The organism is Epilithonimonas bovis DSM 19482 (assembly GCF_900108115.1).
Lineage (GTDB): Bacteria > Bacteroidota > Bacteroidia > Flavobacteriales > Weeksellaceae > Epilithonimonas > Epilithonimonas bovis.
This window is the reverse complement of record NZ_FTPU01000002.1, coordinates 114,165-162,678: the sequence shown is the minus strand read 5'-3', so window position 1 is coordinate 162,678 and position 48,514 is coordinate 114,165. Positions and strand designations below refer to the sequence as shown.

Annotated in this window: 41 protein-coding genes (1 of these 41 running past the window's edge); 20 read left to right on the top strand and 21 right to left on the bottom strand. The window is 39.9% G+C overall.

The window, feature by feature from the left end:
* Both B0B05_RS01630 and B0B05_RS01625 read left to right on the top strand, forming a co-directional pair.
* On the top strand, positions 1-320 hold a 320-nt coding region (locus B0B05_RS01630), incomplete at its 5' end, for an IS1595 family transposase (RefSeq protein WP_143745926.1).
* Positions 321-371: 51 nt separating this feature from the next.
* Positions 372-1,784 carry a TolC family protein gene (locus tag B0B05_RS01625; protein ID WP_245799154.1) on the top strand — a complete coding sequence of 471 codons (1,413 nt, stop codon included), beginning with the start codon at positions 372-374 and terminating at the stop codon, positions 1,782-1,784.
* A 72-nt stretch (positions 1,785-1,856) separates the two neighbouring features.
* Here the strand turns inward: B0B05_RS01625 and acs are convergent, their stop codons facing one another.
* From acs to B0B05_RS01580, 9 genes are all read right to left on the bottom strand, one after another.
* Positions 1,857-3,764 carry an acetate--CoA ligase gene (gene acs, locus B0B05_RS01620; protein WP_076781761.1) on the bottom strand — a complete coding sequence of 636 codons (1,908 nt, stop codon included), beginning with the start codon at positions 3,762-3,764 and terminating at the stop codon, positions 1,857-1,859.
* Positions 3,765-3,978: 214 nt separating this feature from the next.
* Entirely contained in the window at positions 3,979-5,874 is a 1,896-nt protein-coding gene (locus B0B05_RS01615) for an AMP-binding protein (RefSeq protein WP_076781760.1), read from the bottom strand.
* A gap of 80 nt (positions 5,875-5,954) precedes the next feature.
* Complete coding sequence (locus B0B05_RS01610; RefSeq protein WP_076781759.1) at positions 5,955-6,317, bottom strand: response regulator transcription factor; 363 nt, start codon at positions 6,315-6,317, stop codon at positions 5,955-5,957.
* 24 nt (positions 6,318-6,341) lie between these two features.
* A complete protein-coding gene (locus tag B0B05_RS01605) occupies positions 6,342-9,017 on the bottom strand; it encodes an ATP-binding protein (RefSeq protein ID WP_076781758.1) in 2,676 nt (891 codons plus the stop codon).
* Positions 9,010-9,204, bottom strand: coding sequence for a hypothetical protein (locus B0B05_RS01600; protein WP_076781757.1), 195 nt, complete (start codon positions 9,202-9,204; stop codon positions 9,010-9,012). The genes B0B05_RS01605 and B0B05_RS01600 overlap by 8 nt, the downstream gene beginning before the upstream one ends.
* Positions 9,205-9,366: 162 nt before the next feature.
* On the bottom strand, positions 9,367-9,594 hold the full coding sequence (locus tag B0B05_RS01595) for a DUF6814 family protein (RefSeq protein WP_076781756.1): 228 nt from the start codon (positions 9,592-9,594) through the stop codon (positions 9,367-9,369).
* Between the two features lie 98 nt (positions 9,595-9,692).
* Positions 9,693-11,273: an MFS transporter gene (locus B0B05_RS01590; RefSeq protein ID WP_076781755.1), complete on the bottom strand. Its 1,581-nt coding sequence runs from the start codon at positions 11,271-11,273 to the stop codon at positions 9,693-9,695.
* A 29-nt stretch (positions 11,274-11,302) separates the two neighbouring features.
* The gene (locus B0B05_RS01585; RefSeq protein ID WP_076781754.1) at positions 11,303-12,682 is read right to left on the bottom strand and encodes a porin; all 1,380 of its coding nucleotides are present in this window, start codon (positions 12,680-12,682) and stop codon (positions 11,303-11,305) included.
* Positions 12,683-12,799: 117 nt separating this feature from the next.
* Positions 12,800-13,225, bottom strand: a complete 426-nt coding sequence (locus B0B05_RS01580) for an IS1/IS1595 family N-terminal zinc-binding domain-containing protein (RefSeq protein WP_076781753.1) — start codon at positions 13,223-13,225, stop codon at positions 12,800-12,802.
* A gap of 161 nt (positions 13,226-13,386) precedes the next feature.
* On the opposite strand from B0B05_RS01580, the gene B0B05_RS01575 reads away from it, so the two are divergent.
* The 8 genes from B0B05_RS01575 to argH all read left to right on the top strand — a co-directional run bounded on the left by B0B05_RS01575 (position 13,387) and on the right by argH (position 22,455).
* Entirely contained in the window at positions 13,387-13,965 is a 579-nt protein-coding gene (locus B0B05_RS01575; RefSeq protein ID WP_076781752.1) for a GNAT family N-acetyltransferase, read from the top strand.
* Positions 13,958-15,151, top strand: a complete 1,194-nt coding sequence (locus B0B05_RS17320; RefSeq protein ID WP_076781751.1) for an argininosuccinate synthase — start codon at positions 13,958-13,960, stop codon at positions 15,149-15,151. The genes B0B05_RS01575 and B0B05_RS17320 overlap by 8 nt, the downstream gene beginning before the upstream one ends.
* Positions 15,152-15,413: 262 nt before the next feature.
* Positions 15,414-16,379, top strand: coding sequence for an N-acetyl-gamma-glutamyl-phosphate reductase (gene argC, locus B0B05_RS01565; RefSeq protein WP_076781750.1), 966 nt, complete (start codon positions 15,414-15,416; stop codon positions 16,377-16,379).
* A gap of 127 nt (positions 16,380-16,506) precedes the next feature.
* Positions 16,507-17,679, top strand: a complete 1,173-nt coding sequence (locus B0B05_RS01560) for an aspartate aminotransferase family protein (RefSeq protein WP_076781749.1) — start codon at positions 16,507-16,509, stop codon at positions 17,677-17,679.
* 135 nt (positions 17,680-17,814) lie between these two features.
* Positions 17,815-18,792, top strand: coding sequence for a Rossmann-fold NAD(P)-binding domain-containing protein (locus B0B05_RS01555; RefSeq protein WP_076781748.1), 978 nt, complete (start codon positions 17,815-17,817; stop codon positions 18,790-18,792).
* A 104-nt stretch (positions 18,793-18,896) separates the two neighbouring features.
* On the top strand, positions 18,897-19,688 hold the full coding sequence (argB, locus tag B0B05_RS01550; RefSeq protein ID WP_076781747.1) for an acetylglutamate kinase: 792 nt from the start codon (positions 18,897-18,899) through the stop codon (positions 19,686-19,688).
* Positions 19,663-20,745: a M20 family metallo-hydrolase gene (locus tag B0B05_RS01545; protein ID WP_076781746.1), complete on the top strand. Its 1,083-nt coding sequence runs from the start codon at positions 19,663-19,665 to the stop codon at positions 20,743-20,745. Before argB ends, B0B05_RS01545 begins: the two co-directional genes overlap by 26 nt.
* Before the next feature lie 405 nt (positions 20,746-21,150).
* Positions 21,151-22,455: an argininosuccinate lyase gene (gene argH, locus B0B05_RS01540; RefSeq protein ID WP_076781745.1), complete on the top strand. Its 1,305-nt coding sequence runs from the start codon at positions 21,151-21,153 to the stop codon at positions 22,453-22,455.
* A 163-nt stretch (positions 22,456-22,618) separates the two neighbouring features.
* On the opposite strand, the gene B0B05_RS01535 is transcribed toward argH, so the two are convergent.
* Entirely contained in the window at positions 22,619-23,080 is a 462-nt protein-coding gene (locus B0B05_RS01535) for an Lrp/AsnC family transcriptional regulator (protein ID WP_076781744.1), read from the bottom strand.
* Between the two features lie 254 nt (positions 23,081-23,334).
* Here B0B05_RS01535 and B0B05_RS01530 point away from each other — a divergent pair, with 254 nt between their 5' ends.
* From B0B05_RS01530 to B0B05_RS01510, 5 genes are all read left to right on the top strand, one after another.
* Positions 23,335-24,237 carry an aspartate carbamoyltransferase catalytic subunit gene (locus B0B05_RS01530; RefSeq protein ID WP_076781743.1) on the top strand — a complete coding sequence of 301 codons (903 nt, stop codon included), beginning with the start codon at positions 23,335-23,337 and terminating at the stop codon, positions 24,235-24,237.
* Positions 24,238-24,352: 115 nt separating this feature from the next.
* Positions 24,353-25,426: a carbamoyl phosphate synthase small subunit gene (locus tag B0B05_RS01525; RefSeq protein ID WP_076781742.1), complete on the top strand. Its 1,074-nt coding sequence runs from the start codon at positions 24,353-24,355 to the stop codon at positions 25,424-25,426.
* A 220-nt stretch (positions 25,427-25,646) separates the two neighbouring features.
* Complete coding sequence (carB, locus tag B0B05_RS01520) at positions 25,647-28,826, top strand: carbamoyl-phosphate synthase large subunit (RefSeq protein WP_076781741.1); 3,180 nt, start codon at positions 25,647-25,649, stop codon at positions 28,824-28,826.
* Between the two features lie 124 nt (positions 28,827-28,950).
* Positions 28,951-30,216, top strand: a complete 1,266-nt coding sequence (locus tag B0B05_RS01515; protein ID WP_076781740.1) for a sugar MFS transporter — start codon at positions 28,951-28,953, stop codon at positions 30,214-30,216.
* Positions 30,217-30,272: 56 nt separating this feature from the next.
* A complete protein-coding gene (locus B0B05_RS01510) occupies positions 30,273-30,581 on the top strand; it encodes a hypothetical protein (protein ID WP_076781739.1) in 309 nt (102 codons plus the stop codon).
* Positions 30,582-30,695: 114 nt separating this feature from the next.
* On the opposite strand, the gene B0B05_RS01505 is transcribed toward B0B05_RS01510, so the two are convergent.
* Together B0B05_RS01505 and B0B05_RS01500 are read right to left on the bottom strand one after the other, a co-directional pair.
* Complete coding sequence (locus tag B0B05_RS01505) at positions 30,696-32,837, bottom strand: endonuclease MutS2 (protein WP_076781738.1); 2,142 nt, start codon at positions 32,835-32,837, stop codon at positions 30,696-30,698.
* A gap of 358 nt (positions 32,838-33,195) precedes the next feature.
* A complete protein-coding gene (locus tag B0B05_RS01500) occupies positions 33,196-34,077 on the bottom strand; it encodes an IS982 family transposase (protein ID WP_076781737.1) in 882 nt (293 codons plus the stop codon).
* Between the two features lie 47 nt (positions 34,078-34,124).
* Here B0B05_RS01500 and B0B05_RS01495 point away from each other — a divergent pair, with 47 nt between their 5' ends.
* Positions 34,125-34,547, top strand: a complete 423-nt coding sequence (locus B0B05_RS01495; RefSeq protein WP_076781736.1) for a hypothetical protein — start codon at positions 34,125-34,127, stop codon at positions 34,545-34,547.
* Between the two features lie 24 nt (positions 34,548-34,571).
* Positions 34,572-35,420 carry a hypothetical protein gene (locus B0B05_RS01490; RefSeq protein WP_143745925.1) on the top strand — a complete coding sequence of 283 codons (849 nt, stop codon included), beginning with the start codon at positions 34,572-34,574 and terminating at the stop codon, positions 35,418-35,420.
* Here the strand turns inward: B0B05_RS01490 and B0B05_RS01485 are convergent.
* A complete protein-coding gene (locus tag B0B05_RS01485; protein ID WP_076781734.1) occupies positions 35,413-36,354 on the bottom strand; it encodes a KpsF/GutQ family sugar-phosphate isomerase in 942 nt (313 codons plus the stop codon). The two genes, B0B05_RS01490 and B0B05_RS01485, sit on opposite strands and share 8 nt — an antisense overlap.
* Before the next feature lie 196 nt (positions 36,355-36,550).
* Here B0B05_RS01485 and recQ point away from each other — a divergent pair, with 196 nt between their 5' ends.
* Positions 36,551-38,761 (top strand): DNA helicase RecQ, encoded by a 2,211-nt coding sequence (gene recQ / locus B0B05_RS01480; RefSeq protein WP_076781733.1) that lies wholly within the window; start codon positions 36,551-36,553, stop codon positions 38,759-38,761.
* Positions 38,762-38,813: 52 nt separating this feature from the next.
* Here the strand turns inward: recQ and argS are convergent, their stop codons facing one another.
* The 3 genes from argS to B0B05_RS01465 all read right to left on the bottom strand — a co-directional run bounded on the left by argS (position 38,814) and on the right by B0B05_RS01465 (position 42,254).
* Positions 38,814-40,577: an arginine--tRNA ligase gene (gene argS, locus B0B05_RS01475; RefSeq protein ID WP_076781732.1), complete on the bottom strand. Its 1,764-nt coding sequence runs from the start codon at positions 40,575-40,577 to the stop codon at positions 38,814-38,816.
* A gap of 22 nt (positions 40,578-40,599) precedes the next feature.
* On the bottom strand, positions 40,600-40,827 hold the full coding sequence (locus tag B0B05_RS01470) for a hypothetical protein (protein ID WP_159435810.1): 228 nt from the start codon (positions 40,825-40,827) through the stop codon (positions 40,600-40,602).
* Positions 40,828-40,889: 62 nt separating this feature from the next.
* Positions 40,890-42,254, bottom strand: a complete 1,365-nt coding sequence (locus B0B05_RS01465) for an MATE family efflux transporter (protein ID WP_076781730.1) — start codon at positions 42,252-42,254, stop codon at positions 40,890-40,892.
* A 190-nt stretch (positions 42,255-42,444) separates the two neighbouring features.
* On the opposite strand from B0B05_RS01465, the gene B0B05_RS01460 reads away from it, so the two are divergent.
* Positions 42,445-43,143: a DUF1826 domain-containing protein gene (locus tag B0B05_RS01460; protein ID WP_076781729.1), complete on the top strand. Its 699-nt coding sequence runs from the start codon at positions 42,445-42,447 to the stop codon at positions 43,141-43,143.
* A 78-nt stretch (positions 43,144-43,221) separates the two neighbouring features.
* Here B0B05_RS01460 and B0B05_RS01455 read toward each other — a convergent pair whose 3' ends face one another.
* The 5 genes from B0B05_RS01455 to B0B05_RS01435 all read right to left on the bottom strand — a co-directional run bounded on the left by B0B05_RS01455 (position 43,222) and on the right by B0B05_RS01435 (position 47,917).
* On the bottom strand, positions 43,222-44,406 hold the full coding sequence (locus B0B05_RS01455; RefSeq protein WP_076781728.1) for a sigma-54-dependent transcriptional regulator: 1,185 nt from the start codon (positions 44,404-44,406) through the stop codon (positions 43,222-43,224).
* A 161-nt stretch (positions 44,407-44,567) separates the two neighbouring features.
* Positions 44,568-44,906 (bottom strand): hypothetical protein, encoded by a 339-nt coding sequence (locus tag B0B05_RS01450; protein WP_076781727.1) that lies wholly within the window; start codon positions 44,904-44,906, stop codon positions 44,568-44,570.
* Positions 44,907-45,075: 169 nt separating this feature from the next.
* Positions 45,076-45,930, bottom strand: coding sequence for a nucleoside phosphorylase (locus B0B05_RS01445; RefSeq protein ID WP_076781726.1), 855 nt, complete (start codon positions 45,928-45,930; stop codon positions 45,076-45,078).
* Between the two features lie 260 nt (positions 45,931-46,190).
* The gene (locus B0B05_RS01440) at positions 46,191-47,366 is read right to left on the bottom strand and encodes a BaiN/RdsA family NAD(P)/FAD-dependent oxidoreductase (protein WP_084173845.1); all 1,176 of its coding nucleotides are present in this window, start codon (positions 47,364-47,366) and stop codon (positions 46,191-46,193) included.
* A 227-nt stretch (positions 47,367-47,593) separates the two neighbouring features.
* Complete coding sequence (locus B0B05_RS01435; protein WP_076781725.1) at positions 47,594-47,917, bottom strand: translation initiation factor; 324 nt, start codon at positions 47,915-47,917, stop codon at positions 47,594-47,596.
* A gap of 172 nt (positions 47,918-48,089) precedes the next feature.
* Here B0B05_RS01435 and gpmI point away from each other — a divergent pair, with 172 nt between their 5' ends.
* A protein-coding gene (gene gpmI / locus B0B05_RS01430) for a 2,3-bisphosphoglycerate-independent phosphoglycerate mutase (protein WP_076781724.1) crosses the window boundary here: on the top strand, positions 48,090-48,514 show its 5' end (the start). The gene runs 1,102 nt beyond the window's last position; 425 of the gene's 1,527 nt are visible here — the first part of the coding sequence; it begins with the start codon at positions 48,090-48,092; its stop codon lies off the right edge, out of view.

Sequence of the window (48,514 nt, the reverse complement as noted above, 5' to 3'; positions counted from 1 at the left end):
AAATTAATGAAACCATAAAAGAATCGATTGATAATCAAAGCATTGTTTTCACGGATAAAAGCACATCATACGTTGATATTTCAGATTTTGTTGAACTTCATATCACCGAAAAATCTGATAAAGAAACTACCAACGAAACCTTAAAATGGGTTCACATCACCATCAGCAATGCTAAAAGAAATCTATTGGGAAATTATCATAAAATCAAAAGAAAATATCTTCAATTGTATCTCAACGAATTTATTTACAAACTAAATCGAAGATATTTCGGAGACAAACTATTCGAAAGGCTCATTATTGCTAATATTACAGCAGTATGATTAAAAACGGATATACATAAAAGAAATAAATTAAAACTAATTTTTTACAGCGTGAGTGCCCTATCTGTCATTTCCTGTGCGGTGCCTAAGGTTAGCAGCATCAGGGAGACAGAAAAGACCCCAAAGCTTGACGTGCCACAACCGCCACAGGCCAACGGAGACTTTATCGGGATTAATTTAAAAAGTTATTTTACAGACCCTCATCTTTTGGTCATTTTTGATCAGGTAAAAACAGCCAACCCCGATTTTAAAATTGCTCAGCAGAGAGTAGAGATGGCCAACAGTGTCCTGAGAAGATCCAGGTCAGAGATGTTGCCTTCTCTGGATGTTGGCGCCCTGGTTTCCGGTGATCGGTATGGTAAATATACAATGGAAGGCGTGGGGAATTATGATACCAACCTGTCATCTAATATTACAGATGACCAAAGGATCAATACCGATATTACGCCTAATTACTGGATGGGTGCAAGAAGCAGTTGGGAAATTGATGTGTGGGGAAAGCTGAAGAACAGAAAGCAGGCTGCACAAAACAAATTCTTAGCCTCGGAGGAAGGGCTGAAATTATTGCAGACCGACCTTTTTACAGATATTGCCAATCTTTATTATGATCTGATAGCGCTGGACAAAAGGCTGAAAATCTACCAGGATAATTATAATCTTCAGAAAAGAGCTTTTGAGATTATAAAAGCACAGCGCGAAGTTGGTAAAGTGACAGAGCTTGCCGTGCAGCAGTTCAAAGCTCAGAATAACAACTGGCTGGCTGAGATAGAACATATCAAGGTAGAGATAGTTACTGTGAAGCAGGCGATCTCAACCCTTACCGGCGTCTACGGCGGTGAGATCGAGCGGAGTTCTGCACTTTTAGCCACTAATTTTGATATTTTGAATAAGACTATTAATGTAGACGCCGTCATCCATTCCAGGCCGGATGTCGTGTCCAATTATTATTCTCTGCAGGCTTCACAAGCCGATGCTAAGGCTGCCAGAGCAGCATTTTATCCGAGAATTGATTTGGGGGCAAGCTTTGGGCTTAACTCTTTTTCTGCAGAAACATTTTTTAAACCCGCTTCTTTGGCCGGGCAGCTTTTGGGCGGGCTGATGGTACCTGTGTTCAATAAAGGGCAGCTAAAATATGAGTTCAGTATTGCCAATAGCGAGCAGGAGATTGCTTTTCTCAATTATCAGAAAAGTGTTACCGGCGCTTTTAACGAGCTGCAGTCTATTCTAAAACAAACCGGGATTTTTCACCGTGTTTTGGATCTTAAAGATGAAGAAGTCAAATTTTTGGACAAAGGCATCGAGGTTTCCACCGATTTGTATATCACGGGTTATGCCAATTATTTTGAATTGATTAATGCTCAGAAAAGCAAATTGCAGGCAGAGGTGGATCTCCTGAAGTTCCAGCATGAGAGTACCAGAAACAACGTGCTTCTGTTTAAAGCCTTAGGCGGAAAACTGAACTAGGATAATAAGATTATTCATTAAAATTGCCCGCTTTTTGCGGGCAATTTTTTTATAGCTAATGATAATAGATTATTAAACTCTCTGGTTTTTGATCTCTTCCACAATCTCAGGATTAAGAAGGGTAGAAGTATCTCCAAAGTTCGAGAAGTCGCCTTCTGCAATTTTTCTCAGGATCCTACGCATAATCTTGCCGGATCTGGTTTTTGGCAATCCGGAAACAAATTGTATTTTGTCCAGCTTTGCGATTGGCCCAATCTGCTCGGATATTAGCTGGTTGATCTCTTTGGCCAGGTTCTCCCTGTTTCTTTCTTCCCCGGATTCTTTGAGGATAACAAAACCATAGAGCGCGTTACCTTTGATATCGTGCGGATAGCCAACAATAGCCGATTCAGCCACTGCAGGATGCTCATTAATGCTATCCTCGATAGGCGCTGTGCCCAGGTTGTGACCGGATACAATCACCACATCATCTACACGCCCCGTGATTCTGTAATAACCTACCTCGTCCCGCAAAGCGCCGTCACCGGTAAAATATTTACCCGGGAAAGCAGAGAAATAAGTTTCTTTATAACGCTGGTGGTCTCCCCAGATCGTCCTCGCAATTCCGGGCCAAGGGAAGCGGATGCAAAGATTACCCGTTACCTGGTTGCCGGAGATCTCATTGCGCTTGTCATCCATCAGCACAGGCTGTATTCCTGGTAATGGCAGAGTGGCGTAAGTTGGTTTTGTAGGTGTTACAAAAGGGATTGGCGAGATTAGGATGCCGCCGGTTTCTGTCTGCCACCAGGTATCTACAATAGGGCATTTTTTATTACCCACGTGGTCATTGTACCAGTGCCATGCTTCATCATTGATAGGTTCTCCTACAGATCCGATGACTTTCAGAGATTCCAGATTATGTTTTTGCACCCATTCTACACTTTCTTTTGCCAAAGACCGGATGGCTGTTGGCGCGGTATAGAATTGTGTAACCTGATGTTTTTCTATCACTTCCCAGAACCTTCCTGCATCCGGAAAAGTAGGTACACCTTCAAAAATGACGGTGGTTGCACCATTCAGAAGCGGGCCATAAAGGATATAAGAGTGGCCTGTGATCCAGCCAATATCTGCTGTACACCAGTAGATGTCATTCTCTTTGTAATTGAAAACATTTTTAAATGTATAGGCAGTATAAACCATATATCCGGCACAGGTGTGCAGCATTCCCTTTGGTTTTCCTGTGGAACCGGATGTGTAGAGGATAAAGAGCGGATCTTCGGCATCCATTATCACCGAAACAAAATCCGAGGAAGCTTTGTCGTAAAAATCGGACATCCAGTGATCTCTGGGCTCCTTCATTTTTACATCATTGTGAGTCCTTTTTACCACCAGCACATTTTCCACGCATTCGCATTTCTCCAGGGCTTCGTCCACAATACTTTTTAAGTCCAGGACTTTGTTTCCTCTGTAGCTTCCGTCTGAGGTGATCACCATTTTTGCGCCACAGTCATTCACTCTGGATGCTACCGCTGAGGCAGAGAAGCCGGCAAATATTACTGAATGGACAGCTCCCAGCTTGGCGCAGGCCAGCATAGCTACGGCCAAATCCGGGATCATTGGCAGGTAGATGCAGACTCTGTCGCCTTTTTGTATGCCCATTTCGCGCAATACATTGGCTGTCTTGTTGACGCGCTCATAGAGCTCATTATAAGTGATATGCTGTGCTTCTTCTTTGGGGTCGTTCGGTTCCCATATAATAGCGGTTTTATCTCCTCTCACCGCAAGATGCCTGTCCAGGCAGTTTTTAGTAATATTCAGTTTTGCGTTTTTGAACCATTTTATCTTGGCCTCGCTCATGTCATAATCCACAACCTTGGACCAGCGCTGGTACCACACAAAATTTTCGTCGGCAATCTTGTCCCAAAACTTTTTCGGATTTTTTATAGACTTTTTGTACTCTTTAAAATAATCCTGTAAATTCTGAATGTGATAATTTCTCATATATTTTGTTTTATAATTTATTGTTTAATATTTAGGAGCAAGATGTTTGGGTTGTCTTAGACTTTTGCCACCCGCTTTCCGCACTCGCTTCCCAATTGCCACAGCTTTTCCCGCCACAAAAAATTGGGAGAGCTCAGACAGATGCTCCAATCGGGGCTATGTTGAGGTTTTGTCATTTTTTTCTAATTTAGAAAATACCTATAAAATCCGAAAATTATTTGGCGATATTTTTATAAAATTTAATTTTTTCCTGTAATTCATCAATGATGTTTTCATCATCAATCGTGGATGGGATCTGGAAATCCTTATCATCCAGCATAGTACGGATAAGCTTTCTTAATATTTTCCCCGATCTTGTCTTTGGCAAACGTTTTACAACCATTACATTTTTGAGGCAGGCCACAGCACCGATTTTTTCCCTTACGTTTTGTACAATTTGCTTTTCAAGGTCGGTATCCGAGATCTCTGTTCCGCTTTTCAGGACAACGGTCGCAAATGGGATTTGTCCTTTCAGGGCATCTTCTATCCCAACAACGGCACATTCGGCGACGTGTGGATCAGAGGAAACCACTTCTTCCATCTCGGAGGTTGATAACCGATGCCCTGCCACATTGATGATATCATCTACGCGGCCGGTGATAAACACATAGCCGTCTTCGTCCACAATGGCGCCATCTCCGGAAAAGTAATAACCCTCAAACTGCGACAAATAACTGCTTTTGAAGCGAGGAAAGTCATTCCATATACCCAACATTGCACCGGGAGCCAGCGGCAATTTGATGACAAGGTAACCTTCGTGATGCGGTGCCAGTTCGTAGCCATTTTCATCAAAAACCTCGATGTCGTAGCCGGGGATTGGTTTTCCTGCCGATGCTCTTTTTATTTTGTAATCGTCATTTGCTGTCAGTAGTCCCAACATTGGAGACCCGGATTCTGTCTGCCACCAGTGGTCGATTGCCGGCACGCCAACGTGCTCCTCAAACCAGTCCAGTGTTGCAACATCACAACGTTCACCGGCTAAGAATTGTTTTTTTAAGTGGGAGAGATCATATTTCTTAACCAATTCCCCGTTTGGGTCTTCTTTTTTGATGGCTCGGATGGCCGTAGGTGCGGTAAACATTGCGGCAACTTTGTATTCCGAAATAATTCTCCAATACGTTCCGGCATCAGGCGTCAAGATGGGTTTACCTTCAAAAATAATGGTCGTGTTTCTATTAATCAAAGTGCCGTAAACGGAATAACTGTGGCCAACAGCCCAGCCAAAATCGGATGCTGCCCAAAAAGTTTCACCTTCTGTTATCCCATAATGGTATTTCATAGAAAATTTAAGCGCTGTTGCGTAGCCGCCGGTATCTCTCACGATTCCTTTTGGTTTGCCAGTGGTTCCTGAAGTATAGAGTAAATACAGCGGATGGTTGGATTCTACAGGGATGTAATCTGCAGGTTCTGATTGACTGACTATCTCTTCGTAATCGATAATACCGTCAAACATCTCGTGCTTATTTTCGACTAATTTTCTATTATAAACGATGATGTGTTCTACCTTATCCTGAGCTAATTCAATGGCTTTTTCCACCAAAGGCAAATAGGGGATTCTCTTCGTGATTTCTACGCCTGCCGTTGCGGTAATCATCACTTTGGGTTTGCAGTCGTCTATTCTCACCACCAGCTCGTGCGGTGCAAATCCACCAAATACAACGTTATGAATTACGCCGATTCTGGCGCAGGCCAGCATTGCAAAAAGAGTTTGCGGAATCATTGGCATATAGATGACGGCTGTATCGCCTTTCTCTAATCCCAAAGATTGGAGCGCACCGGCCAGCTTAGATACTTCATTTTTTAACTGATGAAAAGTGTAAGTCTGTTTCTGATCAGTTACCGGAGAATCATATACTACGGCAATCTGCTCACCAAACCCATCTTCTATATGTTTATCTATGCAGAGATAGCTCATGTTGAGTTCTCCATCGGCAAACCATTGGTTATAGTTGTTTTCATCCGCAGAAGTAATCTGCTGAGGAAACTTAAACCAGCTGATTTCTCCGGCTTGCTTTTTCCAAAAAGCGTCTTTGTTTTGAATACTGTCGCTGAATAATTGATCGTAATTCATAGCTTTCTAAGTTTTTGTCTGGTTTTATCTTCGTTGTTTGTCTACGGCTTTGAATCTTTTCCTTTTGTCCTGAATCTTGTTTATCTCACCATTTCTTCTATCTGCTGGATGAGTTTTTTGATCGAGTAGGGTTTTGTGACATACGCATCTGCACCCAAATCCAAACCTTTTTCGATATCTTTCGGATTGGTTTTCGCACTCAGAAAAATTACTTTGGTATGATTGAGTGTATCCATCGTTTTAATTTCTTTCAAAGTGCTGTAACCATCCAGGTTTGGCATCATAATATCCAGTAAAATCACATCCGGGATAATGGTTTTTAATAATTCTAAAACTTCTGTCCCGTCTCTTGCTATAAAAACTTCATAACCCTGTTTCCTGAAGCTGTATTCCAAAGACATGAGGATCTTGTGTTCGTCGTCTGCTATTAATATCTTTATCATTTTCTTCTGGTTTATTTACTTTTTCTATTCTTCCTCATTTCTTTTTAATACAATTTGAAACTCCACGCCGATTTCCATATTCCTGGCAGAGATAGTTCCGCCGTGTGCTTCGATTATTTTTTTACAGATTGATAATCCTAGGCCGGTTCCCAAAGGTTTTCTGATATTTTGATTTTTGGATTGATAAAATTTGTCAAAGATCCGATCTACATCTTCCACAGGGATTTGCCGGCCGGTGTTGAATATCGAAATCACCACTTCATCCTCTCTTTCCTGAAATTTGGTTTGGATCGTTCCCTGTTCATTAGTGAACTTCAGCGCATTACCCAAGATATTCTGGAAAACCTGAATCAACCGTGCTTCATCATATCGGAAGTGAGGATTGGTGAGCAAGTTAACCTCGTTCAGGTGGATATTTTTTTGATAAATCAGATGGCTGATAGGTTTGAGTGCTTTTTGATAGGTTTCAACAATATTGCTGGTTTCTATATTCAAAGCAATTTCGCCGTGTTCCAGCTTATCCAGATAGAGGATATCGTTGATGATTTCGTTCAGCCGGTCAGATTCTGTGATGATATTATTGAGGAATTCTTTCTTGATTTCTAACGGAATATCATCATCGTCAGCCAATATTTCGCCAGCAGAGCGGATGGCAGTAATCGGCGTTCTGAGTTCATGCGCCACCGAATCCAAAAAGTCATCCTTCTGCCTGTCTTTGAAAATAAGGTTTTCATTGGCAGAACTTAGTTCTTCGGACAGTTGGCGCAGTTCCCGGCTTTGTTCCATCAGTTTTTTATTAAGGCTGATATTTTCTTTGGATTCTTCCAGGATTTCTAAAACTTCCTTCAGTGAGATCTTATCTTCATAAGTCACCCCTTCAATCAGGATTTTTGCAGAAGCTGTCCCAATCCTTCCGGACAAGAGATTTTCGGAGAATTTAATAAACCTCGCATCCGCAGTTTCGGTTCTGGTATCGATGTTATATTTGAGGTTAAAAATCCGCATTGCCTGCTCGGTTTTTTTCTCACCGAGGAATTTTACCAGAATGTTCCGGATGTCAGAGACATAAGCTTTTCCGCGCCAGATGAAAGCGTTCTCGTGATTTTGGATATATTGGTCAACATCCACATAGATTTCGGCAAAGTTTCTTTCTCTATAATCCCCTTTTTGACTGACTGAGATGATGGTAAACAAAGCGATGTTAACCAATATTGACCAAAAGAAAATCTGCGAAATACTGTCCAAATAAGGAATGTTGAAAAAGCTGAACCAGTCGTACATATCCCGCAAAAAGCCTTTGAACTCCTGGTTGTATGAGAAATAATACTGCGGAATGATCAGCCCAAAATAACAGATAATCAATCCGGCAATCAGCCCCGTTACGGCACCTTTGTAGCTACCTCTTCTCCAGAAAATAGCACCAAAAAATGAAGGGCCTAATTGAGAAATCACCACAAAAGAAATCAATCCTACAGAATATAAACTGTTCTGGAGAATGAAAAATTTATAGAAAATAAAAGCCGTCACAATCAGGATAAAAATACTGACTTTCCGGATATTGGTGATGTTTTTTGTGTTTTGAGTCTCGTTATCAGATTTCAGTTTATCCAGCCATCCGTAAGGTATGATAAAATTGTTGGAAAGCATTATCGAAAGTGTAATGCTCGAAATAATAACCATCGAAATGGATGAACTTAGCCCACCAAGAAAAACCAAAACCGTGATGATCTGATTATTGAAATACTGTGGAATCAGAATCGAATAAAACTCCGGATTGACAGCTTGCCCGTCAAAAATTATCCGTCCGCCCCAGGCAATCGGAAAGACGAAAAAACAGAAAATCAACAGATAAAGTGGGAAAAACCAAATGGCAGTTTTCAGATGTTTCTCTTGCCTGTTTTCTACGATTGTTGTGTGGAACTGCCTTGGTAACAGGAAAATTGCCGAAGCTGAAATGATACTTAAAATCATCCAGTTGATACTCCCTTCTAATCCAGAAAATGTATTTTTAGTTTTAAAGTCCTTAAACCGACTGGCTTTTTCGTAAATGTCTGAGAATCCGTCAAAAACAAAAAACGTCACAAAGATCCCGAGAACTATCAGGAAAATCAATTTGAGAAAACTTTCCATTGCCACGGCGGAGATAATACCCAGTCTTTTCTCGGAGGCATCTACATAACGCGTCCCGTAATAGGACGAAAATAGTGCCAGCAATACCACCACGTAAGTTGCGTTGTCTGTCAATATATTTTTAGAAATTGGTGTTTGTGTTACCAAATGGAAGGTCTCGGATATGGCTTTGATCTGGAGGCCAATGTATGGGATAATCCCAAAAATGCAGACCAATGTGATAATCGCTCCAAACGAACGGCTGTTCCCGTAACGCAGCGAGATAAAATCCGCAATACTGCTGACTTTGTTGATTCTTGCAATTCGGATGATCTTGCGGTTGATATAGATCCACGCCGGGATAATCATCATCGGCCCAACATAAATCGGGAGATAATCCAGCCCGTCATTCACAGCAACGCCAATGCTGCCGTAATAGGTCCACGCGGTACAATAGACCGCCAGCGATAATGCATAGATGTAAGGATTGTTGACCCAGATCTTGCTCTTCTTTTTCTCTGCGCGATGGGCGACCAGGAAAAGAAGGGCGAGATAGAGAATGACAACTGCAAATAAGGCCAGGCTATTCATCGTATTTTTTGAAAATGGCAAATGAAATGATGATGGAGAAAAACCACACGCCGAAGATGTAAATGTAAATCATCGGAAAACCAAATACTTCTCTCTCACTATTGAATAAAAGAATCACCGGAGCACTGAATAATATCATCAGTCCGAAACTTAGGATAATCAGCTTTTGCTCATGTCGCTTTTTCATAAATGATCAATCATAAGTGATAAATGATTTGCAATCCGGGTTTTATTTCATCGTTGCACGGATTTTCTGTTCGCAACTTTCTCACCTATTTTAAAAGATAATTGATGGATAAAAAATCTCACCCATCAATTATCACAATTATAATTTAGTATTTTGGTTTTATCATAATTTTTCTTCGGAATAGTCGCCGCTCAGTGCGTAATACCCAAAGACACCTAATCCTCCGGAAACGATTGGCAAAAGGATAAATACAATGATGATCCCAAATACCAGATCCTCCTGTTTTCCGGATGTCAGTTTGGGGATTCCCATTACGGTTAGCCCAAAATACAGTACTACCAGCGCCAGCAATATCCAGATTATTCCTAATATTTTTTTTAGTCCGTCCATTATTTCTTTGTTTTTAAAATTAATAAATCGTGAATTAATTTAGAGTATATTTTTTGTTTTTTATTAATGATTGATCAATCATCATTCAACAATTACGCTTACTCGTGGATATTTTGGTTCTTGTTTTTGATATAAACCAATCCTATCACAAGACAGACTGCAGCTACGCCAATCGGATACCAGAGCCCTTCCAGATACCAGCCCGGATGCCCTGCATCTTTACCTGTAGTCACAAGATAAGTGGCAACAGCCGGCAATAACCCACCGAATACACCATTCCCAATATGATACGGCAAAGACATTGATGTATAACGGATCCTTACCGGGAACATCTCTACTAGGAAAGCTGCAATCGGGCCATAGACCATCGTTACAAATATAACCTGGATGAATACAAGAAACACGAGATACCATTTTGTATCATCACTGATTTTGATTGATTTTGAAATTTTCGGTTCTTCAGCTTTGCCGTCTTTTATTACAGGACCTGCAGCAGACCAATGTACCACGCTGTCTTTTTTCATCAGTGTTCCGTCTGTGTAAGCGATTTCTTTATGGAAGGTTATAAGGCTATCAGTCGCAATCTTATCGTGTACTTTTACCGTTCTGGCTTCGGTGATCCCGCCGGCAGCCACTTCTTTTTTAGTAGTGTCAACAGAGTTGAACATAGCGCTGTAGATAGGCCTGTAGGCAAGAATTGCAACAAGCATCCCGGTCATCATAACGGCTTTTCTACCAATTTTATCAGACAGCCAACCGAAGAATACAAAGAATGGTGTGCCTAGGAATAATGCCAATGCCATTAATGAATCGACTTGTGTGGTATCAATATTCATTACTTTTTGCATAAAACTCATAGCGTAGAACTGTCCTGTATACCATATCACACCTTGTCCCATTGCAGCACCGAAAAGTGCCAACAATACAAATTTGAAATTGAATCGGTTCCCAAAACTTTCTTTGAGTGGATTGGTAGACGTTTTCCCTTCGCTTTTGGCTTTTGCAAAAAGCGGTGATTCTTTCATATTTTTTCTGATGAAATAAGAAATCACAACCATCAGGATCGAGATCCAGAACGGAACTCTCCAGCCCCAGGTATCAAATTCCTCTGCAGATAAAGATGTTTTTGTAATCAGAATGACAATTAATGAAATAAATAAACCTGCTGTTGCGGTTGTCTGGATCCAAGATGTCCAGTAGCCACGTCTACCTGGTTGTGCATATTCTGCAACATATGTAGCCGCGCCGCCATATTCGCCGCCGAGTGCCAAACCTTGCAGAAGTCTAAGGATTAAAACTAAAACCGGCGCCATAAAGCCAATCGTCTCATAACTTGGGATACATCCGATGAGGAATGTTGAGAATCCCATTATCAGAAGCGTTACCAGAAAGGTGTACTTTCTCCCGATCAGGTCGCCTAATCTCCCGAAGAATAATGCGCCAAAAGGCCTTACGACAAAACCTGCCGCAAATGTTGCTAAAGTTGATAGGAAAGCTGCTGTTGGATTATCTGCCGGAAAAAATTTTGTGGCTAGGACAATTGCCAGACTTCCGAAAATGTAGAAATCATACCATTCGATAAGGGTGCCGAGAGATGAAGCCATAATCACACTCCAAATGGTGCGGTTTTTTTGCTTGTCGCTCAGGTTCTCGTACTGTACGTGATGTGAATCGCTCATTGTATATTAAGATTTTGTGTTAAACATTTTTACAAATAAATCTGGAACTGAAGGATGAATTCTCCTTTTGATTTTGGTTCTGCCGAAGCGCTTGTGTAAGTTGGCCGTGTGGAGTACTGCGTCGTCAGTTTGGCGTGATGACCGTCAATAAACCAATTCGCTCCAATATCAAATTGGGATGAAGAATTCTCCAAAGCTTTGAAATTCTTATTCGTGTAAGCTGCAAAGGGCTGTATTCTGATTTTCGGTTTATCGGCATTGCTGGGTAAGAGTAATGCGGCTTGTAAATAGTAGATATTGCCACTTCCAATCATTGGTTGAAGATTTCCTGCGCCTGCAATGGCTTTGTCTCCTATGAAATTGGGGTCGTTGGAACCAACGTTCATTATTCCGAGATTTCTCAGATAATTCGGGCCGAAATTGTAATTGTAAAAACCTGTATAAGCGGAAAGTGCCATCTTGTGTTTCGCATTGCCAAGTGGCAAATCAGCAAATGCATCGATGGCGTAAAGCGCAATGTCGTGCTTTTCTATATTGGAGTTAACAGAAGTCCTGGTTCCGTCTTTCTGATGGTAGAAACCTGCTCCCAAATTGAAAACTTTTTTAGTACCCAGATACGATCCGACTTTGAAGGGTAGAAGGTTGGATTCTTGATCCAGGAACTGGTATTCTACATAACCGGCTTTAGAGAATTGAGGATTTCCGTTGTTGTCAACGGCTACTCTAGCTGCCGGATTGGTGACATCTACAGGCGCAATATTGGTTGCAAAAGGTTTGTTGAGACTGAACCGGTATTCGAACTTGCCGTATTTCCCTTTGGCAAACATACCCATTTGTCTGGCGAATTGGTCCGAATTATCAATCAAAGGCCAGGTAAAAACAGGAGAGTCAACAGTCAGGAAATTGAGTGTAGAAGCCATGGTCATCCGGGAAAGCCCCATATAATAATGAAGCCCGGCTCCGATAGATAAACTGAATTTTCCCGCTTCACCAGGTAAAACCACTGCATATTCGTTCCAGGCATCGTGAAAAAACATTTGTGGTTTTTTACCGTTTCCATAGCCGCCAGTTCCTGTTGTTCCGGAACCACCGCCATTGATAAAAGTCTGATTGTTGATGCCAAAATGCATCAAAACCATATATCTTTTTGTGATTTGTGCATAGGCCAGAGCTCTCAGCCGACGGTTTCCAATGTTCCAGGAATTTTTGGTGGCTTCGTCAGAAACCATTGTTCCCGGGTTCATTTCCGTATTTCTTAACCATATCTGGTTCCAAAGAATAAATCTTACATACTTGTCACCTTCAGGATTCAGATTTAGTTTCAATCCGTTTCCGTAGTCTGGCGAACCTTGCGAATATAGGCTGGAACTTATAAAAGCTAAACCTATAAAAGTCAGAATTTTCTTCATAAATTAATAATAATTTGATGTTTATTTTGTGATTGCCAAATTGTTATTAATATTTTGTTTACAAAAATTTAATATATATTAATGGAAAGCATATAGTTGATTTGTGTCTTACTACTTTTATCTTGAATCTTTCTTAAAGCGTTCCCATTTTATCAGCATATATTTATCAGCAAACTGGGTGATAATCAAACCGGAATTTTCCAGATTGTTTTCCTGAGAGATATATTCTATCAATTCATTTTGTTTCAGTACTTTATAAACGGGATGAAACTCCGAATGTGGAGGTCTCGTGATGTTGTATTTTTTGATCCACGAACTGATTGTTACATGGGAAACGCCGATGATTCTTTCTATTTCGCGAAAGCTCAAACCTTCCAGATATAGTTGTAAAGCTTTGGTGACGTAATAATCATCAATTTGCTTTCCCAGTTTTTTTACGGTGAAATAATAGTTGCAGTTCTTGCAGTAAAACCTTTGTTTCCCGTTTATAATTCCGCTTTTTGACACATTTTGGTTGTTGCATTTAGGGCATTGGTTATCCATAGCTATATCTTTTTAGCAAATATATATTAATTTAGCAATATTAGATTATGAGCTAAGGATATAATTGTTGTTAAAGCAAAATTAACAGATAAAATTATCTGAAATATTTGCTTTATAAAGTAAAATAATTTTATTTTTGCCTCTTAATTTAGATAATATCAATGAAATTAGAAGTTTCTTCAGAGAAACATTTGCTGTATGTAGAAGAAATCCGAAACGAGATGGAGGATTCAGCAAAAAAGCGGGGAACGGGCATTGCGAGACGTTCCTCTGATTATCTGAGCAAAAAAATCTCAGAAGGCAATGCTGTGATAGCAATTGACGAAAATGGCACCTGGGCGGGCTTTTGTTATATAGAAACCTGGACTAATGGCGAATATGTTGCCAATTCGGGACTGATTGTTTCGCCACAATTCCGCAAAATGGGCTTGGCGACTCAGATTAAGGAGAGGATTTTCCAGTTATCGCGGGAAAAGTACCCCAATGCCAAGATTTTTGGTTTGACAACCGGCTTGGCTGTGATGAAAATCAACAGCAAAATGGGTTATAAACCAGTGATCTATTCTGAACTGACTCAGGATGACCAGTTCTGGAATGGCTGTAAAAATTGTATTAATTATGATATTTTAATGACTAAAGAGCGTAAAAACTGCCTGTGTACGGCCATGCTTTTTGTTCCTGATAATATCAAAGAATCTAAAAATAATCATTTTGAATCAATCAAAAACAACAATGCATAAAAAAGTCGTCTTGGCATTCAGTGGCGGTTTGGATACCTCTTACTGCGCAAAATATCTGAGTGAAACTTTGGGTTATGAGGTTCACGCTGTTACCGTCAATACCGGAGGTTTTACGAAAGATGACGAGGTTTTGCTCAAAGAGAAAGCGGAAAAATTAGGCGTAGCTTCTTACAGGTTTATTGATGCTTCGGAGAAGTATTATAATGATTGTGTGAAGTATTTGATTTTTGGTAATGTTCTGAAAAACAATACTTATCCATTGTCGGTCAGTGCAGAAAGAACCATTCAGGCGCAGACCATTGCCGAAGCTGCGATTGAGATTGGAGCGGATGCGATTGCGCATGGTAGTACAGGAGCAGGCAACGATCAGGTTCGATTTGATTTGATTTTTCAGGTGATGTGCCCAAAAATCGAAATTATTACACCTATTCGTGATCTAAGCCTTTCCAGACAGCAGGAAATTGATTTTCTTAAAGATCACCATTATGAGATGGATTTTGAGAAAGCCAAATATTCAATCAACAAAGGGCTTTGGGGAACTTCGGTTGGTGGTAAAGAAACGCTGACATCAGCTAGTAATCTTCCCGAAGAAGCATTTCCTTCTCAGGTTGAGAAAACGGAACCCTCTCAGTTGGAAATAGAATTTAAAAACGGAGAATTGTTTTCTGTGAATGGCGAGACGTTTTCACATCCGGTTTTAGCAATTCAGAAGATTGAAGCATTGGCTTCACCTTATGGGATTGGCCGTGATATCCACGTTGGTGACACGATTGTTGGCATCAAAGGCCGTGTCGGTTTCGAAGCGGCAGCAGCGTCAATCATTATCAAAGCGCACCATTTGCTGGAGAAACATACATTGTCAAAATACCAGCAGACGATTAAATCGCAATTGTCGGATTGGTACGGGAACTGGCTTCACGAGGCACTTTTTCTTGATCCGGTAATGCGGAATATTGAAGCATTTTTGCAAGATTCTCAGAAAACGGTTAACGGGAAAGTTTTTATCACACTTCATCCATATCGCTTTGTTTTGAACGGAATCGAGTCAAATAATGATCTGATGTCTTCAAAATTCGGTAGTTACGGCGAAGAAAATCTGGCCTGGAGTGGCGATGATGTTAAAGGTTTTACCAAAATCCTCAGCAACTCGCTCAACATCTATCATCAGGTAAATAAACTGAATTAGAATAATTGGGGCAGCTTAATCCGTCTTCCGCTCCCAAACCTAACGAAGTGGTTCGACGAAGTCAATCTTTTTTGCAGACGATTTCAGTTTAAGTAGACTTTAAGTACAAGCAAAAAAGGATTTCCGCTCAAGCCGGGCTGCGAGTGATTCAATGTTTAATAAACTTTTGCTGAGCGTAAGCGACTTTGCGAACTTAAAATATTTTCAATAAAAATAAAAAAAATCTTTGCGCTCTTTGCGTTAAAAATATTAAAAAGTAAAAATGAAAAAATCAGTCGGAATCATCGGAGCCAACGGTTACACAGGAAGCGAACTTGTTCGATTGCTGGCTTTTCATCCCAATGTAGAGCTCAGGTTATTGTACAGCCGTTCCAATGCCGGGATTAAAATCTCTGATCTTTATCCCGATCTGGAATCGGTTTGTGATTTGGTTTTAGAAAACACTTTGCGGCCTGTTGATATCCTTTTTCTTTGTCTGCCGCATACCGAAAGTGCAAAGTGGTTGGCAAAGCGGCTTGCGGATACCGATGTTTTAATTATTGATTTAGGGAACGATTTCCGTTTGTCGGGTTATTTCGGTGACAGGGAATTTATTTACGGTTTGCCGGAGATTAATTTTTCGAAAATAAACCAGGCTAACAGCATTGCCAATCCCGGATGTTTTGCAACAGCAATTCAGCTGGCATTATTACCTTTAGCAAAAGAAAATCTACTGAAAGATGTTTACACAACAGGAATTACAGGTTCAACCGGAGCGGGGCAATCTTTGCAGCCTACAACCCATTTCACCTGGAGAAATGATAATATTTCGGCTTATAAAACACTCAATCATCAGCACGTTGATGAGATTTTGAAACAGGTTAATTTGCTGAATAAAGAAGAAGTAGAACTCAATTTTGTTCCTTGGAGAGGCGATTTTGCAAGGGGGATTTTCACAAGCTCTATTATCGGATGTGATTTGGAATTGGAAACAATTTACTCATTATATAAAGACTTCTACAAAGATTCGCCTTTTGTGAAGGTTTCAGAAAAATCGATTGATATGAAACAAGTTGTTAATACCAATTTCTGTGTCATATCAATCGAAAAACAAGGAAACAAAATAGCAGTTCATTCCGCGATTGACAATCTTCTGAAAGGCGCATCCGGACAAGCTGTCCAGAATATGAATATTGCCAACGGCTGGGAACAGACGCTCGGGCTAAACTTAAAACCTTTGGCTTTTTAAAAAAAATAATAGTCTTCGAGAACCTCAGGCTGACAATATTTAGTATTTGAATTGTCACGCTGAGCGGAGTCGAAGCGTTTGTGAGTTAGAAAACTATCAACTATCAACCGACAACAATTAACTAAAAATGAATTTATTCAACGTATATCCACTCTTCAATATCAATCCCGTAAAAGCCCAAGGTTCTTTTCTTTGGGACGAAAACGGACAGCAATATCTTGATTTTTATGGCGGTCACGCCGTGATTTCCATTGGCCACAATCATCCACATTATGTTGAGAAATTGAAGAATCAATTGGAGAAAATCAGTTTTTATTCCAATTCTGTAGAGAACAAAATTCAGGAGGAGCTGGCGGAAAAGTTAGGGGAATTATCTGGTTACGAAGATTATTCATTGTTCTTGTGTAATTCCGGAGCGGAAGCGAATGAAAATGCCTTGAAACTGGCTTCATTTCATAACGGGAAAAAGAAACTGGTTTATTTCTCCGAGTCTTTTCACGGGAGAACTTCGGCTGCAGTAGCAGTGACGGATAATCCCAAAATCGTTGCCCCAGTTAACGAATCTGAGAATTTTATCAAATGTGAATTTAATAATTCGGAAGAACTGAATAAGATTTTTGCTGAAAACCAAAATGAGATTTCTGCGGTTATTGTAGAAGGGATTCAGGGTGTTGGCGGGATCAATTTATTGGAAGAAAATTTCATTCAAACGATTGATAAATTATGCAAAGAAAATAATGCGGTTTTGATTTTAGATGAAGTTCAATCAGGTTACGGACGGTCGGGTAAATTCTTTGCACATCAGGAATTCGACATCAAGCCAGATTTAATCACGGTTGCCAAAGGAATGGGAAATGGTTTTCCAATGGGCGGCGTTTTGATTTCTCCGAAATTCCAGGCAAGTTACGGATTATTAGGAACAACGTTTGGCGGAAATCACCTCGCCTGTGTTGCCGGATTAGCAGTTTTGGAAGTCATCGAAAATGAAAATCTAATCGAAAATTCCGAAAAAATCGGTGCTTATATTGAAGAAAAAATCAAAAATTTCCCTCACATCAAAAAAATCAAAAGGCGCGGACTGATGATGGGCATCGAGCTGGATCAGCCTTGTGCCGATATAAGGAAAGAATTGTTGTTTGAACATTTTATCTTTACAGGCAACGCCAATGACAAAAATGTTTTGCGGATTTTACCGGCTCTTAATATTACGGAAAAAGAATCCGATTTGTTCATCAATGCCTTAGAAAAAACTTTGAAAAAGCTTAACCACAAAAGTAACAAAAGTCTTATTCAGAATTAACTGTTTAGACTATACAAAACTTTTGTGCCTTATGTGGTTATAACCTTTGATAAGTTTACGCCTTTGCGAACCTAAAAATGTTTTCAATAAAATTAAAAAAATCTTTGCGCACTTTGCGTTCAAAACAATTAAGAAATGAAAAATTTCACGTCGGTTGACAATATAGATAACTTGCAAAATACCATTGCAAAAGCTTTAAAAATAAAAGAAAACCCATTAGATAATCCAACCAAAGGAAAAGGGAAAACCATTGGACTGGTATTTCTTAATTCAAGCCTCAGGACGAGATTGAGTTCACAAATTGCAGCCCAGAATTTAGGTCTTAATGTCTTGGTTCTCAACGCTGCTCAGGAAGCCTGGAACCTGGAATTTGCGGACGGGACTGTGATGGATGGCAATACAGTGGAGCATATCAAGGATGCGATAGAGGTACTGAATCAATATTGCGACATCATTGCGGTGAGATGTTTTGCCGGGATGAAAAATAAAGAAGACGACGTTAACGAAAGTATCCTAAGCCAGTTTCTGAAATATGCGAAAGTTCCCGTGGTTTCCCTGGAATCTGCGACGCGACATCCTTTGCAAAGCCTCGCAGACTGTATCACCATTACAGAAAACTGGACCGAAAAAAGAAAACCTAAAGTCGTTTTGACTTGGGCACCTCATATCAAACCGATTGCGCACGCCGTTGGGAATTCTTTCACCGAATGGATGCAGCAGATGGACGTAGATTTTGTCATTACCAATCCGGAAGGTTATGATTTGGACAAAAAGTTTACAAAGGACACACCTGTCATTAATAATCAGGAAGAAGCCCTGAAAGATGCAGATTTTATTTATGTGAAAAACTGGTCATCTTTTGATGATTACGCAGCAATGCCGGAAGTGGAAGAAAACTGGATGCTCACCAACAAAAAACTGGAACAGACCAATAGTGCCAAAGTAATGCACTGTCTGCCGGTTCGTAGAAATCTGGAACTGAGCGATGAAGTGATGGACGGAGAAAACTCAATCATTTATCAGCAAGCAAAAAACAGAATCTTTTCTGCTCAGGTAGTTTTCAGTGAAATTTTGGATGAATTGGATAAAACACAAAAGTCACAAAAGATATAAATAGATTTATAATAAAAAACCTTAGCTGAGCGTAAGCGCCTTTGCGAACCTTAAAATATTTTCAATAATTAATAAAAACCTTTGCGCTCTTTGCGTTAAAAATAATGCAAAAACTACACATCATAAAAATCGGCGGAACTCTTATCGATGACAAAAAAGCATTGAAAGCTTTTCTTGCTCAATTTTCAGAAATCGAAGGCGCTAAAATACTGATTCACGGTGGTGGAAAATTAGCAGAAACTTTAGCTGAAAAGTTAAAAATAAGGCAAACAATGATTGATGGACGACGAATCACGAATAAGAAAACGTTGAAAATCGTAACAATGGTTTATGCAGGTAGAATCAATAAAAATTTGGTGGCAAAACTCCAAAGTTACGGTTGCAACGCGATTGGATTTTCGGGAGCGGATGGTAACCTCATCCAGGCCGAGAAAAGGCAGCATCCAAGTATTGATTTTGGATTTGTTGGCGATATTAACGAGAAAAGTATCAATCACGAATTGATGATCAATATAATAAATCTGGGTTTGGTTCCGGTGTTTTCTGCAATCACTCACGATAAAATGGGAAATCTGTTCAACACCAATGCAGACACGATTGCCGGAACTATCGCTCAGGCTTTATCAAAATATTATGAAACAGAATTGCTATTCTGTTTCGATAAAAACGGCGTCTTGGAAGATATCGAAGACGACAATTCAAATTTGAAAACAATTAACAGACAAGAATTTTCTGAATTAAAATCCGAAGGAAAACTTCATAAAGGGATTTTACCAAAGCTACACAATGCTTTCGTGGCCAAAGAAAATGGCGTAGAGAAAGTGTTTTTGATTAACGAAAAAAAACTATCAGCTCAAATAAAACAAGGAAATGAAGGAACTGAAATCTGTCTTTAGCCGGGAAGAATTAGCGGAAAACGCAGTCAAACTGCTGAAAAAACTCATCGCAACACCATCTATGAGCCGCGACGAATATAATGTTTCGCTGATTATAGAAGGCTTTTTCAATGAGCATCATATTGCCGTCAACCGCTTCAAAAATAATATCTGGGCAACTAATAAATATTTTGATCCGGCCAAACCATCGATTCTTCTCAATACACACCACGACACGGTAAAACCAAACAAAGCTTATACGCTGGATCCGTTTATCCCGGTGGAAAAAGACGGTAAATTATTCGGTTTGGGAAGCAATGATGCGGGTGCGTCTTTGGCAGCGATGGCGCAGACTTTCCTTTATTTTTATGAAGCCGAAAATTTGTCGCATAACCTGGTAATTGCTTTGACCGCTGAGGAAGAAATTTCAGGATTAGACGGTATCGAAGCTTTGTTTCCCCAGCTTCCGAATGTAGAATTAGCCATTGTTGGCGAACCAACCAAAATGAATCTCGCCATTGCGGAGAAAGGTTTACTGGTAATTGATGGCGAGATGACGGGAACGCCTTCCCACGCCGCGCATCCTAACGATAATAATGCGATTGTGAAGTGTATGGAGGATTTGCAGAATATCTTGAAATTCAAATTCCCAAAAGTTTCTGAATATCTGGGCGAAGTGAAGGTGACCTTGTCGGTGATCAATGCTGGTACGCAACATAACGTGGTTCCTGATAAATGCCAATTCACTTTGGATGTACGTGTGACGGATGAATATACCAATAGGGAAGTTTTCGGGATCATCCAGTCGCAGATGACATCCAAACTGACGCCAAGGTCTTTCCGTCTCAATTCCTCAAAAATTGATGTTAACCATCCGTTTGTTCAGGCAGGATTGGCTTTGGGCAGGACGACTTACGGTTCGCCGACCTCTTCGGACCAGGCCATTATTCCGTGCACATCGGTCAAATTAGGTGTTGGCGACAGCTTACGTTCCCACACTGCGGACGAGTTTGTTTATATTGATGAAATCCGCGAAGGCATTGATATTTATATCAAAATATTAGAGAAAATATTGTAAATAAATTTTAAGGATTTGGGCAGCTTTATCCGCCTGAGTTTATCCTGAGCTTGTCGAAGGGCTCCCAAACCTAACGGAGTGGTTCGACGAAGTCAATCTTTTTTGCTCACGATTTCAGTTTAAATAGAAATTAAGTACAAGCAAAAAAGGATTTCCGCTCAAGTCGGGCAGCAGATTCAGTAAAAAACAAGAGAATGTTGTAACCACAAAGTTTGTCATTCCGTAGGAAACCTAACGAAGTGGTTCGACGAAGTCAATCTAGACAATTGAGATTTCCTAAAGAATGACAAAAACACTTGAAGATTATTTAGTCTTAGTTGAGCGTCAGCGCCTTTGCGAACCTTAAATATTTTCAATAAAAATCAATAAAAAACTTTGCGCACTTTGCGTTCAAAATATTACAAAATGAAAAAAATCTGGCAAAAAGATAATACGAAAACCAATGATTTGGTTAACAAATTCACGGTCGGTAAAGACCTCGATTTTGACGATAGATTAGCAAAATACGATGTGTTGGGTTCTATTGCACACGCCAAAATGCTCGCAGAAGTCGGATTGATGCGCTTGGATGAAGAGCAGGCCATTGTTGCGGTTTTGGAAGAAGTTCTCTCCGAAATCGAAAAAGGAAGTTTTGAAATTGATAAAACGGCCGAAGACATCCATTCACAAATCGAAACGATTCTGATAGAGAAACTGGGTGAAACCGGGAAAAAAATCCACACCGCAAGATCCAGAAACGATCAGGTTTTAACAGATATCAAGTTATATCTTCTAGACGAAATCCGAGAAATTACAGAACGTGCCGACTCGTTTTTCCAGATTCTGAAAGATAAAGCCAATCAGCATAAAAATGTATTGTTGCCCGGTTATACACATTTCCAGGTGGCGATGCCGTCCTCTTTCGGATTGTGGTTTGGCGCCTATGCAGAAGCTTTGGTTGATGATTTGGAACTGCTGTTTGCAACAAAGAATATCATTAACAAAAATCCATTGGGCTCGGCCGCAGGTTATGGCTCATCTTTCCCGATTGACAGAGAAAGCACGACTTACAAATTAGATTTCAGAACACTGAATTATAATGTGGTTTATGCGCAAATGACGCGCGGAAAATCGGAGAAATTATTGGCGAATTCGCTTTCGGTTTTGGCTGGAACTTTAAGCAAGTTTTCTTATGATGTTTGTCTTTATTTGAGCCAGAATTTTGATTTCATAAGCTTTCCGAAAGAATTTACAACGGGAAGCAGTATAATGCCTCACAAAAAAAATCCTGACATTTTCGAATTGGTAAGAGCGAGATGCAACAGAATTCAAGGTTTGCCAAATGAATTGATTTTGTTGACCAATAATCTGCCTTCTGGTTATCATAGAGATTTGCAATTGACAAAAGAAATCCTTTTCCCTGCAATCGATTCTTTGAAAGAATGTTTGGAAATATTGATTTACACGCTTCCAAATATCGAAGTGAAAGACAATATTCTGGACGATGAAAAATATAAATACATCTTCAGCGTAGAAAAAATCAATGAAGAAGTGAAGAATGGGAAATCTTTCCGCGATGCTTATATCCAAATCGGTCAAGAGATTGAAAATGGTGTTTTTGAATACGATTACAAAGAACTCCATCATTCTCATCAAGGCAGTTTAGGAAATCTTTGCCTCGATGAAATCGAATATCAATTCAATAAAGTTAGAGATAAATTGTTGGGTTAATTATTGAAAAATTTATCGCAAAGGCGCAAAATGAAATTAAACTAAATGCTTTAAGGCACAAAGTCTTAACTTCGTTAAAGTGAGATAAATTGAAAATTTATCCTTTGCGACTCTGAGAAGTATTATAAATAAATTTTTTGCGACTTTGCGTTTAAATTTAGTTTTAATCCAACTTAAACTTAGTCGTCTTTTTAACTTCGGCAAGAACAATAGAACTGTGATATTGCCCGATGTTAGGACCGTTGGAGATTATATTGACCGTAAAATTATTGTACGAATTGATATCACTCGCAAGAATTTTCAACATATAATCATATTCGCCGGAAAGACTGATGATTTCCTGTACTTCATCATATTTGGAAATATAATCTTCGAATTCTTTAAGTGTTTTTTGAGATTGTTCTTTTAGACGAATATTGCAATAAACCACGATGTTGATGCCGAGTTTTTCTCGGTTCAAAATCGCAACATATTTTTCTACGACACCTTGTTTTTCAAGGTTTTTGATGCGTTCGTAAGTTGGAGTAAAAGTCAGTCCGATTTTTTCAGAAATTTCTTTTACAGATAGCGTAGAATCCTCTTGTAGAAGCGAAAGAATTAATTTGTCTTTTTTATCCAATCCCATAATGGCAAATCATTCTTTCAAAAGTAAAGAAAATTTTTGATTGTAAAAATTTTAGAGCAGAAGTTCATTCATATAACATAAAAAATTATGAATAAGATTTCATAATATAGAAAATATTGGTATCTTTGCACCCAATGAATCTGGTACAGAATTTAGCGATAACAACAATTGGCAAGTTTGCCGACAACAACAATATTTTTTATATTTAACGAAGTCTTTTTAGGCTTCGTTTTTTTTATTTAAAAATTTGAATTATGATTAAGCTTTCACGCGTTTCTACGGATAGTATAGAGAAAATTTTAAAAGAAGCTCAGGCGTTTTCAGAAGGAAAGATTAGCAAGATTGAAGGCGATGTTTTCGCCGCGAACCTGTTTTTTGAGAATAGCACGAGAACCAAAACAAGTTTTGAAGTTGCAGAAAAGAAATTGGGACTTCAAGTTATCGATTTCGAAGCTGATAAAAGTTCCATTGCAAAAGGCGAAACACTTTTGGATACGATTAAAACTCTGGAAGCTATTGGCGTAGAAGTCGCGGCAATCAGACATTCGGAAACACGTTATTATGACGCATTGAAAGATACTAAATTAAGTATCGTAAATGCAGGTGACGGAACGGGACATCATCCTTCGCAAGCCATTTTGGATGCAATGACAATCATTCAGGAATTTGGAAAGATTGAAGGTCTTAAAATTGGTATCGTGGGCGATGTCAAGCATAGCCGGGTTGCCAACTCCGGTGCCGGTTTGTTCAGAAGGATGGGAGCGAAGGTTTACTTTTCCGGCCCCGAATTTTGGTTTGACGAAGGGATGCTGGTCAACGGTACTTATATGCAGTTTGATGACCTGGTGAAAGAAGTTGATGTTTTGATTTTATTGAGGATCCAGCACGAGCGTCATGAGCGTCATTTCAATTTCAAACCGGAAGATTATCTGAAGAAATTCGGTTTGACAAAAGAACGTGAAGCGAAGATGAAACCTAATGCGATCGTTATGCATCCGGCACCAATCAACCGAGGTGTGGAAATTGATTCAGATTTAGTTGAATGTGAAAGGTCGAGAATTTTCAAACAAATGCAGAACGGCGTGTTTGCGCGAATGGCCATTTTAAAATTTGATTTAGAAAATAAAGGTTTCGAATTCAGCGATTCCAACAATTAAATATTATTCACGCTTTCGGGCGTGTTTTTTTTGAGGTAAAAAGAAAGGATGAGAGAAGCAGGAAGATGGAAGACTTCCAACACCCATCTTCAAACTTCCAGCATAAAAAATAAAAATGAAAAAGAAGTTAATATTAGAATCCGGCGAAGTTTTTCACGGAACAGGGTTTGGTACAGATAAAGATACCGACGGCGAAGTGGTTTTCAATACAGGGATGACCGGTTATCAGGAATTGATTTCTGACCCGAGTTACTGCGGACAAATCGTTTGCATGACTTATCCTTTGATCGGGAATTATGGGATCAACCGTGATGATTACGAGAGTATCGAGCCGGCCATTAAAGGTTTGATTGTAAAAGAATTGTGTGATTTGCCTTCCAATTTCAGGACACAGATGACTTTGGACGAATTATTCCAAAAGAAAAACCTGTCAGGGATTTCCGGGATTGATACCAGAAGACTGACAAGAATCCTGAGAAGCAAAGGCGTTGAGAAGGGGAAAATCGTGAATGCAGATGCAGACGAAAAAGCAGTTATCGAAGAGTTGAAATCAAAAACCTTTCCAACCAATCAGGTAGAACAAGTTTCTACAAAAACGCCTTATGCAAGTCCGGGAAGAGGTTTCAAAGTGGTTTTGGTTGATTTCGGTTCCAAATTAGGGATCATTCGAGAATTATCTCAAAGAAACTGTGATATCATTGTGGTTTCTCACGATACAACGGCAGAAGAAATTCTACTAATGGATCCAGACGGAATTATGCTTTCCAACGGCCCTGGCGATCCGGAAGATAATGCAGAAGCTTTGGTAATGATTCAGAAATTGTTGGGTAAAGTTCCAATTTTCGGGATTTGCTTAGGTCATCAGCTGATTGGTTTGGCTTGTGGCGCAAAAACTTACAAATTGAAATTCGGGCACAGAGGTGGCAATCATCCGGTTTTGGATTTGGAGAAAAATAGAGTAGCCATCACTTCGCAAAATCATGGCTATGCGATTGACCAGGATTCTTTGAAAAATACAGATTTGGTAGAAACTCACATCGCTCTGAATGACCGAACAAACGAAGGCGTAAAGCACAAAATTCATCCTTGCTTCTCAGTACAATATCACCCGGAAGCAAGTCCAGGCCCGGAAGACGCGAATTATTTGTTTGATGATTTTATCACTTTGATGGAAAATTTCAAAAAGTAGAATATTAATAATTTGGGCAGCTTAATCCGCCTTCCGCTCCCAATCTTTTTTGCAGACGATTTCAGTCTAAATAGAACTTGAGTCAAAGCAAAAAAGGATTTCCGCTCAAGTCGGGCTGCGAGCAATTCGCTTTTAAAATAAGGAGGAAATATTAATTCGTAGGTGAAATCCTATGAAATGAAAATTAAATAAAATCGGTTTTCCGACATCTAATATAAAAATGAAAAGAACAGATATACAAACAATTTTAGTAATCGGCTCAGGTCCAATCATTATTGGTCAGGCTGCGGAATTTGATTATTCGGGGACACAGGCTTGCCTTTCGCTTAAAGAAGAAGGCTACAAAGTGATTTTGATTAATTCCAATCCGGCAACGATAATGACGGATGTAGAGATTGCCGATAAAGTTTATATCGAACCGATTTCTCTGGAATTCGTTTCAAGGATTATCCGCAAAGAACGTCCGGATGCGCTTCTTCCAACTTTGGGAGGGCAAACCGGACTGAATATGGCGGTGCAGCTGGAAAATTCCGGGATTCTGGAAGAATGCAAAGTAGAAGTGCTAGGCACGAAGCTTTCCGCGATCAATCAGGCCGAAGACAGGGACCTTTTCAGGGAATTGATGCGCGAGCTAAACGAGCCGGTCCCGGATTCTGACATTGTGCATACCGTACAAGAATCATTGGCTTTTGCCGAAAGGATTGGCTATCCGGTGATTGTGCGCCCTGCTTTTACGATGGGCGGAACCGGCGGCGGAATTGCTTCCAACGAAACCGAACTGAAAGAGATTGCAGAATTAGGACTGAAATATTCTCCCGTAACGCAATGCCTAATTGAGAAATCCATTGCCGGTTTCAAAGAAATCGAATACGAAGTAATGCGGGATTCCAACGACAATGCCATTGTGGTTTGTAATATGGAAAACATCGATCCCGTAGGTGTCCACACCGGAGATTCGATTGTAGTGGCGCCTTCGCAAACACTTTCTGACAGAGAATATCAATTGCTTAGAAATGCTTCTTTGAAGATTATCAGAGCTTTAGGAATCGAAGGTGGATGTAACGTTCAGCTGGCATTAGACCCGCATTCATTCAATTATTATATTATCGAGGTTAATCCTAGAGTGTCGCGTTCATCGGCTTTGGCAAGTAAAGCAACCGGTTATCCGATTGCAAAAATCGCTGCGAAAATTGCCGTTGGTTTGACCTTGGACGAAATCAAAAATCCGGTAACAGGAACGTCTTACGCTTGTTTTGAGCCAGCTCTGGATTATGTGGTAACTAAGTTCCCAAGATTCCCTTTCGATAAATTTGAAACGGCCGACAGAAGATTGTCAACTCAGATGAAAGCAACGGGTGAAGTAATGGCCATCGGAAGAAATTTTGAAGAATCTTTGCAGAAAGCCATCCGTTCTCTGGAAACGGGATTAAGACACTTAGGCTTAAAGAAAAAACAGGCTGAAGCCTTAACACCGGAGCAGATAGAAAGAAGAATCCGGGTTTGTGACGATGAAAGATTATTCATTATTGGCGATGCTTTACGAAGAGGTTACGATTGGGAGCAGATTGTGGAATGGAGCAAAATAGATAAATTCTTTATCTGGAAGATCAAAAAACTGATTGACTTCGAAAAAACGATTGCAGATAATAGATTTGATAAAGACATTCTTCTGGAAGCTAAAAAATTAGGTTTTGCAGATCTCAATATAGCCCATCTTTGGGAAACGACTCAAAAAGAGGTTTTTAAGTTCAGAAAAGACAACGGAATAATGCCGGTTTACAAAATGGTGGATACCTGTGCGGCAGAATTTGAGTCCGAAACGCCTTATTTCTACGGAACTTACGAAGATGAGAATGAAAGTGTCGTTTCTGATAAAGAGAAAATTATTGTCCTTGGATCCGGGCCTATCAGAATTGGGCAGGGCGTGGAGTTTGATTATGCAACGGTGCATTCGGTTTGGGCAATTCAGGAGATGGGTTATGAGGCGATTATCATTAATAATAATCCGGAAACAGTGTCCACAGATTTCTCTATTTCTGATAAATTGTACTTTGAACCATTGGCCGAAGAAGATGTGATGAACATCATCGAACTCGAAAAACCAAAAGGCGTTGTAGTGCAGTTTGGAGGACAGACGGCCATTAATCTGGCAGATAAACTCGCAGCGCACGGTGTCCAGATCCTGGGGACTTCGCTGGAAGATCTGGACAGAGCAGAGAACAGAGATAAATTCGAAAAAGCTTTACAAGATTTAGGAATTCCACAACCGCTTGGGAAAACTTCGACTTCTAAAGAAGAGGCCATCGTGATTGCCAATGAGATAGGCTATCCTGTTTTGGTGCGCCCAAGTTACGTATTGGGTGGCCGTGCGATGGAAATTGTTTATAACGAATCAGAGCTCGCTCATTACATGGAAAATGCGGTGGAAGCCAGCCCGGACCAGCCCGTTTTGATTGACCGCTATTTAACTGGTCAGGAAGTTGAAGTGGATGCTATCTGTGATGGTGAAACGACCGTTATCCCCGGTATTATGGAGCATATAGAACGGGCCGGTGTACACAGTGGAGACTCCATTGCGGTCTATCCGCCTCAGAATTTAACCGAATCTCAGATCAAAACACTGGAAGATTATACCATCCGTTTAGCAAAAGGGCTTAAGGTTATTGGATTAATGAACATCCAGTACGTGATTTCCGGAGGCGAGGTTTATGTGATCGAAGTCAATCCTCGTTCATCCAGGACAGTGCCTTTCTTATCAAAAATAACCGATGTGCCAATGGCTAAGCTGGCTACCAAAGCCATCCTGGGCGCTAAACTCAAAGATCTCGGCTATACATCCGGACTGGTTCCGAATAAAGAAGGCGTCTATGTAAAAGTCCCGGTATTCTCTTTCAGCAAATTAACCAAAGTTGATATACAGCTGGGCCCTGAAATGAAGTCTACGGGAGAAGTGATGGGGAAAGATTTGACGCTGGAAAAAGCTTTGTATAAAGGTTTAATCGGGGCTGGAAGAAAAGTGCCAACGCATGGGTCAATCCTGTTTACCGTTGCAGATGCTGACAAGGGAGAAGCTGCTGCAATAGCTAAAAGGTTTTACGATATCGGATTCAGGATCTGGGCGACAGAAGGAACGGCGAAATACTTCGAGGAAAAAGGAATCCATACAAAAATCGGTTATAAAATAGGAGAGGAAGATGTCAACTTAATTGATTTGATTCAAAAAGGCAAAGTTCAATATGTTGTAAATACGACTACAAAAGGAAAACAAGCCGAAAGAGACGGTTTCCAAATCCGAAGAATGTCGGTGGAAAACGGTGTGCCCTGTTTAACATCTATGGATACCGTAGAAGCGATCCTGAAAGTCATAGAAAGCATGACCTTCAAAATGGAAGCGATGTAAATACTATAAATATTTTACTTAAGCCTCATAGGTTTCCGGGACCTATGAGGTTTTTTGTTTAAAAAAGTTATTTTATCCCATGATTTTCCTATTATTGTTAAAAATATTTTGTAAAATTTAAAATATGGCAGGGAAAAGTTCGGTGAACCAGTCGATGGTGATTATTGGGATTCTATTTTTTATTTTTGGATTTGTCACCTGGCTTAATGGTCCATTAATTACGTTTGTGAAGTTTGCTTTTGATCTGGATACAGACTCCAAAGCCTTTTGGGTAACTTTCGCTTTCTATATTTCTTATTTCTTTTTAGCAATTCCATCCTCGTATATTCTGGAGAAAACGGGAATGAAAAAAGGAATGGCTATAGGGTTATTGGTGATGGCTGCAGGCACTTTGGCTTTTGGCGAATTTTCTACAAAAAGATTTTATGTGCCGGCTTTAGCCGGGCTTTTTGTAATTGGCTCCGGATTATCTTTATTGCAAACGGCATCCAATCCCTATATCAGCATTCTGGGGCCGATAGAATCGGCCGCAAAACGCATCAGCTTTATGGGGATCTGTAATAAATTGGCGGGGATTCTGGCGCCATTTATTTTCTCAGCTTTGGTTTTTCACGGTTTGGATGATCTTCCGGCGGCTTTAGCAAAATCACTTCCGGCAGAAAAAGAGAATATCTTGAATCAGTTTGCTTCCAGGATTTTGTGGCCTTACCGGATTATGGCAATAATACTGATTGGCCTTTCATTTTGGATTTCGAGATCGGCTCTGCCTGAGATTGATTCCGCTTCTGCCAATGCAGAACCTTTGGGAGATCAGGCATCAGCAATCGCCAAAACTTCGGTACTGCAATTTCCGCATTTGGTTTTAGGTGTACTCTGCTTATTTCTATATGTGGGTGCGGAAGTAATGGCTGGGGATGTCATCGGGATTTATGCACAAAGTTTTGGGATTCCACCGGCAAAATCTGCATTATATACTTCATTAACATTAGCGTTTATGCTGATCGGTTACTTAATAGGGATTGTTGGGATTCCAAAATATTTCTCGCAGCAGTTTGCGCTTAAAGTTTCTGCAATTCTGGGGATTATATTTGCCGGCGGCGCTTTTGCAACACACGGGATGACGTCTGTTTTCTTCGTAGCCTTATTGGGATTAGCCAATGCTTTGATGTGGCCTGCGATATGGCCATTAGCAATATCGGGATTGGGGAAATTTACAGAAAAAGGATCTGCGCTGTTGATTATGGGGATTGCCGGTGGGGCAGTTGTTCCGAAATTATTTGCAGCTCTGAAGACTGCAGAAAACTTTCAGTTCGTATTTTCGGGGATTATGGTTGCCTGCTATCTTTTTATTCTTTTTTATTCGATAAAGGGTTGTAAATTGGGGAAATAAAATTTCACTGAATAATAAAATCAAAGATTATCCACCTTCAAAATAAAATTAATAATATGAGAAAAAAAGTATCATCCATTTTATCACTAGGGCTGTTCTCTATAGGATTATTGTCCTGTGCAACCGTCCACGACCGTCTTAATACGGGGACTATTGTAAGAGATTGCACCGGGACTTATCTCCGTACAGGCAGCAACGAAGATTATCTGATCTGCAATGCTGACGTGGTTGAGTCTAAGAAAGAAGGCGAAAAAGTATCGCTCATTTTTGATTACACCAAAACCTGCGCAGAAAGAGACGGCAAAATTATGTGTATGATGTTCCACGAGAACAAAGGGATGATCAGGGTCAAAGAGGTCAGGTAAAGGGCTCAATGTTTGTGCAAGACCAGTTAATCAACTGGTCTTTTGTTTTTTAGAAGTATCAGTCATCCTTTGAGAACAACTGCCTGTATAACGCCTAAGGATCAAAGGTTAACGTTATATTCTTTCAAGTTGATCAGGGCTGATGGTTGTTTTGAAAGTTCCGTAGTTGACAATCACTTTATTCCTGGAGATTTTCTCAATAGTTCCCACGCTGGTACTGCCGGCAATACGTACGCGTTGTCCTTCTTTCATCCAGACAGCCCGTTCGGCCTGTCGTTTTTCTTCCAGTTTTTCGTGTGTTTCTGCGATCTTTTCCTGGATATCTTCTTTTTTAAGCTGTTGCGTAATTTTGCGTTTTACGATCTGCAGCCGTTTGCTTTCATCTTTGTCGGCCCCCAGCTTACGGAATTTTTCCTGCTCCAGTATTTTCACAAAATCTTTCACCACATCCTTGCGGGATTTGCCTTTCACATAGCTGTCGATAAAGTTTTCGATCTTGTTTCCAAACTGCAGTTTACGGTGTTCATCTTCGTAAAGCTTCTGGAAACTAAAAAGCTTTTGCTGTAACTGCTCATTCAGTTTCTGCAGGTTGTCACGCTTATCTTCTACAGAGTCGCGCGTCTCTGCAAGGTTGGTTTTCAGTTTCTCGACTTCAAATTTCTCCTGCTGTAGTTTTACAATGGTTTTATCGAGATTTACGATGTCATGTTCCACCTTTTTTCGGGCATTTTTTATGATAAATGCAGGAATCTTGTTTTTCTCTGCCACTTCAAAGGTGAAAGAACTGCCGGCCTGGCCAATCTCCAGTTTGTAGAGCGGCTCCAGCGAATGCTCATCAAAAAGCATGGCCGCATTGGTAGCGGCCGGCAGCTGTTCCACAACCAGTTTGATATTGGTATAATGGGTGGTAATAATGCCAAAGCTCTTTTTGTCGTAGAAATACTCCATAAAACTTTCTGCCAGTGCGCCACCCAGTTCCGGATCAGACCCGGTCCCGAATTCGTCAATCAGCAAAAGTGTTTTGTTATCAGCCTCGCGGATCATTCCGGACATTTTCTTTAGTCGGGAAGAGTAGGTGGAGAGATGGTTTTCTATCGATTGGTTATCGCCAATATCGGTCATGATTTTATCAAAGAAAAACATTTCTGATTTGGGATGCACAGGCACCAGGATTCCGCTCTGGATCATCAGTTGTAATAGGCCTACGGTTTTGAGCGTGATCGACTTACCGCCGGCGTTGGGGCCGGAGATGCAGATGATGCGGTTATGCTCGGTTAAAGTTAAAGACTGCGAATAAATGGCCTTGTTTTCGTTTTTGTTGCGGATCCACAGCAACGGATGGTAGGCTTCTTTTAGGCGGAGCGTCTGGTGACGGTTGATTTTTGGTAAAATACCATTGACTCTCTCTGCAAATTTTGCCTTGGCGCGGATCATATCCAGATCAAATATATAGGCCTGGTAATCGCTGAGCTGTGGTTTGTATTCGGCTAATTCCGAGGTCAATGCCCGCAGTATCTTGTCGATTTCTTTTTTCTCTTCTTCCTGATTTTCCCTGAGCTTAAAGTAATGTTTTACCACGCTCTCAGGCTGTATATAGGTGATGGATCCGGTTTTTGAAATTCCCAGAACCCTGCCTGCAACCCGCTTCTTAAATCCTGATTTAACGGCCAGTACGCGCTGGTCATCAATAATACTTTCCCTGATATCCTCCAGAAAATCAGAATTGGAAGACAGCGATCTGTTAAAGTTTTCATCAATGGCTTTTCGGGCGTACTGGATCTCGGTCCTAAGTGTTTTCAGCGTTGCAGAAGCTTCGCTTTTAACTTCCCCAAAGCGGTTAAAGACCTTGTCTACCTTATCGATGATCTCTTTCCTGAATTCCAGATCCTGCACTTCCTCCAAAAGACTAGGGAATGCTTCTGCAAACTGAGGGAAAAATCGCTGAAGTTTACCGATCTGCTCGGTAATCTGTTTGATTTTAATAAATGATTTATTCTCCAGGCGGTAATTCTCGATATGCATCAGCCGGAGTTCTTCTTCTATATCCTCATATTCGTCAAAGGGGATCGCATTATCGCTTTCAAAACTGGTCAGGAATTCGGAGGTTTTTTTCAGTGCTGCCTCTGCCTCATCAATGGGCATGGGAAGCAGGTTCATAATTCGGTCGGCAGTTTTTGGGGCGTAAGCAAAAGGTACAATCTCCGCAAGCAGTTCCGGAAATTCGAGTTCGTTAAGATCGGTCTGATTAATTTTCACCCTGCAAATTTACAAATTTGAAAATTGAAATCTAAGTGCAGTCCAGCCCTGACTGATTCAAAATATTTTGGGATTTTTTGTCGCTAAAAATCAATTGCTGTAGCGTTAATAGTCGCTTTTTATTTCAAATTTATCCTTATTTCAATGAAAATGACTTCAAATTAACACCATCACCTTCAAAAACAATCCTGATTTTGTTTTCCCCTTTCTTCAGTGCAATAGCTATCGTGGTAATTGTTTTCCATTGCAGTAGCAATCGAGATATTAAAAAAGGGGAACAATAGAAGCTTCTTTCTATTTGTTTGAGGGCGATTATAAAATGGTGTACAAACAAATATATCTAACTCGTAGTGCATTATCAAACGAGATTTATTTTTAGGTTGTTTATATTTCTATCAAAAATAAATCTATTCAAAAACTGAATAGTTGTAAGGGTTGTAATTTTAGCCAAAATTCTTGTTTTAAAACCTTCAAAAGTTTTGGCGTAGTTTCTTCTAATCATAAATTGGTCACAAAGTTGAGAAAATAATGTTTCTATTCTCTTGCGATATTTTTTGAACTGATAGAACTGTGGTTTGTAGTCTTTTTGATTTTTCCTTTTAGGGGTTTCCAACTCTATATTTACCTCATTGAATAAGTCTAACTGGATGGTTTGGGATAAATAGCCTTTGTCCCCAAGCAACACACAGTCAGATATTTGGAGTTTTATATCTTGCAAGTAGTGGATGTCGTGAACGGATGCAGGAGAAATATCAAAACTCTGAAAAACCCCAGAAATTGAACAGACAGCATGTAGTTTATATCCATAAAAATGGAGATTCTGCGAAGCACAAAATCTTTTGTTGGGATAAGCATAATCTACATCTTTGCAAATCCTGCTTCTGGAGGAACGAGATAGTTTACATATTTCCAAAGGCATGCTGTCTACTACAAAGTAATTTTCAGATTCATTCAATTTATCCACCATTTTCATTCTTATTTCTTCGATAAAAGGAAATAGTTTTCGCTTTCTTCTGTTATAAACACTTCTATCAATTTTTGGTTCAATTTCAAAACCCTTTATATCTCTAAAAAGTTGATGTTCGGAATCAATGGACTTAAATTCAGCCAGAATGATCAAACTAATTAACTCTATATCAGACAGTTTTGGTTTTATTGGTTTAAAATAAAAATTTTCAATTTCTGATATTTCTCTTAAATTATCTAGAATTAAATTGTAACTCGCTTCAAGGTTGCTCATAATCGTATTTGATTGGTAGTCAATACAATATACTAATTTTTAGTCACTTGAGCAACCTTTTTTATAATGCACTACGGGTTAATAATAATTTTAAAATACTCTCGACAGGGACTTACGAAATTACCGGCTATGTAGGTTATAATCCATGGGTAGAGACCAATTGCACAACTTATCAGACGGAGTCCACCTGTACTGCAGCTCTGGATTTTATCCTGCAAAGATCTACGGATAATGGCGGTACATGGAGTCAGGTTGCAAAATCAAGTACGGTTTGGGGCGTGGGAACAGGCGATAGAAACAGATCTGTTATTGTTGCGCCGTTTGTTATCAGTCTTAATGAAAATGATCTGATAAGGGCTGTTGTGGGAAAAGGTTCTGCGACCAATCATGGTGCTAAAAGCCTGCTTTATATAGAGGCAGGGACAGGGCTGTCATACTCCAGGCTTTTGAGATTTCAAAAACTTAATTGATTTAATATTTTATTTGTATTTAATATGAGACTGCTACATATTTTCACGTGTTTGTTTTTTGCATCCGCATATTCTCAGGTTGGCATAGGCACGTCATCTCCCAATTCTTCCGCTTTATTGGATATGACCTCTACTAATAAGGGCTTTTTATTGCCAAGGCTAAACCTTACAGGTATTAATGATAATACGAGCATTCTAAATCCTGCCAACGGCCTCCTGGTTTTTAATCTTGCTGCTGCTGGCACAGGATCCAATGCTGTTGCCGCCAACTCATTGTATTTTCGGCAGAATTCGGTTTGGCAAAAATTTACATCTGATGCTGAAGTCAGTATTCTGGAATCATCTAATCAATATGTCTTAAGGTCTGTTGCTAATCAGGTACTGACGGATGTGCAGGTTTCCAGCATTAACAGTAGCGAAACTTACGAAGTGCCTGTTATCTGGTCTTCTGATGAAGTACTTATTGATGATCCTAATGATATAGAATTGATGGCAAACAATCAAACTTTTAAAGTAAAAACCACGGGTTATTACAGAGTTTTAGCCAATTTTAGTTTTACCCCAAAAAGAAGCGTAACGGAGAATAATTCCAATTATTCGTATGTCACTATAAGTTTGCTGCAGTCCAAAGATAGCGGTGTCACTTGGATACCTGTTTCGGGAACTGCAATGCCTTTTGATAATGGTTCTACAGCTCAGTCGCAAACATTAATTATACCAAGAACGATACTGAGTTTTGCAAAAGATGACCAGTTAAAAATCAGTATATCAAAGCCCGGTACCGCTACGCCCGTTTATGGTTCAGGAGCAGGTATTGTTGCAAAAACCACTGGAGATATTACAAAGCTTTTCAGGATTAGGAATGTTAATTAATCCCTTCATCCAACAGGGTGTGGATATCGATAATGCCATAATATTGGCCTTCGTCTGTGACGATTAGCTGGCCAATATTATACTGTTTTAGCATCTGCATGGCTTCTTTAGCCAATTTGTTTTTATCAATCGTTTTGGGGTTTCTACTGATGATGTCCGCAGCTTTTACATTTTTGATATCATCCTGATTCATTAGCATCCGGCGGATGTCTCCATCGGTAATGACTCCCACAATCTCTTCTTTTTCTATAACAACAGTAATACCATGCTTGGAGGCGCTGACAGAGATGATCACGTCTTTTATCCCGGATTCCGGAGAAACCTCAGGTTTGTTTTGAGATACAAATTGCTCCACTTTTGCAGTCAGGTTTTTCCCAAGAATTCCTCCCGGATGGAACTTTGCAAAATCGGTATCTTTAAAATCCTTCAGTTCCATCAGACATACAGCCAGAGCGTCTCCCAAAGCCATTTGTACGGTAGTAGAACTGGTTGGTGCCAGTTTGTTGGGGCAGGCTTCTTTGTCTACATGGGTATTGAGGACGATGTCTGCGGCTTTGCCCAATTTACTTTCCGGATTGCCCGTCATCCCAATCAGAGCAGCAGAATACTCTTTGAGGAATGGGAGGAGGTTAACAATCTCCGGCGAGTTCCCGGAATAGGAGATACATAGCACAACATCCTGCTTTTGAACAACACCCAGATCGCCGTGGATCGCTTCTGCAGCGTGCAAAAACTGCGATGGCGTACCAGTTGAGTTGAGCGTGGCGACTATTTTGTTAGCCACGTGTGCCGATTTTCCAATGCCCACAACGATCAGTTTACCCTTGGATTCATTGATGGTTAAAACGCTTTTTATAAATGCGTCGCTAAGACGGTTTCGCAAATTGGTAAGTTCATTAATTTCTGTATCAATCGCAAGCCTGGCATTGGCCATTATTTCTTTTGGATCCAAAATATGTGAAGCGTTTTAATTATTTTTTTTAATAATATTTATTTTGTACCTTCACGGTAATAATTAACCCATAACAAATGAAGTTTTTCAGCTTCATTTTTTTATCCCGTCAGTCCGGGATTATTGGCGTTATTTATCACCATTAATACAATGCAAATTTAGCAAACTATATTTAAGGATGGACATAAAAGACATCAACTTATCTGCAGAACTCAAAAAATATTTTGGATTTTCAAAATTCAAAGGCCAACAGGAACAGATTATTACAGACCTGCTTAGCGGTAAGGATGTATTTGTACTGATGCCGACAGGAGGTGGCAAATCATTATGTTACCAGCTGCCTGCCCTGATCTCCGAAGGTACCGCGATTGTTGTTTCACCGCTAATTGCGCTGATGAAAAATCAGGTAGACGCCGTCAATGGTTTGTCATCAGACGAGGGTGTGGCTCACGTGCTTAATTCTTCTCTCAACAAATCCCAGACAAAACAGGTAATGGATGATATTACCAACGGCAAAACAAAGTTGCTGTATGTCGCTCCGGAATCGCTTATAAAAGAAGAATACCTGGAGTTTCTCCGCGCTGTGAAAATTTCTTTTGTGGCTATAGATGAGGCGCACTGTATTTCGGAATGGGGACATGATTTTCGCCCGGAATACAGGAACCTGAAAGGGATTATCGACAGGATTGCCGATGTTCCTGTCATTGCGCTTACAGCGACAGCCACGCCTAAAGTGCAGGATGACATCCAAAAAACTTTGGGGATGAATAATGCTGTGGTTTATAAGGAAAGTTTTAACCGTGCCAATCTTTTTTATGAGATCCGTCCAAAAGTGAATGTGGATAAAGAGATTGTTAAATTTATCAACCAGCATAAAGGTAAATCCGGTATCGTGTATTGCCTCAGCCGCAGAAAAGTAGAAGAATTTGCTCAGCTGTTGCAGGTTAATGGTATCAATGCATTGCCTTATCATGCTGGCCTTGACCAGAAAACCAGAGTCGCTAATCAGGATAAGTTCCTGATGGAAGAAGTGGATGTCATTGTTGCAACCATAGCTTTTGGGATGGGGATTGACAAGCCTGACGTAAGATTTGTGATCCATTATGATATCCCAAAGTCCCTGGAAAGTTATTATCAGGAAACCGGCCGCGCCGGAAGAGATGGAGGAGAAGGGTATTGCCTGGCTTTTTATGATCCCAAGGATATAGAAAAACTGGAGAAATTTTTGGCTCAGAAACCAGTCTCGGAACGTGAAATAGGCCTTCAGTTGCTGAACGAAGTGGTTGGCTATGCGGAGACCTCTATGAGCCGCCGGCAGTATTTGCTCTATTATTTTGGGGAGAAATTTGATCCTGTTAATGGTGACGGTGCCAAAATGTGTGATAATTCTCAAAATCCGCCTAAACTGGTAGATGCTGGTGATGACCTGAAAAAAGTCCTCGAGATGATTAAATCACTGGGTGAGAAATTTCGTACCAAAGACCTGATATCCATTATTGTAGGGAAAGAGTCGGCAGTTACCAAATCATATAAACTGGAGCAGACACCTTTTTTTGGTTTTGGTAAATCAAAAACCGATAACTATTGGAAATCTATTATAAGACAGGCTACCGTACAGGATTTTTTGAAAAAAGATATAGAAACGTATGGGGTTTTAAAGATTTCTGAAAAAGGAAACCAACTGATAGCAGGGCAATACAAAGATGCTTTTCTCATCGCAGAAGACCGTGAGTATGATCTTTCACAAATCAAGCAGAAATCGGACAGCGATCAGATTCAGATTCAGGCTGGTGGCGGTCTGGATCAGGTTTTATTTGGGCAGCTCAAAGAACTACGGAAAACAATTGCCAAGAAACACGGTATACCGCCATACACTGTCTTTATGGATCCGAGCCTTGAGGATATGACGGTGCAATATCCTGTAACTGTAGAAGAGGTTGCTAAAATCTATGGTGTAGGTGAGGGTAAAGCCCGAAAATACGGAAAAGATTTCGCCGATTTTATTAAAAAGTATGTAGAAGACAATGGTATCGAGAGAACTCAGGATCTCGTGATGAAGCAGGTGGCCAACAAATCCAGCCACAAAGTATTTATTATACAAAATACCGATAAGAAAATTGATCTCGAGGATATTGCCAAGGCCAAACATCTATCTATGAGTGATTTGCTTTCTGAATTGGAAAGTATCGTTTACCAGGGTACCAAGCTCAATATTGATTATTATATTGATGAAAACTTTGATGAAGATGTGGTAGACGATTTTATGGATTTTATGAAAAACTCAGAAAGTGACAGTATGAAAACTTTGCTTGCTGAGTATGGAGACGATCTTACCGATGATGAGGTACGGATTCTCAGGATAAAGTTTATTAGCGATGTAGCTAACTAAAAAAAAAGTCGGAAACTTGTTTCCGACATTTTTTTTGTATTGTATTTTGAGATTACATTCTGTTCACCACGTTGATTCCTAAAAGGGACAGGCATTTTTTGATAGTTCTGCCGGTAATATCCGATAACTGAAGCCGGAACTGTTTTGCCGCTTCATTTTCCTGATTAAGGATAGGGTTGTTTTGATAAAAAGAGTTGTAAGTTTTTACCAGTTCATACACATAATTTGCTACCAGCGCCGGGCTGAGGGATTCGGCTGCTTTGCTTATCACATCCCGTAATTCAGCTAAAAGCATAATCAGGTCTTTCTCACTTTCATTGGGGAGGTAATTAGCAGTATCTCCTTTTGCGGAATAATCAGCCTTAGCCAAAAGAGACTGGATCCTTGCATAAGTGTATTGTATAAACGGCCCTGTATTACCATTGAAATCAATACTTTCTGCCGGATTAAACATCATTTTCTTTTTGGGATCTACCTTCAGGATAAAATATTTCAACGCACCAAGGCCAACCGTTTCATAGGATTTTTCTTTGTCTTCTTCAGAAAGTGTTTCCAATTTCCCCAACTCCTGAGATTTTTCTTTTGCGGTCTGGTACATTTCCTGGATTAGATCATCGGCATCTACCACAGTCCCTTCGCGGGATTTCATTTTACCTTCCGGTAACTCTACCATTCCGTAAGACAGGTGGTACAGCTGGTCTGCCCATTGGTATCCTAATTTTTTCAGGATTTTAAACAGAACCTGAAAGTGGTAATCCTGCTCATTACCAACAGTATAAATCAACTTTTGGATATCGTTGTTTTTAAAACGCTCTACGGCCGTTCCCAAATCCTGGGTCATGTAAACCGAAGTTCCGTCGGATCGCAGCAGAAGTTTTTGATCAAGGCCTTCGTCTGTCAGGTCACACCATACAGAACCATCTTCTTTTTTATAAAGAACGCCGTCTGACAAACCTTTGTGGATCAGATCTTTCCCAAGAATATAAGTATTGCTCTCGTACTGAACCTGATCAAAATTAACGCCTAATCTTGCATAAGTCTGGTTAAACCCTGCATAGACCCAGGCATTCATCATTTCCCAAAGTTGGCGAACCTGTGGATCGTTCTGTTCCCACTTCAGGAGCATTTCTTGCGCTTCTAAAATCGATGGTGCCTGTTTTTTTGCTGTTTCTTCCTCTACGCCGTCAGCAACCTGCGCTTTGATTTCGGATTTATAGAGTTTATCAAATTCTACATAATAATTCCCAACCAGTTTATCGCCTTTCAGGCCTGTGGAGTCCGGCGTTTCACCATTCCCAAATTTTTCCCATGCCAGCATAGATTTGCAGATATGGATACCGCGGTCATTGATGATTTGGGTTTTGATAACATTATAGCCGTCCGCCTTTAGGATTTCTGCAACAGAATAGCCGAGCAGATTGTTACGGATGTGGCCAAGGTGGAGCGGTTTGTTGGTATTGGGAGAAGAATATTCCACCATTACAGTCTGATTTTTTGGCGTAACCGAGTCAAAATCCTGTTGAATTTCTGATAATTGATCCGCAAAAACTTGGTCTTTGATTTTAAGATTAAGGAAACCCTTTACAACACTTACGTTTTCTATAAAATCAATTTGCGCTTTAACCTCATTTCCAAGTTCATTTCCAATGATATCCGGGCTTTTTTTAGCCAGTTTTACCAACGGGAATATAACAATGGTAAAATCACCATCAAACTCGGTTTTATTTTTTTGGACATCCAGGTTCACATTATCTATGCCATACAGTTTGGCAATAATCTCTGTTAGTTTGGATTGTATATGCTGTTTGATATTCATGTCAAATTTTTGTGTTGCAAATTTAAAAATTTAAAATAGGTTTTTCGCGCCAATTAATAATAATTATTAGGGCAGCTATTCCGCCTTCCGCTATTATCTTTTTGCTCGGCATGGCCTCTCGCAAAAAGGATAACCGCTCAAGTCGGGCTGCGTGCAATTCACTGTTCAAAACAGATGTTGATAGGAGCGCTTCGGCTCCGGTCAGTGTGACAGCTTTACTCAATGTTTTGCACAATGCCACTGAAGGCATTTTTAGCTTCAACTAGGCGACTTAATATTTCATTAATGAATAAAAAGCGCTTTTGTAATAAATTAATTAGTTAAAGCCAAAGCTCTCCTTTTGCTCAGTCTCAGGAACCTGATTACCAAAAAAATGGCGGAAATGGTCAAGCCGATTCCCAGCGCAATCCACATCCCGAACGCTCCCATTTTCAACGTGACACACAGGAAAAAACCAACCGGAATTGTGAAAACCCAATAGGCTACAAAGGTAATGATACTCGGTATTTTTACATCTTGGATCCCTCTCAGGCATCCCAGCGCTGTCACCTGAATCCCATCAGAAAGCTGAAAAAATGCGGCCACAATCATTAATTTTGAAGCCAGGTTGATTACTAAAACATCACTTTCTTTGGTAAAAAAATGCGGCAGTATATTTCGGAAAAGGATAAACATCAGTCCGCAGAATCCCATATAGATCAACGTTAATTTAAAATTATTGATCCCGATTTTTCTAAGCCCTTTATAATCGCCGACGCCCATTCGGTTGCCAATCATCACGGTTGATGCTACACTGAAACCGATACAAAGGTTAAAAGTGAATGATGCCATAGAAAGTGCAATCTGATGCGATGCAATATCAGTGGAACTGATCAACCCGCAAATGAAGGCCGCTGCGGCAAAGGCTGTTACTTCAAAAAACATCTGCAACGCTGTTGGCAAACCCAGTTTTATCATTTTCTTAAACATCTCTCTGCTGAAAGATGCTATTTTAAGGGAAAATGCCTTAACATACTTTCTGGTTTTAGGCTCTTTTACCAATACATAATACAGGAAAACGACCATGAAGATTCTTGCCAACAGGGTAGCCAGTGCAGAACCCTGAACGCCCATCGCCGGCAGTCCAAAAAGCCCTTTGATAAAAACATAATTCAGGATGATGTTGATGACGTTGGCGATAATCGTAGCTTTGGTTACCCCAATTGTAAACGATAGTCCCTCTGATACTTCCCTCATCGTCTGGAAAATCATAAATGGGATCATTGTAAAGGCCATGATACTCAGGAAACTGATTGTATTCGGGATGATCTCTTTTGGCTGATCCATATGATAAATGAGCGGAAGGGCACATAGCAGGATGACCATGAGTAAGGTTCCGATTCCTAAGTTGATGATAAAACCGTGCCTGAAAACCGAATTAATAACATCGTGTTTCTGTTGAGAATTAGCCTCTGATACCAATGGCGGAATCGCAAACGAGAATCCCAACGCCAATACGAAAATTGAAAAAAACAACGCATTACCCAACGATACCGATGCCAGCGCCTGAGCCCCCAAAAGTTTCCCCACAATAATGTTGTCAAACAGGTTTACAGAGACCTGTCCAACCTGTGTCAGCATTACCGGCAGAGCTAACTTAAGCGTCTGTTGGGTGTATGTTTTATCAAGAAATTTCATTATTGTAATCTTTAATTTTTAAGCAAACACCTCAATAACCGTAGCTGTTTGCCAGAATATGCAAAAGTACGCAAAACCTTTCAGACCGACATTGCTTCTTGAAACATTGGCTAATCTGTCGGGTGTGAGATAAAAGGAGTTTTAATGAAATTTTTGCTGATATTTTTATTAATTTTAGAGAGTTTTTAAGATCATGAACAAAATTAAGGAGAGCAATCAGGTTGCTATAGTTTCCAACTTTCAGGACTTGATTGGGCACAGGTTTCACAATGATAATAATGCCGTTTGCTGGCAAAGAAACTTGGTGGCTGATTTTCAGGAGATTGTAGATAAGTTAACATTAAGCAGTAACATTACTGAAATTTCTATTGATGATCTTAATTCGCTTCAGTTGCTACCGGCAGGTGAAGAAGCCAGGGGAATTATTATGAATGATTTGTTGTTATTAACAGATTATGGTGGCTCACCATCGCTTAATCTTATCAGATGCTATGACCGAGATGATAGTTTAGATTATATTTCTACAGACGTCTATTCTTATCATGTAGACCGATCGCCTGTAGCCACAGATACCTTTTTGTGCACCTATTATGGCGCTGCGAGTGATATAGTGCCCAATCAGGAATGCATAAGAAAAATGGATATCCCGGAGATTCGGGAAAAACTGATGCAATTATATGATGATTCGAGTAAAGACTTTGAGGAATTTTTGGCCGATAATTATTTTGATCTTCATTATCAGGCTTTGCCAGGAGCCCAACCCACAAACCTTGGGAATGGCAATCTTTGGAGATTGGCTGTAGATCATCCTGGTCAGGAAGTTTTACCTTGTGTCCACAGAGCGCCTGAGGAAAAAGACGGGCAATTACGTTTGCTTCTCATCTGTTAAGATTTTCCTGGGAATTCAGCAAAAAAAAACCAAAGCCATAGCTTTGGTTTTTCTATTTTATAAATTAATTTGGTGGAATTACTTTTTTACAAAGTTGGTAACATCATCAGCGGTCACAGGATCAGCGCCTAAAATAATAAGACGTTCTACAACGTTTCTCAGTTCTCTGATATTACCCGTCCAGTCATATTGTTGTAATGCTTTGAGAGACTGATCATCAAATTTTTTAGGAGATGTGCCATTATCATTGGCAATCAGCTGGGTAAAATATTGGACCAGCAATGGGATATCTTCTTTCCTGTCATTAAGAGAAGGGACGTTAATTTCGATTACAGACAGCCTGTGAAATAAATCTTCTCTAAATTTTCCTGCAGCAATTTCCTTTGCAAGATCTTTGTTGGTTGCAGCTATTACACGTACATCAACTTTAATCTCTTTATCACTACCTACCGGAGATACTTTGCTTTCCTGCAGGGCACGCAAAACCTTGGCCTGGGCAACAAGGCTCATATCGCCAATCTCATCTAGAAATATAGTCCCGCCGGTGGCCTGTTCAAATTTACCTGACTTATCCTTGATAGCACCGGTAAAAGAGCCTTTTACATGCCCAAAGAGTTCACTTTCTATCAGCTCAGACGGTATTGCGGCACAGTTAACCTCCACCATAGGCCCACGGCTTCTTTCGCTTTGCGAGTGGATGGCGTGTGCAACCAATTCTTTCCCCGATCCGTTAGGCCCGGTTATCAGGACTCTTGCATCAGACGGAGCTACTTTATCTATAATATCCTGGATTTTTTTGAGCGCCGCAGATTCGCCAATCATTTGGTATTTTTTATTGACTTTTTTCTTAAGCTGCGTATTCTCTTGCTTCAGGTATTTGTTATCTTTTTGAAGATCACCTTTGTGCAAAGCATTTTTTACACTGGTCATCAGCCTGTTGATATCAATCGGTTTTGAGATAAAATCGTACGCGCCTTCTTTTAGGCAGCTTACGGCAGTCTCAATATCGGCATGGCCGGATATCATGACGAATGTGCTTTCCGGTTTCAGTTGCAGGCTCTGCTTAAGCAACTCTGTACCGGATATTTTTGGCATTTTGATGTCAGAAATCACCAGTGCAAAATCTTCCTTTTCAATAAATTTGAAGCCTTCAAGACCGTCTTCTGCAATCTCGAATTCGTATTCTGGTAATTCATCAGACAGGATACTGTGCAAAACGCCAGATATCGCTTTTTCGTCTTCTACTATTAAGATTTTCTGCATAGATGCAAAGATATGAATTTAACTTTGTAAAACTAAACAATTAATGTTTGTATAAAAAATAATGTGGGTGAAAATTGGTATTAAGTGCTAGTTAACAACATAAAAGGAGAAGAGCGGGAAACCGTCTTCTCCTTTCTGAAAAACTATTACTAACTTAAAAACTAATTGGTTGCTTTTCTTACTTCTGCTTTTACGTCTTCAGCTGCATCTTTGGTTTTTTCCCAGGCATCGGAAGCGGTATCTTTTGTAGCTTCCCACGCTTTGTCAGCAAAATCCTTGGTATCTTCCCATGCATCAGCGACATTAGATTTTAGATTCTCAAAGAAGCCTTCCTTGGTTGGTGTCTCATTTTTGCTTTTCTGTTCTTCTATATAAGAACGGGCTTTGTCGGCATATTCGCTTACTTTATTTTTTGCATGGTCAGCAGCGTTTTCTAATGAATTCTCAGTTCTGTTTACAGCTCTTTCTGCATCATTGTATTGTTCTTCTTGTGTGCTCATAATACTTTGTTTTTTTGATTATTAAAAAATTTGATTTGAATTGATGCTACAGTTTATCCAATTAAGATGCCGTTAAATCTTAAGGAATGTTAATTAAATTATAAATAAAACAAAAAGCAGCAATTCCTTAGAAAATACTGCCTTTAATATTGTTGTATGATTGATAGAATTATTTAATGATACGGTCCAATACCCATTCTATCATCATTTTTTCTGAAGCGTGATGATCGCTGGCAAACTCGCCACGTCGTCTGTTGGCAATCACACAATTCACCGTTAAGGCTTTGTGCCCCAATAGTTTTGATAAGCCATAGATCGCGGAGGTCTCCATTTCAAAATTGGATACGCCCAGGTCATTAAGGGTTTCCAGGAACTGGTCATCCAGCGCTTTTAATCTTAGCTGGCGACCTTGTGGAGCATAGAATCCTGGAAATGTTGCTGTGTTTCCTTTGTATTTTGCATCCGCATAATAGCCTGAGATATCTTTGGCCCAATCCGAGAAATAGAGCATAGGTTTGATGTTCTCATAAGGGAATTTTTCCAGAAAATTCTTGCTGAATTCATTCTCAAATTGATAATCCTGATAGAAGTGCAAAAGCCCGTCGAGACCTACCACATTTTCGGTGACCAGCATATTGTCGACTTCAATATCAGGGTTCACGCTGCCACAGGTTCCCAGGCGGAAAAGCTCCAGCGACTGATGCTCTTTTTTGAATTCTTTTTCTTTTAGGTCAATATTCACCAGAGCATCCAGCTCATTCATTACTATATCGATATTTTCTGTCCCGATACCTGTAGACATCACGGTAATCCTCTCGCCACGCAGCGTGCCCGTATGGGTGTAAAATTCTCTTTTATTCTTTTTTACTTCAATTTTATCAAATAATTTTGACACTTTGGGAACCCTGTCCGGATCGCCTACCAAAATCACTTTTCCCGCAAGATCTTCGGGCAGAAGATTGAGGTGGTAAACACTTCCGTCATCGTTAAGAACCAGTTCGGAAGCTGCTAATTTGTTGATCATATTTATAATTTATTTTATTAAAAGATTGAATTATCTAGATGTTGAAAAAGGTTTTAAAGTTAACAAAATTCTTTATTTGCAAGCACAAAAGTCATAAAAGCTTTTTTTATTGTAATTAAAACTACAAGAGTCACAAAGGCTTTTATTATTTAATTTTTTCCAGCGAAGAGCAAAATAGGAATTAGTTTGATAGCTGTTTATTTTGTTCTGTTTTGAGCATCTTTATTGGTGTATTATCTTTTTGACTTTTATGGTTCAATTCAAGAATTTACAATTTCGTTAGCCACCCAAAATCCTGTACTGAAACAGGCCTGCAAAAGGTAACCACCGGTTGGAGCTTCCCAATCTATCATTTCTCCGGCACAAAAAACATTGGGATAATCTTTGAGTTCCAGCTTGCTGTTCAAAGCGGAGAAAGCGACGCCACCGGCAGTGGAAATGACTTCATCAATAGGGCGGAGACTTAAAACCTCTATAGGGAATCTTTTGATCATTACGGAGAGTTTTTCTTTGTTGGTGTAATTTTCTTTGTCTAGCGTTTTCAGAAGATTAATTGCTGTTGTGGACAGTTTCAGTTGCCTCTTCAGGATGGGGCTTATTTTATCAGTTTTGCTCAATTGTTCTGAAATCTCAGCTTCTGTAAGACGGGGTTTTAGATCGATTTCTAAAGTCAACGGAAAATGATGTGGTCTTGTGAAGCGGTTTAGGTAATAAACTGGGCTTCCTTCTATGCCATATTTTGTGAAAACAACTTCGCCAATTTTATCATTGCCATCAAAAGAGATTTTGATATTCTTGAGGTATTGCCCCTGTAGCTGATGAAATCTGGAGTCTGTATTGTAACCGGAATTGGCAGATGCTAAAGGTGTAATTGTTATGTTTTTTGACCTTAAAATATTAACCCATTTTGCATCAGAACCTGTTTTTTTCCATGAGCCGCCACCCATTGCCAGAATCAGTTTGCTGTATTGGACTGTGATTTCTTTTTCTCTGTTTCTCAAAGTTACCTCATCGTCTGTAAAGTCTATAAAAGTATGTTCATAATGAATCGTAACGCCAAGTTGTTCCAGCCTATCCAGCCAAGCTTTCAAAACCTGAATCGGTTTAAAATTTTTTGTGGGGAATATCTTGCCAGAGCTTCCGGTGTAAGTTGTTATACTCAGATCAGAAAGCCAGTTTACAACGCTTTTGTTATCAAAACTTTTAACGATATTTTGGATTTCGGGCGCGTCATATTTTTGGATGAATGTTTCTAACTCTTCACTGTGTGTCAGGTTGAAGCCGCCATGTCCTGCAACCAAAAACTTTCTGGCCGCAGCTTTATTCTGTTCAAAAATCTGGACTTTACAGCCTTTTTCGGCAAGCGTTTGCGCTGCCATCAGACCTGCGGGGCCAGCGCCAATAATGATGATTTGATTATCTGGGATTTGTTTCAAAAATGGGGAGTTTGTTTTCTGAGGAATTTAGGGATTTGAGAAACTACACAACGGCGCAAAAGATTATCAATAAAAAGGATTGCTTTTTTTGTGCACCAAGTTTGGCGTCAGCAAAAATCAACGATTTTTCCAGTGCCTTAAATTTTATTGTTATTGACTAGTTTTTTGTGTCTAAAGGACAAAGATAAAATCATGGATCATTTAGAATTAACCATTCATAATTATTCTCAACCTCCTACACGTTTTGTTTTGTAGCCCATATCTTTTAGGATGGCCATAATTTTGTCTCGGTTATCGCCCTGTATGATGATGATGCCGTCTTTCTCAGAACCGCCAATACCCAGTTTGGTTTTTATTTTTTTTGAGATTTCTTTCAGGCCTTCATCATCGCCTTCCCAGCCTTCTATCAGGGTGACAGGTTTTCCGTTCCGGCCTTTTTTCTCAAATTTACAAACCAAAGGTTCTTTTTGCTTAAAAACTTCTTTTGGCAGTTCAAAATCCTGTTCTTCATGCTCCGGGAAAAGGTTTTTCAGTTGGTCTCTCAAGTCCATTTTTATGTTTTAAAAAAGAATCTAAAGTTAATCATATTTATTAAATAGACAATAGTTTGATGATAATCAATCATGCCTTAGAATCAAATAATATTAATGTTATTACTGGCTTACGATTTTCTGTTCTTTAGGAAAATTACAGTAAATTTGTAATAACAAAATTAAAATCAAAATGTCAAAAAAAGCAATTCTTGCCATATTAGACGGCTGGGGACTAGGACCAAATCCTAATGTGTCAGCCCTTGCTCAGGCCAATACACCATTTATAGATTATGCGCTCAAAACGTTTCCCAATACCACGCTGGAGGCCAGCGGACTGGCTGTAGGATTGCCTGCAGGCCAAATGGGAAACTCCGAAGTGGGGCATATGAATCTTGGTGCCGGGCGTGTTGTCTACCAAAACCTGGTCAAACTGAATATGGCCGTAGAAAATGGCAGCCTGGGTAAAGAACCTGTGATCCAGCAAGCTTTTGAATATGCCAAAGCTAATAATAAAAAAGTTCATTTTATTGGATTGGTTTCCAATGGTGGTGTGCATTCGCATATCAACCACCTAAAAGGCTTGTTGACAGCTGCGTATGAATATGGGTTTACAGA

Excerpts from the sequence above, each read along its gene's own strand:
- B0B05_RS01535 (WP_076781744.1), bottom strand. The coding sequence starts at position 23,080 with ATGGGATTGGATAAAAAAGACAAATTAATTCTTTCGCTTCTACAAGAG.
- B0B05_RS01555 (WP_076781748.1), top strand. The coding sequence starts at position 17,815 with ATGAAAAATTTCACGTCGGTTGACAATATAGATAACTTGCAAAATACC.
- B0B05_RS01490 (WP_143745925.1), top strand. The coding sequence starts at position 34,572 with ATGAGACTGCTACATATTTTCACGTGTTTGTTTTTTGCATCCGCATAT.
- B0B05_RS01605 (WP_076781758.1), bottom strand. The coding sequence starts at position 9,017 with ATGAATAGCCTGGCCTTATTTGCAGTTGTCATTCTCTATCTCGCCCTT.
- argC (WP_076781750.1), top strand. The coding sequence starts at position 15,414 with ATGAAAAAATCAGTCGGAATCATCGGAGCCAACGGTTACACAGGAAGC.
- carB (WP_076781741.1), top strand. The coding sequence starts at position 25,647 with ATGAAAAGAACAGATATACAAACAATTTTAGTAATCGGCTCAGGTCCA.
- B0B05_RS17320 (WP_076781751.1), top strand. The coding sequence starts at position 13,958 with ATGCATAAAAAAGTCGTCTTGGCATTCAGTGGCGGTTTGGATACCTCT.
- B0B05_RS01575 (WP_076781752.1), top strand. The coding sequence starts at position 13,387 with ATGAAATTAGAAGTTTCTTCAGAGAAACATTTGCTGTATGTAGAAGAA.
- acs (WP_076781761.1), bottom strand. The coding sequence starts at position 3,764 with ATGAGAAATTATCACATTCAGAATTTACAGGATTATTTTAAAGAGTAC.
- B0B05_RS01560 (WP_076781749.1), top strand. The coding sequence starts at position 16,507 with ATGAATTTATTCAACGTATATCCACTCTTCAATATCAATCCCGTAAAA.
- argH (WP_076781745.1), top strand. The coding sequence starts at position 21,151 with ATGAAAAAAATCTGGCAAAAAGATAATACGAAAACCAATGATTTGGTT.
- B0B05_RS01585 (WP_076781754.1), bottom strand. The coding sequence starts at position 12,682 with ATGAAGAAAATTCTGACTTTTATAGGTTTAGCTTTTATAAGTTCCAGC.
- B0B05_RS01450 (WP_076781727.1), bottom strand. The coding sequence starts at position 44,906 with ATGAGCACACAAGAAGAACAATACAATGATGCAGAAAGAGCTGTAAAC.
- B0B05_RS01500 (WP_076781737.1), bottom strand. The coding sequence starts at position 34,077 with ATGAGCAACCTTGAAGCGAGTTACAATTTAATTCTAGATAATTTAAGA.
- B0B05_RS01510 (WP_076781739.1), top strand. The coding sequence starts at position 30,273 with ATGAGAAAAAAAGTATCATCCATTTTATCACTAGGGCTGTTCTCTATA.
- B0B05_RS01615 (WP_076781760.1), bottom strand. The coding sequence starts at position 5,874 with ATGAATTACGATCAATTATTCAGCGACAGTATTCAAAACAAAGACGCT.
- B0B05_RS01465 (WP_076781730.1), bottom strand. The coding sequence starts at position 42,254 with ATGAAATTTCTTGATAAAACATACACCCAACAGACGCTTAAGTTAGCT.
- argS (WP_076781732.1), bottom strand. The coding sequence starts at position 40,577 with ATGAATATCAAACAGCATATACAATCCAAACTAACAGAGATTATTGCC.
- B0B05_RS01590 (WP_076781755.1), bottom strand. The coding sequence starts at position 11,273 with ATGAGCGATTCACATCACGTACAGTACGAGAACCTGAGCGACAAGCAA.
- B0B05_RS01515 (WP_076781740.1), top strand. The coding sequence starts at position 28,951 with ATGGCAGGGAAAAGTTCGGTGAACCAGTCGATGGTGATTATTGGGATT.
- B0B05_RS01435 (WP_076781725.1), bottom strand. The coding sequence starts at position 47,917 with ATGGACTTGAGAGACCAACTGAAAAACCTTTTCCCGGAGCATGAAGAA.
- recQ (WP_076781733.1), top strand. The coding sequence starts at position 36,551 with ATGGACATAAAAGACATCAACTTATCTGCAGAACTCAAAAAATATTTT.
- B0B05_RS01600 (WP_076781757.1), bottom strand. The coding sequence starts at position 9,204 with ATGAAAAAGCGACATGAGCAAAAGCTGATTATCCTAAGTTTCGGACTG.
- B0B05_RS01470 (WP_159435810.1), bottom strand. The coding sequence starts at position 40,827 with ATGCCTTCAGTGGCATTGTGCAAAACATTGAGTAAAGCTGTCACACTG.
- B0B05_RS01485 (WP_076781734.1), bottom strand. The coding sequence starts at position 36,354 with ATGGCCAATGCCAGGCTTGCGATTGATACAGAAATTAATGAACTTACC.
- B0B05_RS01545 (WP_076781746.1), top strand. The coding sequence starts at position 19,663 with ATGAAGGAACTGAAATCTGTCTTTAGCCGGGAAGAATTAGCGGAAAAC.
- B0B05_RS01530 (WP_076781743.1), top strand. The coding sequence starts at position 23,335 with ATGATTAAGCTTTCACGCGTTTCTACGGATAGTATAGAGAAAATTTTA.
- B0B05_RS01525 (WP_076781742.1), top strand. The coding sequence starts at position 24,353 with ATGAAAAAGAAGTTAATATTAGAATCCGGCGAAGTTTTTCACGGAACA.
- B0B05_RS01610 (WP_076781759.1), bottom strand. The coding sequence starts at position 6,317 with ATGATAAAGATATTAATAGCAGACGACGAACACAAGATCCTCATGTCT.
- B0B05_RS01455 (WP_076781728.1), bottom strand. The coding sequence starts at position 44,406 with ATGCAGAAAATCTTAATAGTAGAAGACGAAAAAGCGATATCTGGCGTT.
- B0B05_RS01595 (WP_076781756.1), bottom strand. The coding sequence starts at position 9,594 with ATGGACGGACTAAAAAAAATATTAGGAATAATCTGGATATTGCTGGCG.
- B0B05_RS01580 (WP_076781753.1), bottom strand. The coding sequence starts at position 13,225 with ATGGATAACCAATGCCCTAAATGCAACAACCAAAATGTGTCAAAAAGC.
- B0B05_RS01445 (WP_076781726.1), bottom strand. The coding sequence starts at position 45,930 with ATGATCAACAAATTAGCAGCTTCCGAACTGGTTCTTAACGATGACGGA.
- argB (WP_076781747.1), top strand. The coding sequence starts at position 18,897 with ATGCAAAAACTACACATCATAAAAATCGGCGGAACTCTTATCGATGAC.